A 56,030-nucleotide genomic window follows, 5' to 3' on the forward strand; every position below is an offset into this window, starting at 1 on the left:
GTCGCTGATGCTGGGGGTGCGGCGGGCCGGCGTGACCGTGGCGGCCCGCATGCTGCAGAAGGCGCAGTTCATCCGCTACGAGCGCGGCCGCATGGAGGTGACGGACCGGCCGGGCCTCGAAGGCGCGGGTTGCGAATGCTACGGCATCCAGCGCCGTGCGCTTGAGCGGCTGTTTGGCAGGAGCAAGCTTCCTGGCCAACACTGAGCCGTCCATAGAGCCAGGCCGGTACGCTGGGCACAGTGTGCTCGTCAGGCTGCTGGCCAAGGCTTGCCGCGGCTGGCGGCCATGCGCCCGTTTCGGTCGCTGAGACGGCTCAGCGAGGTTCCGGAAAGCGGACAGGCCGGGAGCCCGCCTGCCTCAGGCTCGCTATCCGAGGTTACGCGACTCGTGAACAGCCGCCAGGCGGACTCTCACGCGCGGCATCGGGCCGATGCCGTCTCCTGCACCGGCGGCAATCCGAAGAAGCAACGCCACTCGCGCGTGGATTGCGGGACGCTCTCGCATCCGGCCAGGAAGGGCGCATGGCCGGGCGATGCGCCATCAGCCGGCATCAGGCGCCGCATCAGGGCCGCAGTGCGACAGCCCAGGCCTCCGCCACCATGTCCTCTTCGCCGAGGCTGACCCCGCACGCCGCCATTCGCTGTACCGCGCCTATCTCCGGCCCTGGCTCGACCGCCCGAACCTGACCGTGCTGACGGGCGCCCTCGTGCATCGCGTCGTGTTCGACGGGCGCCGGGCGACCGGCGTGGAAATCCTTCTCCGCCTGCGGAGCGCGGATCCCCTGGCGCCTCTCGCCATTGAGGCGGGCTTCCTGTCCGATCCGGCGGACATGACGACCGCGAGGGCCTGCGTCGAGCTCTGCCGCGCTCTGGGCAACGCGCCGGCCTTCCGGCCTTTCGTGCGAGGCGAGGCCATGCCCGGCCCTCTGAAGGGCGACGCGCTCGACCTCTACATCCGCGACGCCGCCGTCACCTACTGGCACCAGAGCTGCACAGCCAGGATGGGACGGGACAAGATGTCGGTCGTCGACGCCACGCTCAAGGCCTATGGCGTGGACGGGCTCCGGGTGGCGGACGCCTCGATCATGCCGCGCGTCACGACCGGGAACACCCAGGCGCCTTGCGCCATCATCGGCGAGCGGGCTGCCGGGATGATCCGGCAGGAGCACGGCGCGTAGCTGTTCCTGGCACGCCGGGGCCCCGGGCATCGCGGCGGTTCCAATGGAAGCATCCGGGGCATCCACCCCGGGGCCGCTGGCCCTGTCCATCGAGACAACTCCCGGGCGGTTCGATAGCGTCGTCAGGCCGCGTGTTCGTCATCGAGGGCCGCGGTTGGCCATGCCCGGCGACCGGCCCGGGTCTCGCGCTCTTCGGGAGGGCGCGCGTCCAGGGCCCCACGGCCGGTTGCGCCCTGCTGGGCCAGGCCCGGGGCGCCGCCCTCGTGCGGCGGGCGGGGCTACACCGTCGGGATGGTTCCGCCGTCGATGACGTAGTCCGCACCGTGAATGGCCGAGGCCCGGTCGGAGGCGAGGAAGGCGATCAGCTCCGCCACCTCCTCGGGCCTTGCGGGGCGGCCGAGAGGGATGCCGCCAAGCGCCTCCAGGATGCCCTGACGCGCGGCGTCCGGCGTTCCTCCGCTGCTGGCCGCGAGCCGCTGCACCAGCGCATCCGCCGCTTCCGTATAGATCCAGCCGGGCGAGACGACGTTGACCCGCACCCCCTTCGGCCCGACCTCTTTCGAGAGAGCCTTGCTGTAGGTCGTCAGGGCGGCCTTCGCGGCGGCATAGGCGGTCGTGGAATCGTGCAATGGCAGCCGGCGCTGGATGGAGGCGACGTGGATCACCGCGCCCGAGCCGCGCGCGGCCATCTGCGGCAGGAGCAGCCGGTCGAGCCGCACCGCCGGCATCAGGTTCAGGTCGAGCTCGGCGCGCCAATGCTCCTCGGTCAGGGCCGCGAAGCCCCCGCCTGGTGCCCGGGAGCCGCCGAGAACGTGCACCAGCACGTCGACGCCGCCGAGGCGCTCTATGGCTGCTTCCGCGAGCGCATGCGCTCCGTCCGGGCTTGTGAGGTCGGCTTCGACGAAGTCGGCGCCCGTGAGATCCTCGGGCCGGCGTCTCGCCGCCGTCATCACGCGGGCCCCCGCATCCAGGAAGCGCTGGACGGTCGCCCGGCCGGTGCCCTTGCTGCCCGCGGTGATGAGGACGCGGCGTCCCTCGAACTCGGCAGGATGGCTGTGGGGCGGCATCAGGCGATCTCCAGCCCGGCAATCGCATCGTGCCGGAGCAGGAAGCTGAGGGTGAAGCGGATCGGGCTGCCGGGAAAATCCCCTGCGGTCAGGCCCTCCACGAGGATGCGGCCATCGCGTTCGAGCCATGTCTCCGGCGTGAAGACGGCGCGGCTGGCGATCGTCGCCGACTGGATCCAGGTCCTGATCTCGTCTCGGCCCGTATGGTGCCCGCCATCGTCGCGCACCACCGCGTCCCGGGCGAATGGCGCCGCCATGCCGTCTGCGTCGAGCCGGGCGTTGGCCGCGACATAGGCTGCAATGGGTGCCGGCAGTTCGTTGGTCATGGCATGACTCCGGAGATGTGTTGCCCTGGCCTGAAGCTGTTTCTAAGCTGCCCGAATGGCAAGAACGGACGAAAAAGTAAGGGACTTACCCCGAAGTAAGCGTGTGGAATACACGGCCGAAACGGCTGCGCAGGGCGTGCAGAACGTGATCAGGGTACTCGAGGGGCGCTGGAAGCTCGTGATCCTGTTTCAGCTCTTCGGCGGACAGGTGCGACGCTTCTCCGATCTTGAGCGGGCCATTCCCGGCGTGTCGCAGAAAATGCTGATCCAGCAGCTGCGTCAGTTGGAGGGCGACGGTGTTGTCGCACGCATCGTCCATCATCAGGTGCCCCCGAAGGTGGAGTACCACCTGACCGAGTGGGGACAGGCGCTATGCCCGGCGCTTGATGCACTGCTGATGTGGGCGGAAAGCACACCCTCCGGGCTTCGCTCGCGGCCTGTCGAGACAGTGCAGTCCGATTAGCGGGGTGCTCAAAAACACCGTCACTCCACATTGGCTTGTAAAGCGCCGCCTGGGCTTGCTTCGGAAAGGTGGAGGGGAGGGTTCCTGATGAGGCAAGAGGAACCCCATGACGCAGCAGAGACGGTTCACGAAGAAATCTGAGACGAGGCAATCCGCCTGGTCCAGACGAGCGGGCGGAGTCGGAACTCGTCTGGCGCACCATGTCTGAAACACGTCAGGATGCCGGCAGGCCGTCGGCCGCCACATCGATGGCCTCTACAGCCTGTCAGGCGCCATGCCGCGCTCGACTTCGCAGGCTTGGCTCAGTTCGAGAAGATGGACGCCAGGTTGATCCAACGCTCCTCCATCAGACGGGAGCAAGTCCAACTCCATCCTGGCAGGATCTGCACGGTTCGCCGGAATGGCGGCCGCTTCGAACGGGGAGCCAGACTGCGGCGCCGAAACCCATCCTTCGCTGCCCCGTTGTCCTACCGCCGCCTCCGAAAGAGGCAGGTCAGGCCATGGCCGCTTCACCGGGCCCGGCCGGATAAGAGGAGGCTCCGCCGTGGTTGCCATAACCAGCCCAAGATCCCCGAGGCCGCTTCACCCGCTGCATGCGATCCTGCTTGCCTTTCCGCTTCCCCTGTTTCTCGGCGCGCTGCTCAGCGACTTCGCCTATCGGGCAAGCTTCCAGATCCAGTGGGCCAATTTCTCCTCCTGGCTCATCGCGGGAGGCCTTCTCGTCGGCGGCTTTGCTCTGCTCTGGGCGCTGGTGGACCTGATACGGAGCGGCGCCGGACGCAGGAGGCGGGCGGCCATCTATTTCATCGTGCTGCTGGCGATGTGGGTGCTGGGCTTCATCAACGCGCTCGTTCACGCGAAGGACGCCTTCGCGATCATGCCGGAGGCGCTCTACCTTTCCGCCATCGCGACGATCCTCGCGCTTGTTGCGGCCTGGATGGGCTATTCCGGCTACCAGTCCCGGGAGGCAGTGTGATGCGCGCGATCTTGCTGATGGGTGTTGCGGCACTGGCCCTCTCCGCCTGCGATGGCGAGGGCAACTCTGGTCCGCAGCAGCGCGGCCCCAATCCGGAACTTCCGGAACCGAATCGCGGCCTGCTGCCCGACATGACGATCCCCCGGCCGACCTCCTGGGGCGATGACCGCCCGGCCGTGCCACAGGGCTACACGATCCAGGCCATCGCCACGGATCTCAGGATCCCGCGCCAGACCCTCATCCTGCCCAATGGCGATATCCTGGTCACGGAGGGAACCGGTGGCCAGGGCGCGCCTCGGCTCAACCCTAAGGCCTTCATCGCAAACATTATCAAGGGCTGGGGCAAGACGTCGGTGCCAGGCGGCAACCGGCTGACGCTGCTACGCGACGCCGATGGCGACGGCACCTACGAGAGCCGGGGCATCTTCGCGGAAAATCTGAACGGGCCTTATGGCCTCGCCCTGGTCAATGGCTCCCTCTACGTCGCCAACCAGGATGCGCTGGTGCGCTTCAGCTACCGCGACGGCCAGACCGAGGCGAGCGGGCCACCGGTGCATGTCGCGGATCTGCCCTCGGCAATCAACCACCACTGGACGAAGGCGATGACCGCCAGCGCCGATGGCCGCTTCCTCTATGTCGGCATCGGCTCCAACAGCAACATCACCGAGCGCGGCATGGAAGCCGAGGTCGGGCGGGCGATGGTGTGGCAGATCGATGCGCAGACGGGCGCGCACAGACCTTACGCCACCGGCCTCCGCAACCCCACGGCGCTCACGATTCAGCCGGGCACGGGCCAGCTCTGGGCGGTGGTGAACGAACGCGACGAGATCGGCCCCGACCTCGTGCCGGACTACCTGACCTCGGTCCGCGAGGGCGGCTTCTATGGCTGGCCCTACAGCTACTGGGGGCAGAACGTCGATATGCGGGTGCAGCCGCAGGACCCGGAAAAGGTCGCCGCGGCGATCCGCCCCGATTACAGCCTGGGCGCACATGTGGCCGCGCTGGGCGTCGCCTTCTCGAACCCCGCCATGGGCGAGGCCTTCGCGGACGGAGTCTTCGTCGGCGAGCATGGCAGCTGGAACCGCAATGTGCCCACCGGCTACAGGGTTGTTTTCGTACCCTTCCGTGATGGACAGCCGGCAGGTGCCCCGGTCGACTTCGTGTCCGGCTTCCTGAACGGCGAGGGCCAGGCGCGTGGCCGCCCGGTGGGGGTCTCGGTGGACCCGCGCGGCGCCCTGATCGTTGCCGACGATCTCTCGAACACGGTGTGGAGGATCACGCCAAGCCGCTGAGCCTGTCGCCCGGGGGATCGCCTCCGGGCGCCGAGCCAGCCCCGCTCCAGCACGCCTGGGCTTGCGCCATCTGCCATGCCGCGTGATGGCCGAAGCTGAGCCAACGCTCACACATCCGCCGCGATGGCCGCCAGGTCTGCCAGCAGCTTCGCCACGGCATCCGGCTGCTCCTGCTGCACCCAATGACCCGCGCCGGGAATCAGGTGCAGGCTACGAAAATCAGCGCACGCGTCCTCTTGCATACGGGGCAGGGCAAGGGGGGTCTGGTGGATGCCCCAGTCGCTGGCGCCAGCTATGAAGATGGTTGGCACCTCGATCCGCCGGCCGCTGAACAGGGTAAGATCGGCGGCGTTCGCACCGCTCGTGCCGCAGCGATAGGATTGCAGCCCACCGGCGAAGCCCGTGCGGGAATACTCGGCGACATAAACGGCCAGTTCGGCATCTGTGAGCCAGGGCGCCCCGGTGGCCGGCATGTGCGGAGCCACTGCCTCAGGCATTGTCGCATGCAAGGGCATGACGTAGTAGTCCGGCAGCTCCGCCAACGCCTCCGCCGTCCAGCCGGCCAGCGGGAAGGGTTTGTTGCCGGGCCAGTCCGCACTCTTGTGGTGATAGTAGGCGCGCAGGAAAGCCTGTAGCCCCTGCCGCGGGTGATCCATATCTCCCGCTGCGCGACGCTCAGAATAATACCACTGGTAGTGCTTGCGCGGCACTTCCAGCCGGGCCAGGTCAGCGCTGATGTCTTGCCCTGAGGGTGCCCCGAAGCGTGGGGGACCGGCGAAGGGCGCGCTCATGAGTGCCAGGCGCCGGAAGACGTCCGGACGAATCAGCGCGGACCAGGCCGCGACCGGGGAACCATAGTCGTGGCCGACCAGCGCATGGACCTCCTTCAGCCCCAGCGCCTGGACCAAAGCCAGTTGGTCGCGCACCATGTTCAGCATCAGGAAAGGCGTCAGCGGCTCATCGTAGCCTGCGTTCCAGCCCGTGGTGCGGCCATATCCCCGGAGGTCCGGAGCGATGACGTGAAAGCCGGCATCAGCCAGGGCCGGCATCACCTTGCGCCATGAGAAGGCGAGCTCGGGAAAGCCGTGCAGCAGCAGCACGGCGGGCTGCCCAGCCTTTCCGGCTTCCAGCACATGTACGGAGAGCCCATTGACCCCGGGCAGGATGCGGCTGCGGATGCCGGCGGGCAGCAAGGCAGGATCGAAGGGTGTCACGCGGCATGGTCTCCATTGCTGGGGCTGGAGCATGATCCGACCTGACTGATCCGGACAGGGGTTTTCCGGGCGGCTGGAAACCTGATCCACCGCTCTTGGCGGTGCGTGCCGCAGAAGCGGTCCCACAGCGCAGGCCGCGTCGTGATGGCCTGATCCATCACAGGATCTCCGGCTATCCCTCGGCATCGTCCATTCCGCCACCAGGGCGGGCGCCACCCAGGCCGCAAAGCGCTGCGGGGCGCGCCAGAGGTGCAGCGGCACCCGCAGGATGTGTGGATAGGTCATGGAGCGGGCCGGCATCCAGTACCGGAGCCTGTATATCGTACCGGGATATCCGCGCAGTATCGCCCCCGGGCGCCGGTCCGGCAGGGCGGCTCCGGCAACGGGTCTCTCGGCTACGGCGTTGTGCTCCGCAGAGCATGCAAGGAGCGGTCATCATGAGCGGTTTATTCCCCGGGCAATCCGGCGGCGGTTCCACCGGTGGCCTCGGCGGCGGGGTCAAGGCCGCCGCGATGGCGCTGCTCATCCAGCAGTTGCTCAGGCACGCCCAGGGCGGGGGAGCACAGGCCGGCGGCCTGCACGGCGGCAGCCACGCTGCTCCGATGGGCGGCGGGCTGGGCGGTCTGCTCGGCGGGTTGCTCGGGAGCGGAGGCGCCCCGATGGCTGGCGGCGGTGGCCTTGGCGGAATCCTGGGCGGGCTTCTCGGCGGAGGCGCGCCAGCGACAGGTGGCACCGGCGGCGGGCTGGGCGGGATGGCCGGCCATGGCGCGGGCGGCGGGCTCGGCGGCCTGCTGGACGGGCTGGGTGGCCTGCTCGGGAGCCTGCGGAGCCAGGGCCTCGACCGGCAGGTGGACTCCTGGGTGTCGCGCGACACGAACCAGCCGGTCTCGCCGCAGGACCTCGAGGGCAGCTTCGACCCCCGGGAGCTGGACGAGGCGGCGCAGCACGCCGGCACGGATCGCGCCGCCATCCTCGCCGAACTGAGCAACATCCTGCCGCACATGGTCGATCGGGCCACCCCCCAGGGCAACCTTCCCCAGCGCGAGGAGGAGCTGGGCCAGGGAGGCCTGGGCGGGCTGCTCGGAAACCTGATGGGCGGCGGGGGAAGCCACCGGTAGGGCGTTCCACTCTCGGGCCGGAATCCGGGAGCACGATTGCCGCAGCCGGTGCTTCCCGCTGGTGCGGCAATTCCCCCGGCCCGGCCAGGGGGGATGGGGGAGGCTGGAGCGTCATGCGCGGGAAGGCGAGGCTCCCTCCACAGCAGCCCTTCCCGCCGGAGGCTCGGGATGCGCCCATTGCCGGCGGTCAGGTGGCATGTACCACCACAGGGAGGATCGCGCCGGCCGCCTTGCGGCGCCTTTCAGAACCTGGACAGACGATAGGGCTGCACCAGGAGTTGCCGCGACGCCTGCGCCACGCGCATCGCCCCGGCTGGAGCCGCGCCTGCATGGATAGCGCGCCCATTGCGGCAAAGAGGGAGGCGCCGGAACAGGCCCGAACCCAGAGGATCGAAGTGACGTCTCCGGAGGTATGAGGGCTCAGCGGATGCCGGCCCGCATGAAGGACTGCACGAACTGCCGCTGGAACAGGAGGAAGGCGAGCAGCAGTGGCGCCGAGGTCAGCAGCGTCGCCGCGCTGATGATGGCCCAGTCGATGCCCTGGTCCGTGGAAGCAAAGACGGCGAGGCCCACGGTCAGCGGCCGCGTCTCCACCGTGTTGGTGATGACCAGCGGCCAGAGGAAGTTGTTCCAGTGGTAGGAGACGGAGGTAAGGCCGTAGGCCAGGTAGGTCGGGCGCGCCAGCGGCACATAGACCTTCCAGAGGATGCCGAAGGTGCGGCAGCCCTCGATGCGCGCCGCGTCCTCCAGCTCCTTCGGCACCTGCTTGAAGGTCTGTCGCAGCAGGAAGATACCGAAGGCGGAGGCGACATAGGGCAGGCCGATGCCCACCACCGTGTCGACCAGACCCAGCATACGCATGGTGCGGTAGTTCTCGACGATCAGCATGTCCGGCATGATCATGAGCTGCACCAGCACGATGGCGAACAGCATGCCGGCCCAGCGCGAGCTGCTGCGGGCGAAGACGAACGCCGCCAGCGTGCCCAGCACGAACTGGCAGCCCGTGACGAAGGTGACCAGCAGAACGCTGTTCAGCATGTAGCGCGGGAAGGGCGCGGCGTTCCAGGCGGCGGCGAAGTTGTCCAGCGTCAGCGGCGCGAACAGCTCGAAGCGCGTGGCGTAGCCGGTGGGGTGGATGGCGGCCCAGAGCGCGTAGAGCAGCGGCGCCGCCCAGGCCAGCGCCAGCGTCCAGGCCGCCAGCGTTTCCAGCCACAGCCCGAGGCGCAGGCGTGGCTGCGCCGCTGCGGTCGGCGTCAGTGTCGTCGCGCTCATCGGTAATGCGTCCACCGGCCGAGAAGGGTGAACTGCGCCAGGGCCACCAGCGCCAGGATCAGCAGCAGCACCATGGTCAGCGCCGATGCCTGCGCGGTGTCCCAGAAGCGGAAGCCCACCTCGTAGATGTAGGTGAGCAGCAGGGCGGTGGCATTGTCCGGCCCGCCATGCGTCATGACGATGATGTGGTCCACCAGCCGAAATCCGTTGATGAGCGCGTTCACCGCGATGAACAGCGTGGTGGGGCCGAGCAGCGGCAGCGTCACGCGGCGGAACACCGTGAAGCGGGACGCGCCCTCCACCGACGCCGCCTCGTACAGCACGGGCGGGATGGCCTGCAGCGCGGCCAGGTAGAAGATCATGAAGAACCCGGCTTCCTTCCAGACCGCGATGGCCATCATCGCGCCCAGCGCCGTCTCCTGGCTGCCGATCCAGTTGGTGGGACCCCAGCCGAACAGGAAGCCGGTGATGCGGTCCACCAGCCCGTAATCCGGCGTGTAGAAGAACAGCCACAGGTTGGCGACCGCGATCATCGGCAGCACGGTCGGCGTGAAGTAGGCCACGCGGAGGGCGGCGCGGCCGGCGATGCGGCCGTTCACCCACAGCGCCATGGCCAGCGCCAGCCCGATGGAGAGCGGCACCGTGCCCAGCGCGTAGAGCAGGTTGTTGGACAGCGCCTGCCAGAACACCGGGTCGTCGGCCAGCGCCGCGTAGTTCTCCACGCCCACGAAGCGCGCGGGGCGCGCGCCGCGTGGCGTGGAGAACAGCGAGTGCCAGAGGGTCGCCACCACGGGATAGTGCGTGAAGGCGACCAGCAGCAGCATGGCCGGGCCCAGCATCAGCCAGGCGTGAAGAGTCGCGCGTCCGCGCATGGGCCCGGGCCGCCTCAGCCGCGATAGGCGCGCAGGATGCGATCGGCCTCCGCCTGCGCCTGCGCCATGGCGGGCACGGGCTGGGCGCGGCCGGTCAGCACGGCCTGCAGGCCGTCGTTCAGGGCCTTGGTCACGCGCTGGTTCTCATGCGTGGACAGCTCGGCCACCGCGTGCGGCAGCTGGTCGCGCGCCACGGCGGCGGCGGGGAAGCCGGCCACGTATTCCTTCATCTTCGGCGTCTCCCACGCGGCGGGGCTGGTGGCGACATAGCCCGTGTCGATGCCCCACTGCGCCGCGCGCTCCGGTTCGGTCAGGAAGCGGGCGAACTTCACCGCCGCCTCGCGCTGCGCCGGGCTGGCGGATTTGAAGACATAGAGGTTGCCGCCGCCCGTCGGGCTGCCGCGGCGCCGGCCGGCCGGCAGCATGGCGACGCCGAAGGGGAAGGGCGCGTTGGCCTTGACGTTGGTCAGGTTGCCCGTGGTGGTCCACATCATCGCCACCTTGCGCTCGAAGAAGTCGCGCGGGGTGGTGCCCCATTCCACGATGCCGGAAGGCTGCACCTTGTGCCGGGCGGACAGGTCTGCCCAGTACTGCAGCGCCTCGGCCACCTTCGGGTCGGCGAAGAAGGTCCGGTTCCCCGCCTCGTTCATCAGGCGCACGTCGTTCTGCGTGGTCAGCGCCTGGAACAGCCAGTAGGGAAAGCCGGAAGAGGGGATCTGGATGCCCCACTGCGTCACGGAATCGCCCTGCCGCCTGGTCAGCTTCTGCGCGAAGGCCACCTGCTCCGCCCAGTCCTGCGGCGGGGTCTCCGGGTCCAGGCCGGCCGCCTTGAAGGCATCCTTGTTGTAGTACATGACGATGGTGGAGCGCTGGAACGGAATGCCCCAGGTCTTGCCACCCGTGCGGCTGTTCTCCATGAAGCCGGGGTAGAAGCTGTCCATCCAGCCCTTCTCGGCGCCGGGCAGCTCGTCCCACGACACGACCACATCCTCATCGACCAGCGTGAACATGTCGGTGGACAGCAGGCAGGCCATCTGCGGCGCATCGCCGCCGCGCGCCGCCGTCAGCGCCTTGGTGATCGAGTCCTGGTAGGTGCCGGTATAGACCGGGCGGATGCGGATGCCCGGGTTGGCGCGCTCGAAATCCGCGCAATAGCCGTCGATCACCTTGGTGATCGGGCCGCCCACGGCCACCGGGTAGTTGAAGGTGATCTGCACGGGCGCCTGGGCCCGCACCGCGGGGGCCGCGAGCATGGGCGAGGCGGCGAGCGCGCCGAGCGCGGCGCGACGGGTGATCAGCATGGTCTGGCTCCCTCAGGGGTTCAGGCGAAGGTTGGCGCGTGGGACGGCAGCGGCAGGCGCTGCCCGGTTGCGGAACTGAACAGGTGCGCCAACGGCGGCAGGCGCAGCCGCACGGCGGTGCCGGCGGGCAGCGCGTGGTTGCCGGGGATGCGGGCCTGCAACGTCTCGCCGGCCGTGCCGATGGCGCAGCGCAGCACCGTCTCGGCGCCCAGGAACTCGGCGCCGCTGACAATGGCGGGCAGGCCGGGGCCGTCGGTGGGCGCCACATCCTCGGGCCGCAAGCCCAGCATCGCGCCCGCGGCCTCGGCAGGCGCCACCGGGTGCTCCGGCGCGCCGGCAATGGCGGCGCCGCCCGGCGCGGCCTGCAGCCGCAGCAGCGACATGGGCGGCGTGCCGATGAAGCCGGCGGCGAAGGCCGTGGCGGGGCGGGCGTAAAGCTCGGCCGGCGTCGCGTCCTGCTCGACGCGCCCCTCGCGCATGAGCACGACCTGGTCGGCCATGCTCATGGCCTCCACCTGGTCGTGGGTGACATAGACCATGGTCAGGCCCAGGCGCTGCTGCAGGGCGCGGATCTCGGCCCGCATCTCGGCCCGCAGCTTGGCATCGAGGTTGGAGAGCGGCTCGTCCATCAGGCAGACCGGCGCCTCGGCCACGATGGCGCGGGCCAGCGCCACGCGCTGCTGCTGCCCGCCCGAGAGCTGCGCCGGCCGCCGTTCCAGCAGCGATGCCAGCCCCAGCATGGCGGCGGTGCGGGTGAGCCGCGCGTCGCGCTCCGCCCGCGGCACCTTCCGCGCCCGCAGGCCGAACAGGATATTCTCGGCCACATCGAGATGCGGGAACAGCGCGTAGGACTGGAACACCATGGACACGCCGCGCGCCGCCGGCGGCAACGCGGTCACGTCCCGCCCGGCGAAGTGGACGCTGCCGGACGACGCCGCCTCCAGCCCCGCCAGCACGCGCAGCAGCGTCGACTTGCCGCAGCCGGAAGGGCCGAGCAGCACGATCAGGGATCCTGGCGCGGCGGTGATGTCGATGTTGTGCAGGGCCACCGTGTCGCCGAACTGCTTGCGCACGGCATCCAGCCGGATGGCGGCCCCGGGGCCGTCGGTGATGCTCATGGGAACGGCTGATAGCCGCCGGGTGCTTCGGATGAATGTCGCTTTGATGGCGGTTTCGTGACTCCGCGCCTGCGGCAGAGCCAGCGCCAGGGCGGCGGAATAATCGCGTGAAATCATTGTCTTGGCACGCGGGCGGGGCAAGCCCGGCGCAACATCGAACCTTCTCTGCCCTGTCACGTGGTTGCAGCACTGGCCGTCTAGGAGCGTACACATGAACAGGCAGAATTTTCACCTGAACATCGCCGCCACGCCGTCCCGGAGCCGGCAGGCGATGATCGCCGAGATGCTGAAGACGCGCGACTTCCTGCGCGTGGACGAGCTCGCCCAGCATTTCGAGGTGACGACCCAGACCATCCGGCGCGACATCAACAGCCTCTGCGAGCAGGGCATGGCCCGGCGCCGCCATGGCGGCATCACCTGCCCCGGCCATGGCGGCAACATGAGCTTCCGCGACCGTGAGGTGCTGAACCGCGTGGCCAAGCGGCAGATCGGCGCCGCCGTGGCACGGGAGGTGCCGGATGGCGCCTGCATCTCCCTCGGCATCGGCACCACGCCGCAGATCGTGGCGGAATGCCTGGGCAGGCATCGCGGGCTGAAGATCGTCACCAACAACCTGCCGCTCGCCCTGGCCGCGGCGCAGAACCCGGAATTCGAGGTGGCGATCGCAGGCGGCACCGTCCGCACCGGGGATCTCGACGTCTGCGGCCCGGCGGGGGAGGAGCTGTTCAGCGCCTATCTCGTCGACATCGCCATCTTCGGCGTCGGCGGTGTCGATGCGGACGGCTCGTTGCTCGACTACTCGCGCGAGGAAGTGCGCATCCGCGAGGTGATGATGCGCCATTCCCGACGGTCCTTCCTGGTGCTCGACGCCTCCAAGTTCAGCCGCGCGGCGCATGTGCGCGGCGGGCGGATCGAGGATGTCTCCGCCGTCTTCTGCGACGCCGCGCTGCCGCCCGCGATCCGCGAGCGGCTGATGCAGTCCGGTACGGCGGTCGTGCCATGCCCCCCCCTTCAGGCCGAAGGTCGGGACCACACCTGAACCCGCGCCCTGTCCCCTTCCATCGGCCCGTTCGGCCGCCGCGGGCGGCGCCTGGGCATTGAACCGTCAGACGATCCATGACCTCCTTCGAGATCTTCGGCCACCGCGGCACCAATCCCTATCCCGACCATTATTGGGGCGCCGACTGGGCCGAGCTGGACATCCAGATGACGGCCGACGGCGTGCTGGTGGTGGCCCACGACACCGGCACCATCCCCCGTACCACCTACGCCAGCCTGCACGCCGCCAACCCCGCCGCCATGACGCTGGACGAGGCGCTGGACCTGATCGCCGCCAAGGCGGCCGAGACCGGCCGCGACGTCAAGATCAGCATCGAGATGAAGGGCGTGTCCACCCACGCCGCGCGCGGCCTGGACATGCCGCAGGCGCTGGTCGACCTGCTGGTGGAGCGGAGCCATCCGCATCCCGGGATGATCTCCATGGCGGCCATGCAAAGCCCTGGCGCCCCTGGAAAAGCGGGTGGCGCAAATCTTCGGCCGGAAGCGGCAGCCGGCATCCCCGCGCCCTTCGCGTCACTGGAAATCGCGGCTCTTCACCGGCAGCACCGGCCGGCGTGATCCTGGCTCGGGCCGGCGCACCTCATCCGCCCGCCCCAGCGCCGCGGCACCCCAGTCCTGCTCCTCCGCCGCGTTCAGGCCGCGCAGCAGGTCCGTCCGGTCGGTCAGCGCCTCGGCGATGATATGCGTCACCGGCACCTCCGCCTGCCTCGTCTCGCGCTCGATCCGGCCCTGGACCATCAGCAGCCGCGCGTTGATCAGCGCCGCGCGGTCCCGCGCCACCAGATCGGCGAAGACGACCAGGTTGGCGGTGCCGTGCTCATCCTCCACGGTGACGAACACCACGCCCTTCGAGGTGCCCGGGCGCTGGCGCATCAGCACCAGCCCGGCGAGCAGGATCCTTCTGCCGGAGGGCAGGGCGCCGATCTCCCGGATATCCTGGCAGCCCAGGGCCCTGAGCCGGTGCCTGAGCAGCGCCAGCGGGTGCCGCCCCAGCGTCAGGCCGGTTGCCAGGTAGTCCAGCACCACGCCCTGGCCCTCCTGTTCCTCGGGCAGGCTGGGGCTTGCTTCCGGCAGCAGCGGCGGCTCGCCGGCGGCCGCTTTCTGCGCCGCCAGCAGCAGGAGCGGCGGCACCGCCTTCTCGACGCCCCTTGCCGCCCAGATCGCCTGCCGGCGGGGGACGCCCATGCCCGCAAAGCCATCCGCCGCCGCCAGCGCCTCGGTGGCCTTGCGGCCAAGCCCGGCGCGGCGCACCACCTCCTCCACGCTGGCGAAGGGCGCGCCGTTGCCGGCCCGCCGGGCCTTGACGATCTGCTCGCCCTCCGCGCGGGCGAGGCCCGCCGCCATGCGCAGCCCCAGCCGCAGCGCCAGCCCCTCGGCGCTGCCAGGCTCCGGCTCCAGCGTGCAGTCCCAGCCGCTCCGGTTGACGTCGAGCGGGCGGACCTGGACGCCATGCTCCCTGGCATCGCGGACGATCTGCGCCGGGGCATAGAAGCCCATGGGCTGGCTGTTCAGCAGGGCGGCGGCGAACACCGCCGGGTGGTGGCACTTCAGCCAGGCTGAGGCGTAGGCCAGATGCGCGAAGGACGCCGCGTGGCTCTCCGGAAAGCCGTAGGAGCCGAACCCCTCCAGCTGCTGGAACACCCGCTCGGCGAGGCCGGGGTCGTAGCCGCGCCGCACCATGCCGCCCACCAGCCGCTCCCGGTACTCCGTCACGCCCTTTGTATGCTTGAAGGTCGCCATGGCGCGGCGGAGCTGGTCCGCCTCCTCCGGCGTGAAGCGCGCGGCGACCATGGCCACCCGCATCGCCTGCTCCTGGAACAGCGGCACCCCCAATGTCCGCTTGAGCACATCCTTGAGCTCGTCGGGATGCCCATGCGCGGGGGAGGGGCTGGGATAGACCGGCCGCTCCAGCCCCCAGCGGCGGCGCAGATAGGGGTGCACCATGTCGCCCTGGATGGGGCCGGGGCGGATGATCGCCACCTGGATGACGAGGTCGTAGAACTTTTCCGGCCGCAGCCGGGGCAGCATGTTCATCTGCGCCCGGCTCTCCACCTGGAACACGCCAATGGAATCCGCCCGCCGCAGCATGGCGTAGGTGTCCGGGCAGTCGCGCGGCAGGTCCGCCAAGCCAAGCTGCCTGCGGTGGTGCCGGCGCAGCAGCGCGAAGCCGCGGCGCAGCAGGGAGAGCATGCCGAGCGCCAGGATATCGACCTTGAGCAGGCCGAGCGCGTCGATGTCGTCCTTGTCCCATTCCAGCACCGTCCGCCCCGGCATGGCGGCGTTGCCGATCACCGCCAGCTCGGTCAGCGGCCCGCGGCTGATGACGAAGCCGCCCACATGGGTCGCCAGATGGCGGGGGAAGTCCTGGATCTCCTCGGCCAGCTGCAGCGTCCAGCGGAGCGCCGGGTCGGCGGGGTCGAGGCCGAGGCCGGCGGCCAGCTCGGGCAGGGTCTGCTCGCGTCCCGGCCCCCAGCTGGCCTTGGCCAGCTTCGCGGTGACATCCTCCGACAGGCCCATCGCCTTGCCGACCTCGCGCAGCGCGCTGCGCACCCGGTAGCGGATCACCGTGCCGGCGATCGCCGCCCGCTCGCGGCCATAGCGCTCGTAGATGTGCTGGATCACCTCCTCGCGCCGCTCATGCTCGAAATCGACGTCGATGTCGGGCGGCTCGCGGCGGTTGGCCGAGACGAAGCGCTCGAACAGCAGGTCGTGCCGGGCCGGGTCCACCGCGGTGATGCCAAGCACGTAGCAGCAGGTGGAGTTGGCGGCCGAGCCGCGCCCCTGGCAGAGGATCCCTTTCTGCCGTGCGAAGCGCACCACCTCGTGCACGGTGAGGAAGTAGGGCGCGTAGCCCAGGCTCTCGATCAGCCGCAGCTCATGGTCGATGCGGGCCTGGATGTCGGCCGGCACGCCCTCGGGCCAGCGCCCGGCGGCGGCGGCCTGCACGCGCGCCGCCAGGGTCTGCTGCGGCGTGCGGCCGGGCTCGAGGATCTCGTCCGGGTATTCGTGCCGCAGCTGGTCGAGCGAGAAGCCGCCCGTCGCCTCCAGCACCCGCAGCGTGCCGGTCAGCGCCTCCGGATGGCCGGCGAACAGCCGCGCCATGTCGCAGGGCCGCTTGAGCCGGCGCTCGGCATTCGGCTCGGCGTGCCGGCCCAGCGCCGCCACGGGGCAGCCGAGGCGGATGGCGGTGAGCAGGTCGGCCACGGGGCGGCGCCGGCGGTGGTGGTAGCGCACATCGTTCCAGGCCAGCAGCGCGGCACCGTGGCCGGCCTCCGTGGCCAGCTGGGCCAGCCAGGCCAGCCGCGCCCGGTCCTGGCCATCCATCCGGCAGGCGGCGGCGCAGAACAGCGGCAGCGCCAGAAGCGGCCAGAGCCGCTCGGCCAGCCCGGCGAAGCGGCGGGCAAACGCCGCATCCGGCTGGTGCGGCGGAATGGCCGCCAGGCACCAGCCCGCCGCATGCGCCAGCATCTCCTCCAGCCCGATCTGGCATTCGCCTTTCGGCGCGCGCAGCCGGCCGCGTGACAGCAGGGTGGTCAGCCGGCCATAGCCGCCGCGGTCCGTCGGCCAGGCGAGGAACTCCGACCCATCCTCGAGCGCGAGCCGCGCGCCGACGCGGAAGGGCAGCCCGGCCTCCCTGGCCGCCACATGGCCGCGCACCACGCCGGCCAGGCTGTTGCGGTCGCAGATCCCGAGCCCGGCATGGCCGAGCGCCCGGGCGGCCAGCACCAGCTCCGCCGGGTGCGAGGCACCGTCCAGCAGGGAGAAGTTGGAGCGGGCGCCAAGCTCCGCATAGCCTTCCACGGTTCAGGCCAGTTCCCCGTGCAGGAACCAGCGCGGCGCCGCGGCGCCCTCGCGCAGGCGGCAGACCCAGAGCCGCGGCCCCTCGGCGGTCTGCAGGCGGTAGTAGTCGCGCGCCGGACGGTGCGCGTCCTCGCCCCACCATTCCGGCTCCAGCCGCTCGGGCCCGAGGGCGGCCAGCACCCGGTGCCGGCGCGTGCCCTGGAGGAGTTGCAGCGGCACGCCCCCGGGCTCCTCCATCGTCACCGTGACCGGCAGCGGTTCCGCCAGCAGCCGCACCGGGCGGATCGGCCCGCCCCAGCCGGTTGGCACCACCGGCACCGCCTGCGGCGCGGCGGGCGCGGCGGCGTATTCCGGCCAGTGGCTGTCGAGCGGCAGCGGCCGGCTCAGCGCCACGCGCGGCGCGGCGCGGTCGAGCAACTCGGCCAGGGCGGTCAGATCCGCGCCCGCCTCCTCCGGGCCGGTGTGGAGCGGCGCCTGCCGGTGGGCCAGCGGCTCCGTGCCCGTGGCCTCCAGCACCATCCGCTCGAAGCCGAGCTCCGGCATCAGCCGGTCGAGTTTGAGAGCGAAGAGGCGCGCCAGATGCGCCGGGCTGTGCGAGGCGGTGCCGGTGCCGATCGCCAGCTCCTGCACCGCCCGGTCCACCCGGAAGGCGCGCAACACCCACTGGCGGGCGCCCTGGCCGGCGGCGGCCAGCGCCGCGCAGAGCTCGTCGAGCAGCACGGCCAGCACCCGGTCGATGGCCGGGCGGGTGGTGATGGGCTCCAGCAGGTCGCGCAGCGCCATGAAGTCGGGCAATGGGCGGAGGGGGTGGATCGGCCGCGGGCGGGCGCCGGTGGCATCGTCCAGCGCATCCAGCAGGGGGCGGCCGAAGCGGCGGGCCAGCGGCGCGCGCGGCTGGCGCAGCGCATCGCCCAGGCTGTGCAGGCCGAGCCGGGCCAGGCCCTGCAGCGTCGCCGGGGGCAGCCCCAGCGCGGCCAGCGGCACGGCGGGCAGGATCTCGGGGCCGGCCTCGCCGGGCAGCAGGCACGGCGCCCCCGCGGCGCTGGCCAGGGCGGCGGCGGTGCCCGGCGCGCCGGCGATGGCGCCCCGCACCCGATAGCCGCCCGCTGCGAAGCTCCGCTCCACCGCCGCCAGCAGCGCGGCCTCGCCGCCGAACAGCCCGGCGACGCCGGTGACGTCGAGCATCAGCCCATCCGTACCGTCCACGGCGGCCAGCGGCGTGAAGCGCATCGCCCACAGCGCCAGGCGGGTGAGCAGCGCGGCATCGGCCGCCGGGCTGGCCTCGAACAGAAGCAGCCCCGGATGGATGGCCTGGGCGTCCGCCACGGCCTGGCCGGGTTGCAGCCCTGGCGCGGCAACGGCAGTGAGCCAGCGGCGCGGGCCGCGGCTGGCCCAGGCCGCGAAGGGCTGGCCGGCCAGGGCGGGGTGCTGCCGGCGCAGGCGGTCGAGGGTGAGGTCCGGCAGCGCCAGGGCAAGATAGCGGCGGCTCATGGCAGAGCCTCCACCTGCAGCGCGCCGCCCTCGTGGCACACCAGCCAGGCGGCGGGCTGGCCGCCGCGGCAGCGCAGCAGCGCCAGCCGCCAGCAGGGGCGCAGGGCAGGGTCAGGGTGGGAGGCCACGCGCCAGCGGCTGGTGGCGCTCGACGGCCCGTGCTCGGCCGCCGCGCGCAGCAGCAGGCCGATGCGGGGGGAGCCCTCCACCGCCAGCTGCAGGCGGCGCGAGGCGGTGAGGTCCAGCACATCGAGCCGCAGCACGGCGCCGCCCAGCCCGGGCGTGCGCAGCGCCTCCTCCAGCAGCCACAGCCCATCGGCGGGTTGCCGGTAGCCGGCCAGCAGCAGCCGTTCGGGCGGCAGGCCGAGGCAATGCAGCCCGGGCGCCCAGGGGGTGTCGGCGGCGGGGGCGATCCACAGCACCGGCCCCGTGGTGCGGCCGAGGATCAGCGCGGCGAAGGCGAAGCCGGCATTGCGGTCGGCCATCTGGATCTCGTGCAGCGCGCCGCGCGCCAGGCCGCCCCCGGGCAGGTGCCGGTCGATGGCAGGGGCCAGGGGCAGGGGCAGGAAGGCCGCGCCGCCGCCGCCGCGCTCCATCCGGGCCAGCTGGTCCCGCAGCGCCTCGAGCCGGGCCTCGGAGGGAGCCACGGCACCCTCAGCCGGCGCTGTGCAGCCGGTCGGGCGGCCGTTTGAGGATCAGGAAGCCGGCACGCTCGAGGTGCTGCACCAGGTGCTCGGCGGCGAGGCTGGCGACCAGGGGCCCGCCCGAAGGTCTTGCCCGGCCGCGCTCGTCGTAGCGCAGCGCATAGGCCAAAGCCTCCGCCACCTCATCGGCAAGGGCAGGGGAGAAGCCCGAGGGCAGGGGCAGCGGACGCGCAGCGTCAGGATCAAGGTCAGCCATGAGGCGACGCTAAAGGCGAATCGCAGAACGAATCAAGAACAAAGACTTGATTGACAGCGGAAGCAGGGCTTTGGCGGGAGACAGCCCCTTGCTCCTGCTCCGCAGTTCCGCCTCTGCACGGCCACGGGCCAGTGCTGGAAGACAGGGCGCACCGCCCCCTTCTGGGGCTCAGGCCGATCCCGGCGGACGACTGACCAGTGGCACGATCGCCTCCAGCAGCGCCGGCATCTCGGTGGCCGGCAGCGGCAGGCGCTCCGCCTCCAGCGTGATCTCGTCCAGCAGCCGGCCCGAGCGGGTGTAGAGCGTGAGATGCAACTGCCCTTCCTCGGCACGCGGCAGACAGACCACCTCCTCCTCCAGCGCTTCCTGCCGAGCGACCGCGACGAAGTCCTGGATCTCCCGCAATACGCTGCTCTGCTCGCCGGCCTCCTCCAGGAAGTCGGCGATCTCGGCCCCGGTCTCGGAGAGCGGCACCAGCGCCAGTGGCACGCAGCCGCCGAAGGCCTGGAAGGCCATGCCGCGCCAGCGGTCGAACGCCTCCGCCAGGGCCGCCTCCTCTGGCGTGGGCGGGGCGTCCTCGTCGGCGGGCTCGGGCAACCCGGCCTCGGCGATCTCCTCCCAGAGCGGCACGTCCCAGTCGAGTTGCAGGCCCAGCAGCACGCCGAACCCACCCTGCGCCAGCGCCTCGGGAGCAGCCGGCGGCAGCGCGGCCGGCGCCTCGCCCGCCACCAGGGCCAGCAGCGTCTGGCGGGCCTCGACGGGGGTCAGCGTGGCAATGGCCTCCGGCATGTACCAGTGCGGCAGCAGGTGCAGGGAGGCCGCCTCCGGCAGCGCGCCGCAGGCCAGGAAGCTCTCCGCCAGCGCCGCCGGGTCGGGCAGCGCGTCGGGCGGGAGGGCCACGGGCAGCGACACCAGCCCGGCCCAGCCGGACGGGCCCACCGGCGCCGCCTCGGCCAGCGCCAGAAGCTCCAGCGAGAGATCCTCGGCCGCCTCCTCGCCATGGCGCTGCGCCACCTTGCGCACCGCCTGCTCCAGCACGCCGTCGCGCCCCTGGGCGATCAGGGCTTCGGCGCAGGCCTCGAAGGCGGCGCCATCCTCACTGGCGAAGAGCCGCACCAGCCGGTCGGCCGGGGTGCCGGCGCCCTTCTCCGGGCGCGATGGAGCCGGAGCCTCCACGCCGATCCGCCGCAGGGCCTCGGTGCCGTGCAGCAGTCGGCTGCGGTCGCGCCAGGCGGCAGGGCCACCGGCGCCGTCCTGCCACGCATCCCGCCAGCGCCGGGCGGCGGCCCGGTCGGCCTGCTGCACCAGCACCACCACGCCCTGCCGCAGCATCTCGGCGGCCACGGCGCGGTTGGCCTCCTGCAGCACCGCCAGCGGCACCGCGCCGCCGGGCCGCATCAGGTCCAGCGTCTCGGCATCCGGGTCGTGGGTCAGCACCACGGACCGCAGCTCCGGCGCCAGGTCGCGGGCCCTGGAGCGGGCCGTCGTCACGACCTCCCGCCAGGAATCATCGGTTGGTGTCATGCTGCGGTCTCCGGAAATCTTCTTGTGGGTTGGCAGCCTTAACGCCGACAGCCCAGGCACACCATGGCTGCTGCGAATCATGGAGCCTGGGGAATCAGGGGGCCTGGGGTGGATCGTCATCCGGGCACCAAGGAATGCAGGCCGCGGCGCGGACCATCGCCTGCGAGACCTCCAGCCGTACAAGGCTGCCTCAATGCCAGGCTCGCTCCCAGGCAGATGATCCTCCATCCCCGCTCTGGGAAGCGCTCCTGGTCAGTGAGACGCTGACGGGGCAGTTCCATCTCCCGGCCATAGGTCTCCCGCCAAAGGAAGCCCAGTTCCGCCCGCTGCAGGGTTTCCGGTACGCCGGTGTACCGGGCGCGTGGCTGCCCTGCCGTGGCGTCCCCGTTCCAGCGGCAGCCGCGCGCCTTGAGGCGGTCCTTGGCCTCTCAATAGGGTGCCTCCACCGCCCAGATGCGCCAGGAGGCTTGGCGGGCGGCCCTCAGCAGGCGCGCAGCTCCGTCACGCCGGTAAGTGGGGCAGCGGCCTTGCCAGGATCGCCAGCGTCGCGCGCAGTCATGCAGCGCCCTGTGCCCGCCGAAGAACAGCCGCAGCGCATGGCGAGATAGCCGAGCCGCGTACCCTCGAGCCTCCTGACCGCCCAGTCCTCGGCGACAGAGCCGCTCATATGGGATGCCGCCCCTGCTGCGGCTCCGGGGCGCGGTGCTGCCGTTGCTGCGCCATTCCCAGGGCGGCACCGACGCGCTGGCGGTCAGGACCGACTGCCGCGCGACTTCAGCATGCGCCGTGCGATCGCCATGCGATGCACCTCCGTCGGGCCTTCATAGATCCGCATCAGCCGGACCTGCTGGTAGAAAAGCTGCAACGGCAGCTCCCGCGTCATTCCCATCGCGCCGTGGCACTGCATGGCCTGGTCCAGCACCTCCTGCGCCGTCTCCGTGGCGAAGACCTTGATCATGGAAGCTTCGTGGCGCACATCCCCGCCGGCATCCAGTGTCCTCGCAGCGGCCTGCACCATCAGCCGCAGGGCGTGCACGCGGATTCCCGCATCGGCGATCCACCACTGAATGGCCTGGCGGTCCGCCAGCTTCACGCCGAAGGTCGCGCGGTTGTTGGCCTGGTCGATCATCATCTCCAGCGCGCGGCCGATGATGCCGACGCAGCGCGCGCCCACCTGCAGGCGGCGGATGTTCAGCCGCAGCTGCATCGGCGCGTAGCCGCGCCCGAGCTCGCCCAGCACCTGGCTCTCCGGCACGCGGCAATCCTCGAAGACCAGCTCATAGGTCTTCTTGCCGCCGATCATCGCGATCTCGCGCTCGATGATGAAGCCCGGCGTGTCCTTCTCCACGATGAAGGCGGTGACGCCCTCCTCGCGCTTCCCCTCGCCGGTGCGCGCCATCAGGATGATGAAGTCGCAGTAGGGCACGCGGCTGACCCAGATCTTGCGGCCGTTGATCACCCAGTCCGAGCCGTCCTTCACCGCGCGGGTGATCATGCCCGCCGGGTCGCCGCCCGCCCCGGGCTCGGAGATGGCGATGCAGGACTTCATGCGCCCCTCGGCATAGGGGACCATGTACTTCTCGCGCTGCTCCGGCGTCGCCACGGCCTTGAGCATGTGCAGGTTCGGGCTGTCCGGCGGGAACTCGAAGGGCGTGATGGTGCGGGAGACCTCCTCCTCCACCATCAGCCGGTCCAGCGCGGAGAGGTTCACGCCGCCCATCTCCTCCGGCACGTCGAGGCCCCAGAGGCCGAGCTCCCGGCACTTCTCCAGCAGTGGCGCCTCCTCCTCCGGCAGCAGCCGGTAGCTGCCGGTCTCCGCCTCGCGCTTCAGCACGGCGGCTTCCAGCGGCATCAGCTCGCGCTCGACGAAGCGCTGGACGAGATCCTGCAGCATGCGGCTCTCGTCGTTCATCATCATGTCCATGGGCGTTCCTCGTTTCCCTGCGGCGCGCTCAGCCCGGCACGACCAGGCCATCGACGGCGACGGCGCCCTGACCTTCGGGGCGCACGATGAGCGGGTTGATCTCCGCCTCGGCCACCATCTCCCGCGGCAGCGCGGCCAGCAGCGAGAGGGCGCGGATCGCCTGCGCCAGGGCCGGCACGTCGCCGCGCGGCAGGTTGCGGTAGCCCTGGATGGCGCGCAGCTCGGGGATGGCCGCGATCATCTCCTGTGCCGTCTCCAGCGAGACGGGCGCCAGCCGCACGGCGGTGCGGCGCGACAACTCGGCGGTGACGCCGCCGAGGCCCAGCACCACCACGGGCCCCACCTCCGGGTCGTGCCGGTAGCCCAGGATCACCTCGGCGAGGCCCTGCTGCATCGGCGCCACCAGCACCCCCTCCAGCTTGGCAGCGGGAAAGGCCGCGCGGGCGCGTGCCAGGATCTCCGTCACGGCCGCCGCGATCTCCGGCCCGCGCAGGCCGAGCCGCACCAGCCCCGCATCGGTCTTGTGGGCGATGTCGGGCGAGACGATCTTCACCGCGGCCGGCCCCTCGATGCCGCGGGCCTCCGCCGCATCCGCCACGATCCGGCTGCCGGGGCCCTCGATGCCCAGCGCCGCGAAGACGGCGCAGGCCTCCGCCTCGTTCAGCCGGCGCGGGCCATAGCCCTGCAGCAGCGCCCGCGCGCCCGCCGCCGCCGGGTCCGGCGCCTCCAGGCCGCGCGGCGCGCGCCAGGAGAGGTAGGCGTTCAGCGCGTCGGCGCAGGTCTCCGGCGTGCGGAAGCCGGCGACCCCGGCCGCGTCGCAGATCGCCAGCGCCGCATCGGCCTGCGGCGCGCAGAAGACGGCAAGCGGCTTGCTGCCGTCATAGACGGAGAGGATGTTCTCCTCCACCTGGGTGGGGCGCAGCCGCGCGGTGGAGCCGAGCACCGCCACCACGGCGTCGCAATGCTCGCCCGCCACGATCTCCTTCAGCACGGTGGTGTACTGCCCCTTGCCGCCGCCCATCGGCAGGTCGATCAGCGGCGAGTCCGACACCTCGATCCCCTGCCCCGCCAGCCGCGCCCGCATTGCCTCCGGCGGCGGCGCCACCTCAATGCCGAGAGAGCCCAGCCGGTCCACCACCATCGCGGCGCCGCCGCCCGTGCCGGTGAGCACGGCCACCCGGCGGCCCTTCGGCGGGCGCCGGCCCATCACCAGGCGCGGCAGCTCCACCAGCCCCTCCAGCGTGTCGACGCGCAGGATGCCGTTCTCGCGGAAGAAGGTGTCGGCCAGCTCGTCGCCGCCCACCATGGCGCCGGTGTGCGAGACGGCGATGCGCCGCCCGACCTCCGAGCGGCCGAGCTTGTAGGCGATCACCGGCTTGCCCAGCGCATGGGCGCGCCGCGCGGCGCGGGCCAGCGCCTCGGCGTCCCGCAGCGTCTCGAGGAACAGCAGAACCGCCTCGGTCGCCGCGTCCTCCACCATCAGCGATGCGATCTCGCCCACGCCAAGGTCGCATTCATTGCCGACAGAGACGAGCTTGGAGAAGGACAGGCCGCGCGTGCGGCAGCGCGAGAGCAGGGCGCCCATCATGCTGCCGCTCTGCGAGATCAGGCCGAGCGGCCCCGGCTCCAGCGGCTCCGCCTCGACGGCGGCGTTGTTGGTGATGGGCACGCCATCGGTGACGTTGACGAGGCCGAGGCAGTTGGGCCCGACCAGCCGCACGCCGCCCTCGCGGGCCAGCGCCACCAGCCGCTCCTGACGTTGCCGCCCGGCCTCCCCCATCTCGGCGAAGCCGGCGCTGTAGATGGTGGCCACCCGCACGCCCCGCTCCGCGCAGCCGGCGATGGCCTGCTCCACCGCCGGCGGCGGCACCATGAGGAAGGCATGGTCCACCGGCCCCGGCACGTCCCGGATGTCCGGATAGGCCGTCTCGCCGAAGATCTCGCGCCGGCCGGGGTTCACCGGCAGGATGCGGCCGCGGTAGCCGGCCTTCTGCAGCACGCGCTGGGCGCGCGAGGTGTTCTTCGCCGGGTCCGCCGAGGCGCCGATCAGCGCGATGCTGCGCGGGCGGAACAGGGCATCGGCCAGCGTCTGGCCGGGGGCGTGCGGTGGGGCATCCGCCGCGAGAGTCTGGTCCATCATCGGGTCTCCCTCAGCGTCCCTGGAAATCCGGCAGGCGGCGCTCGGCCATGGCGCGGCGGCCCTCGGCGAAGTCCTCCATCCGGCGCTGCCACACCTGCTGCTCGAACTCGCGCTCGATGGCCTGGTCGAACAGGTCGGGCAGGCCGCGGCGCAGCGTGGCGCGCACGCTCTGCACCGCCTGCGGCTGCGAGTGGCCGATCTCCTCGGCCAGCGCCTGCGCCGCGCCCAGCACCTCGGCCTGCGGCACCAGCTCGTCCAGCAGCCCGATGCGCAGCGCCTCGGCGCCGTCGATGCGGCGGCCGGTGTAGAACAGCAGGGCCGCCTTCTGCGCACCGATCAGCCGCGGCAGGGTGGCCGAGAGGCCAAAGCCCGGGTGGAAGCCGAGCCGGGTGAAATTGGCGGCGAAGCGCGCCTCGGCGCAGCCGATGCGGAAATCCGCCACCACCGCGAGGCCAAGTCCGGCGCCGATGGCCGCGCCCTGGATGGCGGCGACGACCGGCTTGCGGCCGCGCAGCAGCCGCGCCGCCTGACGGTAGAGCGTCTCGCCCGGCGCGTCGCGCGGCGTGTCGAGACCGCCGGAATCGCCGCCCGAGAAATCGGCGCCGGCGCAGAAATGCCGGCCGGCGCCGGCCAGCACCACGGCCCGCACGCCGTCATCGGCATCGAGGGCCGCCATCGCCTCGGCCAGGAGCACGACCAGCGCGCGGTCGATGTGGTTGTTGGGCGGGCGGCTGAAGGTGAGCGTCGCCACACGGCCCTGACGTTCGATGGCCAGCGGCGGGGCGTCGCCCGCCCTCCGCGGCATATCCCGCTCCATGCTTCTCTCCCTCGCCGGCCGTCGGGGCGCCCGGCGGGGCGCTTGCGGCGGGCTTTGGGTTCTTATAGTGTTGTACGTACAACATGACAATGGCCCATCGGGGCCGGATGGGAGACGCCCGCATGGACCTCGACACCCCCCTCGCCCCCGCCACAGCCAGCCGGCTCGGCACCGCCGGCCCCACGGCGCGCCTCGCCGGCTTCGCCGCCGGGCTGCGCTACGCCGCGATCGACGAGGCCGCGCGCCAGGCCGCGCGGCGCCACCTCATCGACACGCTCGGCGCCATGATCGCCGGCGCCGGGCAGGAGGCCACCACATCAGGGCGCAACGCCATGCGGGCAGCGGGCGTGGGTGCCGGCATGGTGCCGGTGCCCGGCCTCGGCGAGCGCTACGACGCCCTCAGCGCCGCCTGGCTGGGCGGCACCAGCGCGCATGGGCTGGAGCTGGATGACGGCCACCGGCCGGGCTCGGTCCATCCCGGCGCGGTGGTGGTGCCGGCCTCGGTCAGCCTCGCCTTCCTGCGCCATTCCAGCGGCGAGGCGCTGCTGACCGCCATCGTCGCGGGCTACGAGGCCTGCTGCCGCATCGCCGCCGCCAGCCATCCGCGCGCCCGCTGGCGCGGCTTCCACAACACCGGCACCGCCGGCGTCTTCGGCGCGGCGGTCGCCGGCGCCTCCCTCATGCGGATGGACGCCGCGGCGGTGGAGAACGCCATCGGCACCGCCGCCTCCTATGCCGCCGGCCTGTTCACCTTCCTCGGCGGCGGCGACGTCAAGCGCACCCATCCCGGCCATGCGGCGCGCGAGGGGCTGATGGCGGCGCTGCTCACCGAGGCCGGGCTGCCCGCCCCGCGCGGCGCGCTGGAGATGAAGGAGGGCTTCTTCCACGCCTATGCGGGCGGCGACACCGGCGCCTTCGACGGCGCGGCGATCGACCTGATGAGTGCTGGCGGCCATCACCCGGACAGCCCCCTCGCGGTCGCCAACTGCTACATCAAGCCCTATGCCTGCTGCCGCCACATCCATCCCGGCATCGATGCCGTGCTGGCCATCCTGCGGGAGGAGGGGATGACGGCGGAGGCGGTGGAGCGGGTCGAGATCGGCACCTACGCCATCGCCGCCACGCATGGCGCGGTGGGGTGGTCGGAGATGACCACGGCGCAGATGAGCTTCCCCTTCGTCATCGCCACGGCGCTGCGCGCGGGCCGCGTCAGCCTCGCCGATTTCAGCGCCGCGCACCGGGCCGACCCGGAGACGCTGGCCCTCGCCGGGCGCGTCTCGGTGGTCGTCGACCCGGGCTGCGAGGCCGACTATCCGTCTAAGCGCAGCGCCCATGTGACCGTGACCACCCGGGACGGCCGCCGGCTGCACCGCTACGTGCCCGAGCCCTTCGGCGGCGCCCGCAACCGCCTCTCCGACGATGGGATCAGCGCGAAGTTCCTGGACCTCGCCGCCCCCGTGCTCGGCGCCGCGGCGGCGGAGGCCGTGCTCGGCCGGCTCTGGCGGATCGACCAGGCCGATGATGTCGCGCCCATCCTCGAGGCCGCCGCGCTGGCCGGGGGCGGCGGCCGCAGCGTCTAGCGCCCCATCCGCGCGAAGGCGACGGCCGGGCGGAGGAGGCCGCCCTAGCCTTCGCCCTCCGGCGCGCCGAGGCGGAGCGCGTAGGCGAAGCGGTCCGCGGCGGCGTGGTGGTTCTCGGTGGCCTCCAGCAGGCGGCCATCCGCCGCCAGGAAGCGCCGCCGGATATGCAGGCCGGGCGAGCCGGCCGGCACCGCCAGCAGCTCCGCCACGGCGGCCGGCAGGCTGATGGCGGTGATCTCCTGCAACACCTCGGCCACCGCCACGCCCATCCGCTGCCCGATCAGCCGGTAGGCGGGCGTCGTCACCAACTCGGGCAGCGTCGTCACGGCGGCGAACTCGGCCGCCACGTGCAGGTCCACCACGGAGATCGGCGGGCGGCTCCGGTCCTCCGGCCAGCGCAGGCCGCGCAGGTGCACCCAGCGGCTGCCGGCCTCGGCGCCGATCCGTGCGGCGTGGGCGGCATCCGCCGTCACCGTCTCGCGCGAGAGCAGTTCCAGCCGGGTGGGCGTCGCATAGCCCATCACGTCCGTGACGGAGCGCACCGCCAGCACGTAGTCGCTGCGCGGCTGGTCGGCGATGACGCGCGTGCCGACCCCCTGGGCACCGGCGACGAGGCCCAGCTCGCGCAGCCGCCGCAGCGCCTGCCGGATGGTGGACCGGCTGACGGCGAAGTGCTCGGCGAGCTCCTGCTCGGTCGGCAGCAGCGAGCCAACGGGCCGCCCCTTGTCCAGGATCTCGCCCGCCAGGGTGGCGGCCACGCTCGCATAGCGCGGCTGGGCGCTGGACAGCAGCTGGCTGACCGCGGGCGAGAGCGGGGCGGAGCGCGCCTCCCGGGCGGGAAGCGAGGGACGGATCGGGAGCTTGCTTCTCGACATGCTTGGTTGACTTGTCTCTCTAAGCCTAGATACGGTTGTTCGTACAAGAGCACAACAGGCCGGCACTGCCTGTCGAAGTGCCTTCAGCGGAGGATCTCCATGACAGTCTCCATCAGCCGCCGTGGCCTCGTCGGCGGCCTCTCCGGCCTCGCCCTTCCTGCCCTGTGGGCCCGGCCCGCCCAGGCGAAATGGCCGGACCGGCCGATCCGCCTGGTGGTCCCCTACACGCCGGGCGGCAGCAATGACGCGCTGGCCCGGCCGCTGGCCGAGGCGCTGCAGGGCACGCTGGGCAAGCCGGTCATCGTCGAGAACCGCCCGGGCGCCGGCAGCACGCTCGGCGCCGGCTTCGTCGCAAATTCGCCGCCCGACGGCTACACGTTTCTCCTCGCCTCGACCTCTTTCGCGACCAGCTCCACCTATCTCAAGACCCCCTACGACGCGCTGGAGAGCTTCGATCCCGTGGCGCGCATCTGCCTGGCCCCCATGCTGATCGTGACCAAGCCGAACGGCTTCCCGGACATGCGCACCCTGGTGGGGGCGGCGCGGGAGGGTGCCGGGCGGGTGCAATATGCCATGGCCGGCATGGGTGCGGTGGGCCACTTCACCATGGAGGCGTTCAATGCCGCCGCCGGGCTGAGCATGGAGCCGGTGCCCTATTCCGGGATCTCGCCCGCGCAGGCGGACCTGCTGGCGGGGCGGGTGGATATCATGGTGACGACGCTGGCCTCCATCAGCAACCTCGTCACCAGCAACCAGGTCCCCGTGCTCGCCTATACCAGCAGCGAGAGGATGAGCTACGCGCCGCAGATCCCGACGGTGAAGGAGGCGACCGGCATCGACTTCGCCGTGGATGTCTGGTGGGGCGTGCTGGCGCCGAAGGGGACCCCGGCTCCCATCCGGGAGGAGTTGCATGGCGCCATCAACCAGATCATCGGGACTGAGCGCTACACGAAGTTCCTGGCGCTCGAAGGAGCGAAGCCCATGCCGCAGAGCATGGCGGAGTTCGGCTCCTTCGTCGCGGCTGATATCGCCCGCTGGCGGAAGCTGGCGCAGGATGCGCGCATAAAGGCCAGTTGACGCAACTCAACATTTACGGTGCCTTTCAAAACCTGGGCAGATGGCAGGGCCGCACAGATCTGAGTGGCAGGGCGAAGCCCCTGATCTCAGATGAACTCTGGCCGGTGATCGAGCCGCTGCTGCCGCCGGAGGAATCCAAGCCACGAAGGGCGGGCGACCAGCGGTACCTCCCCGAGCCGCCTTGAGCGGCATCCTCTTCGTTCCCCGCTCGGCATATCGCGGGAGAGGGGCTGCGGATCTGGCATCACCTGCTGGCGGCGGCTGGCGGGGCTGGCAGGAGACTGGTGTGTGGGACCGGCTGCACCATGAGTTGCTGCTGCGGCGCTTGCGCCATGCGGACCGCATCGGCTGGAGCCGCGCAGCGCGTCCATTGCAGCCAAGAGGGAGCGCCGGAACAGGCCGCGAACCCGGTGGATCGCGGCCAGGCAGGCATCGAGCGCCACCTCGTCACCGGCCGGCGCCTGCCTGCTGCAGGAAACCCGGGCAACCCCCTCGCAGACCAGACAAGCTATACGCTACGAGCGCAGGATTGACATCCACCATGCCTTCGCCGCGCTCGCCTGCTTCCTTATCTGCCCCAAGGTACTGCAGGGCAGGTTTCGAAAAGCGATGTATGCCGCTGCGCAAGACAGCCAGTTTAAGACATGGCTGTCAGGCTAGAAATCGAAGGAAGCGGATACAATGAAAGTACGCGGGGACCCTACGGTGACGAAGTTACCGGTAGTGAGCCAGTAATTTTCTCCGAAGGCATTCTCCAGGTTGGCACGCAGCGTAACCGGCTTGTTGGAGATTTCCGTCGTATAGCGGGCGCCGAAATCCACGCGTGTCCAGCTGTCGAAGCGCAGCGTATTGGCGGTGTTCAGGTAGGCGCCCGAGGTGTAGATCAGGCGGCTGTTCAGGGCGAGACCGGTCACCCCCGGCACGTCCCAGTCCAGGGCACCCGAGAAGGTCTTGTCCGGCACGCCCGCCGCGTCGTTGCCACGCTCGGCAGGGTTGGTGGGGCTGGTCAGCTCGGGCCTGATGAAGGTCGCGCTGGCCAGGGCGCGCAACCCCGGCACGACCTCGCCATAGGCGGAGAGTTCCACGCCCCTGTTCCGCTGCTCGCCGTCATAGGCGAGATTGTTCTCGGGCGTGCGGATCGAGTTTGGCCGGGCGATCTGGAACACCGAGGCGACGGTGGTGACGCGGCCCCAATCCACCTTCACGCCCGCCTCGTACTGCTCGGACTTGTAGGGGGCGAGGACCTCGCCGGTGTTCCCGTAGCCGGCGCCGACAATGGTTCCGCGCGTCAGGCCCTGCGCGTAGTTCGCGTAGAGGGAGACGTTCTGCCAGGGCTTCACCACCAGCCCGAAGAGCGGTGTCGTCGCATCCGCGTCGTACCGGCTTGTCCGCGCCTGGGTTGCGGTGTTGTAGCTGTTGACCTCCACGTTCTGGAAGCGGACGCCGCCGGTCAGCAGCACCCGGTCGTTCAGGAAGGACAGGGTGTCGGCCACCGCGAGGCTCGAGAATTCCGTCAGTGACGCCCGCCGCGGATCGGTGCGCGGGGCGGTGATGGGCGGCAGCGGCGCCGGGTTGTAGATGTTGGAGGGATAGCCGGTGGAGGAGGGGATGTAGGCGTTGCCCGCCTCCTGCCGCAGGCCCGAATAGCCGATGTTGAGGGTGTGGCCGATGCCCAGCGTGTTGAAGCGGACATTGGCGCCCACGGTGCCGCTCACGGTCTCGCTGTAGGAATCGTAGTAGGAATTGGTGAGCGGGAAGTTGCCGAGCGCATTGGCGCCGCCGGGGCGGGAGTCGGGGAAGGTCTGCTCATTCCACCCGTCGCGGTAGCCGATGGCGGCATAGGCCGTCACCGAGTCCGTCACATCGTACTCGACCCGGGTGGCTATGGTGCTGTCCTGCTGGCGCAGGCTGGTGCCGGGATACCAATTGCTGCGCGCGTCCGGCGGAGACGGGATGTAGGCGATGGTGGGCAGCAGGGTGAGCTGCGGGCGGAAGTTCTTCGTGTCGTCACGCTGGAAGATGCCGTCGACAGACCAACGCAGCCGGTCGCCGCGGTAATCCAGCCCCAACGCGGCGAGGCCGCTGCGCAGGTTGCCGTCGTCGATCGAGGCCTCGCCATCGCGATACAGGCCATTGAAGCGCACGCCCCACTCGTTGTTCGCCCCGTAGCGGCGGGCCACATCGGCCTGGATGCCGAAATTGCCGTCGCTCATGAAGGTCGGCGTCAGGCGGGTCAGGGGCTGATCGCCGGCACGCTTGGTGATGATGTTGATGCCGCCGCCGATGCTGCCACCCGGCGAGATGCCGTTGATGAACGCGCCAGGCCCTCTGAGGAGCTCGATCCGCTCGATATACGCCGCCTGGGCGCGGTTGGAGGAGATCAGGCCGTACAGGCCGTTCAGGCCGACATCCTGGCTGCCGACCTGGAAGCCGCGGATCGAGAAGGTATCGTCGAAGCCGTTGCTGCCGGTCGTGAGGCGGACGGAGGAATCATTGATCAGCGTATCGGCCGCGGTCCGGCCTTGCTGGTTCTCGATCAGTTCGGATGTGTAGCTGGTGGTGCTGAAGGGCGAGTCCAGCACGCTCCTGGCACCCAGCAGGCCCAGCGATCCACCTTGCGCGACCTGGCCACCCGCATATGGCGGCGGCAACGCCGCCGGTGCAGCGTCAGTCGTGACATTCAAGGTTGGCAGCGTGATCACGCCAGGTGTAGAGCCGGTCTCCGCTGCCGGTGACGCTACATCAGGATTTGCTGCCTGTTGCGCATAGGCAGCCGGGACAACGGAAAGGCCAAGGAGCACCACGGCTCCGGCTGCCTGCCTGATGAGCGCATCAGGGCGGGTTCCAAACGATACTCCAGCCAGATCGTTAGCCACATCGCTTTGGCGGCTGCCATGACGGACAACCAGCCATGTGCTGGTCTGGTGGTTGGTTGGACTCATCGAGGCAGCCTCATGGCAATGCATTCAAATGTTGATAATGATTATCATTAGCATGTTTGGGTTACATTGGACAAGCTTCTCAGGCGCAGTCCTTGCTGTTGGATTTCGACATCCGATGCGCTTTCCAAGCCGTCCTCGAAACGCGTTGAGGCAGATGAAGGAGCGGGCGCAGGCGGTGGAGGCATGATGGATGTCGAGCCTGCGCTCGCAGCGGATGACGAGGCGGCGGAGGCGGTTCGTCCAGGCAAAAGCCGCGCTCGTCTCCTGAACCAGGCGCCGTACAGCCGGGATCGGCGGCTAGAGGCTGTTATGGATCTGCGGGTGGGTCACGATCAGGCTGCGGGGCATGAGTGCCCGCAAGCCCTACCCCTCTGACGTTTCCGACGACGGATGGGCGTTGGTGGCGCCCTACCTGACATTGCTGTCTGAGGATGCCCAACAGCGTGAGCACAGCTTGCGCGAGGTGTTCAACGGCCTGCGCTACGTGATCAAGACCGGCGCACCCCGGCGCTGGATGCCGAACGACCTGCCGCCCTGGGCCGCGGTGTACCAGCAGGCCCAGCGCTGATTGGCGGCAGGTTGCTTCGAGGCTCTGGCCGAGGATCTGCGGACGGTGCTGCGCCTGGCGGCCGGGCGAAAGGCGCAGGCCAGCGCTGTCATTCTGGACAGTCGGACGCTGCGCTCCTCTCCTGAGAGCGGCGAGCGGGCGGGGTATGACGGCGCCAAGCGCAAGAATGGTTCCAAGCTTCACCTGGCAGTCGGCACGCTGGGCCATCTGTTGGCTCTCCATGTCACGCCCGCCAGCACGGATGACCGTGCTGAGGTCGGGCGGCTGGCCCGGGCGGTGCAGGCCTCCACCGGGCAGAGCGTCGAACTGGAGGTCGTGAAGTTGCCGGAGGCCAGGCGCGGCTTCGTGCTTCTGCCGCGGCGCTGGGTGGTCGAGCGGTCGTTTGCCTGGGCCAGCCGCTTTCGGCGGCTGGTGAAGGCCGCTCGACTGGCCGCAGGTCCATGACAGCCTCTATGTCGGTCAAGATAGGCAGGCAGAGTATGCTGAAGCTTCAGCGAGTAGTGTTGCTCCCGCGGCCGAACCGGACCGCACAACTTCAGCCAGGGCCGCGAAGCGGCCGGCATCCATGCTGAGCGTGGTAGCGATCCATACCACCCGGCCATCAGCCTGCTCCACGGTCTCGGTGCGCCAGCCGTCGTTGCCACTCACGGGAGCGCCGCCACGAGGTCCGAGCCAGAGGCCGAGGCGGCAGCCGCGGGGGCCAACATAGCCCGCATAGGTTCCGCCGCCAGTTGGCTCGATCCAGCTCAGCCGCAGTCCAGCGGCGGATAAATCGGGCAGGCCGGGAGCAGCACTGGCTGTATCCGCGGTTGCGGCTAAGAAGCGGCGATGGGCAGCCAGGGAGGGTGTTTCCCGCCCCGGGAGCAGGACGAGACCAGCCGCAGCCAGCGAGAGGGCGATCAAGGTTCCGCCCACCAGCGCCGGCCTTCGCCAGAGCGGCTGCGCCGGTTCAACCGGCATGCCGGGCATCGGCAGGTTGGCGTCGATCGCCGTGGTCAATGCCCTCAGTCGCGCCAGATCCGCTAATCGGGCGGTCAGTGATGGGTCATCGCGCAGGGCACGGGCCGTGTCCGAAGCCTCCGCCGGCGACAACTCGCCGTCCAGCAGGCCGTTCAGGCGCTCGTCCATGCCACTCAACCCGACTTCCTCCGCAGTGGCGCCGCCCTGTTCTCGCTCAGCGCCTCCAGCATGGCAGCGCGGCCCCTGGCCAGCCGGCTCATGACCGTGCCCTTGGGCAATCCGAGCGTCGCCGCGACTTCCAGATAGGAGAAGCCCGCGAGATCCACCAGGGCTACCACCTCGCGTTGCGCTTCTGGCAACCGGGCCAGCATCTGGGCAACCGCAACTTGCGCGAAGGCAGCGTCACCGCCGGTCCAGCCCTGGCCAGCCAGCGCCTCTTCCTCCACCCGGTGATCCTGTGCCACCCGGTTGCGCCGGACAACGTCCAGGAAGGCATTGCGCAGGATGCGGAACAGCCACACCCGCGCTTCCGCCTCCGTGCCGCGTGGTGGGCGGGCCGCGAGGGCGCGCGCCGCGGCCTCCTGCCACAGATCGCGGGCAAGGTCGGGGTCACCCGCCAGCGCCCGGGCGTAGCGGTGCAGCGCCGTGCCATGGCGTGCGAGCAGGTCGCGCTGCTTGGACACGGCCGCAGGGTATCTGCAGCAGGCAGGGAATAAAACACCCTCCTCGCGCGTCCCTCTCTCAAAAGGCCGCCGCTTCGCGGCCCGGGGGAGGACAAGCGACCATGAAGACCGAGCGCAGCCTTGTGGAACTTTTTGCCAGCGATCCAGAACGTGCCGAGGCGCTGGCCTGGGGCCGGCGGGGCGCCCTGAAGGGCGTGTCCCTTGCCGTAGTGGGCATGGCCCTAGGCGCGGCAATGCCCTTCGGGACCCGGATGCCGGGCGGGCTGTTGCCCGCCGCCCTGGCACAGTCGGCCGGCGATACGCCGATCCTGCGGATGGACGGCAAGGCGGCGCTGATCCTGCTCGGCGAGCGGCCGCTGGTGGCCGAAACGCCCGAGATCATGCTCGACGACGATGTGACGCCGGCGGACAAGATGTTCATCCGCAACAACGGCCAGATTCCAGACCGCTTCGCCGCCGACCCGAAGACGTGGCGCTTCAGGCTCGATGGCGAGGTGAACAACCCCCTCGACCTCAGCCTCGGCGACCTTGAGTCCCGCTTCGAGGCGGTGACGATGCGGCTGCAGATGGAATGCGGTGGCAATGGCCGCGCAGCCTTCGTGCCGGAGACCCGCGGCAACCAGTGGAACAACGGCGCCATCAGCAATTGCGAGTGGACCGGTGTGCGGCTGCGCGACGTGATCCGCGCCGCAGGCCCCAAGGAGAGCGCCCGCTTCACCGGCCACTTCGGCGCCGACCCGCACCTGTCCGGTGCCACCGATCGTGCGGCCATCTCGCGCGGCATGCCGGTTGCCAAGGCGATGGAGGAGCACACGATCATCGCCACCCGCATGAACGGGCAGCCGATCCCGCAGATCCATGGCTATCCGCTGCGGCTGGTCGTGCCGGGCTGGCCGGGCTCTCTGTCCCAGAAGTGGCTGACACGGATTACCCTGCTGGCCGAGCCGCACCGGGGGCAGGGCATGGGCGGCACCTCCTACCGCCTGCCGGTGCGGCCGATCGTGCCGGGGTCGCAGAACGACGGCGCCACCTTCGCCGACATGACCTCGATGCCGGTACGCTCGGTGCTGACGAACCTGGCGCATGGAACGCGGCTTCCGGCCAACACCCGGCGTGTCGACCTGCGCGGCCATGCCTGGGCCGGCGATGACGAGGCGCGGGCGGTGCATGTGTCCGTCGATTTCGGCGCCACCTGGCACGAGATGGCGCTGTCGCCGCCGCCGAACCGCTACAGCTGGCAGCGCTGGGCCGGCGCGGTGGAGTTGCCCTCCGACGGCTATTTCGAGGTGTGGCACCGCGCCACGGATACCAAAGGCCGGATGCAGCCTCATGTGGCACCCAACTGGAACCCGCAGGGCTACGGCGCCAATGCCATCGGCCGTGCCGCCATCCTGGTGGGCTGAGACGCCGCCGTGACGATGAGCCGAATGGTTGCGGGCCTGCTGGTGCTGGTGGTGCTCGTCCTGGGCGGGCAGAAGGCCGGCTGGTGGGCCCAGCCCGAGACCCGTGCCCCCTATCCACCGACGCCGGCTGCCCTGGCCTTTGCCGAAATGCAGCGGGCAGAACAGGCGCGCGCGGCGGCGGCGGAGGCCGAGAACGCCCGTCTGGCGGCCGTGCAGACGCCCGCTGAAACCGAGGAGGTGCTGCCGGCCGGCCACGGCCGTGCCGAAACCTTCGCCAACTGCACCGCCTGCCATTCCACCGCGATCATCCGCCGCTCGGGGCTGACGCGGGAGCGGTGGGATGCGCTGATGGACTGGATGGTGGAGAAACAGAACATGACCCCGCTGGAGCCGGACATGCGGGTGCTGATTGTGGACTACCTCGCCAGCGCCTTTCCGGCCCGGCAATCCAATCCCCGGGCACGCAATCCGTTTCTGAGCAACTGACGACGCCTGGCTGTTCTGGCAGGCCGGATACCTTGCAAAGCCTCTCGCTGGCCTTGAACCGTGAGCCGGCTGACGAAAAGGGTAGGGGCATAAGGAGATCGCCCGGCAGCGGTCTCCTCACGGCCCTTCATCAAAGGCAACGCTTCGGAACGTCTCCAGCAGGGAGCCCACTGCTGGCAGTTCGACGTACTCGCGGCGGGCGACGAGCACGAGGTTCCGCCGGACCGGCGGATCGAGCGACAGCTCGTTGAGGCGATGATCTCGCCAACGTGCCATGGAGTGCTCGGGCAGGATCGCGATGCCGAGCCCGAGGTTGACCATGCCGAGGATGGCCTCGATGGAATCCAGCTCGAGGATGGCGTTTACCTTGACGTTTCTGGAATGGAGCGCCTCGTTCACGATCCGTCCTACGCCCATTGCCCCGCTGAACCGGATGAAGGGACGCTTCGCCAGCATGTCATCGACATCCGGCAGGACCAAATCGTCATGCGCGAAGAGCTTCAGCTCCTCCTGCCGGATCAGCTCGGTGGCCAAGCCGATATCCAGGCGATCCGGGGCGGTCACGACGGCGGCGTCGAGGCGTCCCTGGCCGACCTTGAACATGAGTTCAGCTGAAAGGCCGCTCTCCGCATGAATTGTCAGCCCCGGATGAACGTCCCGCAGCCGGAGCAGAACCCGGGGGAGGAGGTTCGCCGCGGCCGAGGGAACGACGCCGATGCGCAATGATCCGATCAGCTCGGAGGGTGCCGCGTGAACGGACGCCCTGAGCGCGTCGTACTGGTCGATCAGTGCCCTCGCGCGGTGGACCAGTGTCCAGCCGTGCCGGTTCAGCACCGGCGGTCGGGTGGTCCGGTCAAAGAGCGTGATCCGCCACTCCTCCTCCAAGGCCTTCATCTGCAGGCTCACTGCCGATTGCGTGATGAAGAGCCGCTCGGCCGCCGCGCTGAAGCCCCCGCTGTCGGCGATCATGGCAAGGGTTCTCAGATGCCGGATTCCCATAGCCTATCATGAGTTTAATTTATCTTAAGTGCAAAACCTTATCGCTTTACCTTGTGGTCGTGTGTGCCAATCTGGCCGAAATCCGCGATAACAAGGAAACGCTCCGATGCTGCTCAACCTGACGCCTGAGCAGGCACGCCTTCAGGGATTGGCCAGGGAAATTGCCGAGACCGTCGTGCGTGGCCGCGCTGCTGAGACCGATCGCGCCGAAGCTTATCCCTGGGACAATGTCCGGGCTCTCAACGAGGCCGGGCTGATCGGCTACACCATCCCCAAGGAATATGGCGGAGCAGGAGGCAGCTTCCTGGACGCCGTCCTCATCGTCGAGGAAATGGCGCGGGTCTGCGGCGTCACGGGCCGTATCGCCGTCGAGGCCAACATGGGCGCCATCTCCGCCGTGATGCGCTATGGCACGGAGGAGCAGAAGAGGCTGGCCGCCCGGATCGTGCTGGCCGGGGACAAGCCCGCGATCTGCATCACCGAGCCGGATGCCGGCTCCGGCGCGACGGAGATGACGACCTCCGCTGTTCAGCGTGGCAATGTCTACGTGCTGAACGGCAAGAAGCACTGGATCACCGGTGCGGGCGTCTCGAAGCTGCACCTCGTTTTCGCGCGCGTCTTCGACGAGGCCGGCCAGGAACAGGGTATCGGCGGCTTCCTGATCGTCCACGGCGACCCTGAGGTGCCGGACACCAGAGGCTTTCGGATCGGCAGGCGGGAGCCCACCATGGGCTTGCGCGGTATTCCCGAGAGCGAGGTGATCATGGAGGACGCCGAGGTCCCCGTGAGCATGGCGCTGCAGCCACCCGGGGGCTGGCGCCGGGGCTTCGCCGAGCTGATGAACGCCTATAACAGCCAGCGCGTCGGCGCCGGGACCGTGGCGCTCGGCCTCGCGCAAGGGGCCTTCGAACACGCCCTGGACTACGCCAAGTCGCGCCAGCAGTTCGGCCGCCCGATCGCCGAGTTCCAGGGCCTGCAATGGATGCTGGCGGACATGTCGGTGCAGCTCAATGCCGCCCGCCTGTCGCTCTACAACGCGGCCAACAGCGCCAACCCCTTTCCTGACCCCCTGCTGGCCGCGCAGGCCAAGGTGCTGGCCTCCGAGATGGCCATCAAGGTCACGAACGACGCGCTGCAGATCTTCGGCGCCCGGGGCTACTCGCGCAACCTGCCGCTGGAGCGCATGGTGCGGGACGCGCGCATGTTCACGATCGGCGGCGGCACGGCGCAGGTCCTGCGGACGCAGATCGCCGCCCGGCTCCTGGACCGCAAGCTGCCGCAGACACGGGATGGCTACCGGCGCGAAGCCCTGAAGGCCGCGGCCGAGTAGGGATCTACAACCTGGCCTTGGTTGAGGTTCAGGGTCTATCCGCAAGGCCCGGGTTCCGGTCTTGGCTCAGAGAATGAAGACGCCGCAACGGCGTGATGAAAGGCAGGAGGGGCGACGTGAAGGACGCTCAGGGTTACCCGCTCACGACATCCAGCCAGGATGCTGCGCTACTCTATGGCGTTGCCCAGCAGAACCTGCTCGAGTATCGCCTGGCCACGATGCAGTCCATCAAGGACACGATCCAGGCGGACCCCCACTTCGCGATGGCTCACTGCCTGCGTGGATACCAGTTCATGATGTACGGATCCTTCTCCGTCCTGAACAACGCGAAGTCGGCGCTGCGTGCGGCGGCTGCCGAAGCGGCCGGAGCGACAGAACGTGAGCGGATGCACATCGAGGCGTTGCGCGCCTGGACGGAGGGCCGGACCGGCAAGGCCATCACGGTCTGGGAACAGCTCCTCAGCGCCTATCCGCTCGACATCGTCGCGCTGCGGATGCACCACTTCAACTGCTTCTGGACGGGACGCCAGCACTCGCTCCGTGGTGGTGCGGCCTCCGTGCTTGACCGCTGGCCGCAGGAGATGCCCGGCTACGGCAATGTGCTGGGGATGCTGGCCTTCGGCTATGAGGAGTGCGGCCAGTACCGCGAGGCCGAGAAGTTCGGCCGGCTGGCCGTGCAGCACAACCCGAACGACCTATGGGCTCTGCACGCCGTCGCGCATGTGCTGGAGATGGAGGACCGGCAGCAGGAAGGCATCGACTGGCTGACGCGGCCGGAGAACCACTGGTCCGACCGCAACCCCTTCAAGGGCCATCTCTGGTGGCACCTCGCCCTGTTCCACCTGGAGAGCGGGCATTATGAGCAGGTGCTCGATCTCTATGACCGTTCCGTGCGGAACGACGGCTCGACCTTCTACCTCGACATCCAGAACGCTGCCTCGCTGCTGGCACGGCTGGAACTGCTCGGGATCGATGTTGGGAGCCGATGGGCGCAGCTGGCAGATTTCGCCGAGCAGAGCATCGGTGACCATGGTCTGATCTTTACCGATCTGCATTACATGATGGCCCTCGCGAAGGAGCACCGCTTCGAGGCGGCCGAACGTCTCCTTGCCTCGATGGAAGACTTCGCCGCACAGGACTCGGGCGACAGCGCCGCAGTGGTGCGGGCGATCGGCCTGCCACTCTGCCGTGGTATCCTCCGCTTCGAGCAGGGCGACTACGCCGGTGCCGTCGACGAGTTCGCGCCCTTGCACAACAATGACGCGCCGATCGGCGCCAGCCATGCTCAGCGCGACATCATTGACCAGTACCTCATCGAGGCAACCCGGCGCGCGAGCAATCTGCCACGGACACGGATGCTGCTGGCGGAGCGGGTCGCGCTGCGGCCGCGGAATAAAGCGGCCGTTGAGCGGCACATGGATGTCACGCGTCAGATCTATAGGACGGCCTGACATGCGGGAGGCGCGAGGCAGGGCCCATGTCTTGGCCGGCTCAGACAAGCGGGAGGAGATCGCCCTGTGATCGAACTTGACGCCATGGCCGCGAGTGTGCCGGACGGTGCGCTGATCGCGATGCCGCCGGACAACTCCTTGCCCTCCGTCGCACTGGCCAAGGCACTGGTCCGACGCGGCGCGCGCGGGCTGCGCTGCTTGGCGTGCCGGTTTCTGGCTTCGCGACCGACCTGCTTATCGGCGCGGGATGTGTAACGGAGGTGGAGACCAGCGCGGTATCACTCGGTGAGGCCGGCCTTGCGCCGCGCTTCACAGCGGCACTGAAGGCCGGCACCATCACCGTCCGGGACGCAACCTGCCCAGCGATCCACACCATGCTGCAGGCCTCCGGGAAGGGTGTACCCTTCATGCCCCTGCGTGGGGTGATCGGCAGCGATATCCTCGAACGGGCCTGCGAGGGCGACGAGCGGACTGGCGTGCAGATCCTGAGGCGCGCGCTGGAAGCACCGGCCCGGCAGATCGCCAAGAACTCGGCCGCGGATGGCGGCGTGGTGGTGGCGCGCATGCGGGCGGGCGAGGGGGCATCGGCTTCGACGCCGCGAGGAACGCGTATGCCGACTTGGTCGCCGCCGGCATCCTCGGCCCGACCAAGGTTGTGCGCGTGGCCCTGGAGAATGCCGTCTCCGTGGCCGGCCTGCTGCTGCTGACCGAGGCTACTATGACCGAGCTTCCGGAGAAGAAGCCCGCCGCCGAGGACGCCGCCCTGGCGCTGTGAGGACAAGGCCGGGCGACGATGCCGCCCGGCCCCGCAGTGGCCTCAGATCTGGGGATACAGCGAGTAGTCGTGCAGGGGGCTGATCTCCATCCTGTCCTCGACCCCCCGCACGCCTTCGACGCGCTCGGCGGCGACGCAGATTGCCCGCCGCGCCGCCTCCGACCGGCAATATCCCTCCAGGCGGACGATGCCGTTCTCGACGATCACGCTGGTCAGATGCTCGGTGGCCCAGCTGTGACGACGCATCTCCTCCACCACCGCCTGCTGGATGCGCTGGTCAGGCCCGGCGGTGCCGACCCGGTCGCCCTCCGCGATGATCACGCGCAGCAGGTCCGCCCGGGACACGACCCCGACAAGGCGGCCGTCCCGCAGCACCGCGACCCGGCGCACGTTCCGCTTCTGGATCACTTCCACGGCTTCGCCGACGGCGGCGTTCTCGTCCACTGCGGCGACATTGGGCGACATGATGTCCCGGACATGCCGGCCATGTGTCCTGACGTACTGCGTGGCAGCGCGGTCGCGGTTGATCATCTGCCGGGCCAGCCAGCCGAGTCCCGCCTCCTCGCCCGCCGGCGCCAGGCGGCGGATCAGGTCGCCCTCGCTCACGACGCCGATGGGCGTCCCGGAGCCATCCACCACGAAGGCCGCGGAGATGTGGCGTTGCGCCAGCAGCTGCGCGACGGCTTCGATGGCCATGTCGGGCGGCACGACCACAGGGTCGCGGGTCATGATCGATTGCACTTGCATGAGACAGCCTCCTTCTCCTGCACGGTTTCCTCGGTGCAGCAGTATCAGGCCCGTGCTCCGGGGAACCTTGATCTGGAGCAGCTTCCGCGGGCCTTTGGCCGCGCCGGCCGGCTGATGTCCGTCAGGGCAGGGGCCGTGCCTCCGGTGCCAGTCTTCCGCACCGGCCGCGCATCCCGGCAGGGTCAGGTGGAGCGAGGTCATGCAGGGTCATTATATGGAAAGGGGCCAGGGACGCCTCGCCCAGGATCTCCAGCAGCTTCGGCTGATGATCGAGGAGATGGGAAGCCGGGCGATCCGCCAGGTCAGCGATGCGAGCACCGCCCTTCTGCAGCACGACAACGGCCTCGCCGAGGAGGTGCTCCGGCGTGACGTGCAGCTCGACGCCCTGGAGCGCGACGTGGATGCCGCATGCATCCGCCTGCTGGCGCTGCAGCAGCCTCTCGCCGCGGATCTCCGCCTCATCGTCGCGGCCCTCAAGACGAGCCATGATCTCGAGCGGATCGGCGACTATGCGGCGAACATCGCAAAGCGCAGCCGGGCCCTGCGCCAGATACCCGATTGGCTGCACCGGGCGACGCTGGGCGAGATGGCCTGGCTGCTGCAGCGGAACATCAAGGAGGCTGTCCGGTCCCTGGTCGAAGTCGACGCAGCGGGAGCCTGGGCGGTGTGCCAGTCCGATGACGATGTGGACGCGCTCTACGACCTGGCCTCCCAGGCCGTTCTCGAGCAGATGTCGGCGGGGCGGTGCGAGCCCGACACCGGCACGCACCTGATGTATGTCATCAAGGGCCTCGAGCGCATCGGCGATCATGCCGTGAACGTTGCCGAGATGGCCTACTATGCCGTTCGCGGCGCCAGCGCTCCGGTGCAGCGCCCCAGGAGGTGAGGTCCGGCGCCGGTGGCAGGGCCGCCGGTGCGCATGGCGCGGGCGAGTTCCGCGCGCAGGACCTCATGCAGCAGCCCGCCGGCCGGCCCGCATGCGGCGAGCTCCGGGATGCCGGCGGCATCGCCCCCGACAGGCCGGTGGACTCCGCCAGGCAGGCCGCCATCAGGTGCGGCACCGGGACGTTGCCGCGCAGCCCTGCGGGCTTGGCCGCGGCGGCAGCCGCGGTTGCCGGGTGGAGCGCCGCGCATTGCGCGCAATGCTCGTCAGCCTGACGCAGATCATCGCTCCGGAGCACGGAGACTGTAACCAGGGGCCGTGGCGGGCAGCGAGATCCGCTGCCGCTACCATGGGACACAGGAGGAATCATCATGTCCGACAACACGGTAAGCACCCCGAAGGCCGTGCAGCCGGTGCAGCCGCCTGCACCGGCGATGCCGGAACGCTTCTGGCAGCCGCTGGCGGGCCTGCGGGACGAGATGGACCGCGTCTTCGACAATCTCTGGCGCGGCTTCGGCGGCAGTCCGCTCCGCCGCGGCGAAATGATGCCACCCTGGCGCAACGACATGCCGTTCACCGCCGCCCTGCCCGCGGTGGACGTCACCGAGAGCGACAAGGATTTCCGCATCACCGCCGAGTTGCCGGGGCTGGGGCGGGATGACGTGGAGATCAGCCTGTCCGGCAACATGCTCACCATCAAGGGCGAGAAGAAGGAACAGCGGGACGAGAAGACGGCGAACCACTACCTGTCCGAGCGCCGCTTCGGCAGCTTCCGCCGCTCCTTCGAGCTGCCCCAGAGCGTGCGGCGCGACGGCATCGAGGCCAGCTTCGACAAGGGCGTGCTGTCGGTCATCCTGCCCAAGACGGCGGAAGCGGCGCAGCAGACGCGCAGGATCGAGGTCAAATCGGCCTCCTGAGGCTGTCGCCGGGGGGCATGAGCGACACGCGTGATCCCGCCCCGGAATCGCCTGCCGCCATCGGCCTGCCGCTGGTACCGGCCCCGCCGCCATCGCGGGTCCGCCCGGGCCGCGATGGCGGCGGTGGCTGGGCCGTCATCACGCTGGCCGCCGGCCTCTCCCTGTGGCTGGTGCTGCGCGGGCTGCTCGGCGTGCCGATCGCCTGGTCCGTCGCGCTGTTCCTCACCGGGGTGGCACTCTACCTGTTCTACGCCACGGCGGTCGGCCTGCTGTTCATCCTGATCGTGCAGCCCATGATCCTGCTCTCCGGCGGCAATACCCGTTCAGAGAGCATGCCGCGCGCCCTGCAGGCGGTGATGATCGTCTTTCCCTCCACCCACTTCGTGTCCTTCGCCCAGGCCATCCTGTATCGCGGGGCGGGGCTGGACACGGTCAGGCCCGCCTTCGCGGCGGCGGCCGCGATCGGGCTGGCGGTGCTGGCGGCGGCCCTGCTGCGCTTCCGCGCCACCCTGGCCGCCGCCCTGTCATGAGCCGCGCGCCATCAGTGCGAGAGCAGCACCGGAATGGTCGAGCCATGCAGCAGGCTGCGGGTCACGCCGCCCAGCACCATCTCTCGCATGCGGCCATGGCCGTAGCCGCCCACCACCAGCAGCTCCGCGCCGAGATCGGCCGCAGCACTCAGCAGCACGTCCTCGACCTGCAGGTCGCCGCCGGCCATGGTGGTGGCAGCGGAGACGGTGGCCCCGTGCCGGGCCAGGTGGCGCGCGATGTCCTCGGTCTGCACCTGGCAGCTTGCCTGCTCCTCCGCCCGGGCGAACACCGAGAGGACCTGCACCGCCTCCGCCGCCTGGATCAGCGGCAGGGCATCCCCGACCGCGCGCGCCGCCTCACGCCGCCCGTTCCAGCCCACCAGCACGCGCCGGGCCGTGAAATCGCGCGGCGGGCTCGGCGGCAGCAGCAGCACCGGCCGGCCCGCATCGAACATGACCTCCTCGGCCAGATCGGCCTCGATGCCGTTCCGGTCGGAGCGGCCGAGGATCGTGACATCGGCGTAGCGGGCGTGCTGCACCAGAACCGAATCCACCATCCCCTCCACGAGGCGCCATTCCGCCGGGATGTCCTCGCGCCGGGTGGCTTTCTCGAACTGGGTGTGGATCTGCTCCGCCCGCTCCTTGGCGGCCTGCTCGGCTTCCTCCAGGACGAGCCGCCATGTGGCCGGGCTGACATAGCCATCAGCGGCAGCCATCATGGGCCAATCCAGGCTGTAGACGTGCAAGGCGGCCAGGTGGGCGCCGTGGTGCTTCGCCAGCGAGATGGCGGGGTCCAGGATGCGGGGGGCCACCTCCGGGCTCGGCAGATACACGAGAATGTCTTTCAGCGACATCGCTCCGCTCCAGGTTCAGGCAGCCGGCATGCCGCGGGCGGCCTGTGTTGCGACGAGGGTGGTGCCGGCCGGAGGAGCCGCCAGCGGCCGGGAATCCGGAGGATCGTGGAAGGTCGGGGCTGGCCCGCTCGCGGAAAGCCGGGAGGGGCTCGCCGCGCATCCTTCTCAGGCCGGGACGCCGCTCAGGTCGGCGACCTCGGTCAGCCTCTCGCGCTCGAGGATGTGCAGGGTGTGGTTGTCCTCGATGGCGATCATGCCGGACTTGCGCAGCGCCGTGAGGACGCGGCTGACCGTCTCCGCCGTGAGGCCGAGATAGTCGGCGATGTCGTAGCGCGACATCGGCAGGTCCACCGACGGGCGGCCGGGGCAGCTGCGGGCCGCCAGGTCGAGCAGGAAGTGCGCCACGCGCTCCGTGGCGCTCCGGCAGCCCAGCAGGATCGAGCGGTCCTGCGCCGCCGCCAGCTTCTCCAGCGTGAAGGCCTGCCAGGACTGCGCCGCCAGCGGTTCCTCGTCCATGTAGGCGTCGATGTCCTTGCGTGCGAAGGTGATCAGCACGACCTCGGTTATCGCCTCGGCCGAGAAGCGGTGCTCATCCACGCCGTCGAGGCCGAAGACCTCGCCCGGCAGGGCGAACTGCGCGATGAAGCGCCGCGCATCCGGCAGCACGCGGCACACGCGCACGGCGCCCGAGACCACCTTGTAGAACTGCCGGATCTTGGAGCCCTCGGCGTAGATCTCGGCGCCGCGCAGCAGCCGGCCTGGCCGGCCGGGGATGGCCCGGCCGCTGCGCTCCGGAGCGACCGTGAAAGGGAAAGGCAAGCGCATGCCGGTCAGCGCAACGCTCTGTATGGGTCGACTTCCTTCCGAAACGAGCGAGCGCAGTATCAGCGCCTTATCGTTTCGGTAACATTCCGGAAAATCACGTTCCGTAGAAGCACGTAGCGAAGTTCCGGCAAGTATTCACCTGCCGGCATTAAACTTTCTGGTTCATCCTGATCCGTGTCAGGGCAGGGCTGCCGCCGCAGGCTCAGGTTGCGGCTGGCTGGGCAGGACGCGGCAGGCACGGCGGCGCCCCCGGCTGCACCGACGATGACGGGACAGCATGCAGATGAGCCGGGAACCACCCCGCGAGCAGCCATGCCAGAGCGCAAGCGGGCAGGGCGACCCTCTGGCCGCCAAGCCCGGCCGCGTCCTCGTGCTCAGCGCCGATCCCGCGGCCCGGCGCGCCCTGATGCTGATGCTGGAATCGCACGGCTTCCTGGCCTACCCCTTCGCCAGCCTCGGCGCGCTGCTGCGGGTGGCCGACAGCCTGGGCGCGGAGAGTGCCGGATGGTGCTGCCTGCTGATGGCCGAGCGCCCACAGGCGGACCGCATCGGCCTGCAGGTGCTGCTGCCGCTGCGGCGCGCCGGAAGGGTCATCCCGGCTGTCATCCTGACATGGCCCGTGGCGGCGCAGGTGGAGCCGCCGGCTGGCCATTCCCTGGTCTGGTATGCCGATCCCCTGGTGCCAGAGGATGTGCTGCGCTCCGTGCGTGCCGCCCTCGGGGACGCCGAGCCGGGCTGAGGCGCTGCGGCGCCGGCGTCACCGCCCATACTGCGCCAGCACGGCCAGGCGCACCGCCTCGGCAAAGCTGCCGACGCCGAGCCGGGCCATCAGCTTTATCCGGTAGACCTCGACGGTTCTCGGGCTGATCCCCAGCTCGAAGCCGATGACCTTGCTGGGCTTGCCTTCCATGGCCAGCTCCAGCACCTCGCGCTCGCGCGGCGACAGCGTGGCCACCCGCTCGGCGGCCCGGGCTATGTCCGTCCTCTGGCTGGCGTTCCTGGGCGGGTCGTCCAGGGTGCCGGGTTCGCCGGGCGGCCCGGCCATGGCGGTGCGGAGGGTGGAGAGCAGCACCTCGTCATCGAAGGGCTTCTCGATGAAATCGGATGCGCCTGCCTTCATCGCCCGCACCGCCGTCGCGATGTCGCCATGGGCGGTCATGACGACCACCGGATGGCGGAAGCCCTGCCTCCTCAGGTCGTGCAGCAGGTCGAGCCCGTCCTTCCCGGGCATGCGGATGTCGGTCAGCACGCATCCCCCTGCCGACCATTCGAGGGATGGCAGGCACTCGAGGAACTCCCCGGCCGAGGCGTAGGTGCGGGCGGGTGTTCCGGCCGCTTCCAGCAGGGTTGCCACGGCCCAGGAGACATCCTCATCGTCGTCGATCACATGCACCATGGGCTGACCTGGGCGAGGGCCGGGTGCTGCCGCCGCTGTCATGGCTTCTCCTCCTGCAGCAGCCTGGCGTCCGATGGCACCAGCAGCGGCAGGGTGAAGCGGAACACCGCGCCCCCGCCGGGGTTCGGCTCGCTCCACAGCCGGCCGTCATGCGCTTCCACGATCGAGCGGCAGATGGACAGGCCAACCCCCATGCCGCCGCGCTTGGTGGTCACGAAAGGCTCGAACAGCCGGGCTTCCACGGCGGGGGAAAGGCCCGGCCCGGTGTCGCGCACCGCGACCTCCAGCATCCCGGCGCCGCGGCGCGTGGCGTTGATCGTCAGCCGGCACGGCTGGCCGCCTGCCTCGCTCATCGCTTCCACCGCGTTGCGGATCAGGTTCAGCACCACCTGCTGGATCTGCACCCGGTCCACCAGAACCGGCGGAAGGTCCTGGTCGAGCTGGATGGAAATCTCCACGCCATGATGGGCGACGCCCAGCAGCGCCAGCTCCCTGGCCTCGCCGATGATATCGCGCAGCAGGACGGGTTCCCTCTCGACTTCGCCCTTCATCACGAAGTCTCGCAGCCTCTGCACGATCTGCCCGGCGCGGAGCGACTGGCTGGCGGCGCGCTGCAAGGCTTCCAGCACGCGCGGCGGCAGCACCGCATGGCCGGGCGAGGCTTCCAGCAGGCGCAGCGCGGCCCTGGTGGAACTGGCGATCGCGGTCAGCGGCTGGTTGAGCTCATGCGCCAGGGCGGAGGCCATCTCGCCCGCCACGCTGAGGCGGGAGACGTGCAGCAGCTCCGTCTGCAGGTCGTTCAGGCGCCGCTGCGATGCCTCGTCCTGGCTCAGGTCGCGGAGGAAGCCCGTGAACAGGTGGCCTTCCTTGGTCCTGACCTCGCCGACCGTCAATTCCATCGGGAACACCGAGCCATCGCGGCGCTGGCCATGCACCCGCCGGCCGATGCCGATGATGCGGCGCTCCCCCGTCCGCAGGTAGTGCGACAAGTAGCCGGCGTGCCGCGACCGGTCGGGCTCCGGCATGAGAACCGACACCTCCTGGCCCAGGACCTCCACCGCCTGCCACCCGAACAGGCGCTCCGCCGTGGTGCTGAAGGACACGATGCGGCCGCTCTCGTCGATCACCACCATCGCATCCGGTACCGTGGCCAGGATGGAGCGGAGCTGGCCCTCGCTTTCCTCCAGCGCCCAGCGGATGCGGCTCAGCTCCGTGACGTTGGTCCAGGAGGCATAGACCAGGTTCTCGCCGTCGATCTCCACCGGTTCGACGCGCACCAGCATGTCAAGCCTGTCGCCCGCGCGGTTGCGGAAGCGTGTCCTGATCTCGTCGCCCTTCGCCCCGAGCTGCGTGGCCGCGATGGCCAGGCTGTGCCCGGCGGTGCCGGCCATCTCCAGATCCGCGATCCGCAACGTGGTGAATTCCGCCATGCTGTAGCCGAGTTCCAGGCAGGCACGCTGGTTGGCCCGCAGCACGCGCAATGAGCCGGGCTCCAGCAGGGCGATGCTGACCGGCGCGGCCTCCAGCAGCGCGCGCGAACGCCGCTCCGCCTTGCGCAACTCCTCATCCGCGCGCAGCCGCCGGCGCACAACCGCGACATGCTGCGCGATGGTGGCCAGGAACGCGACGTCCTCCTCCTGGAAGCGCTCCCGCGCGTGGCTGGCGAAGGCGAGCGCGCCCAGAACATCCTCCCCGGCCAGCAGCGGAAAGCAGACATAGGCCTGGATGCCTGGCGGAGCGGCGGCCTGTTCCTGCGGCGCCGCCGGATCCGGCTGCGCCGTCCAATGCACCGGCGCGCGGCTCCGCGCCACGGCATCGCAGATCGCCGGGCCGAAGGGCAGGAGGCTGAAGGCCGCGACCTGGCCGGGATCCGGGCCGATGCCCGCCGCCAGCCGCCACGCCTGGGCTTCCGGCAGGTAGCTGAACACCGCATCCACGCCCAGATCCGCCGAGAGCGTGGCGAAGAGCCCCCGCAGAACCTGCTCCGGATCGCCTGCGCCCAGCAGGTTCGCCGCGGCTTCGGACAACAGCGCCAGGCGGCGCGACCGCTCGCGCAGGGCGGTCTCGGCGCGCCGCTGCGGCGTGACGTCGACCACCGACTCCATCACCACGAGCGGCACCCCGTCGCTACCGCGGCGCAGCGTCTTGCGCACGGCGATGCTGCGCGCTTCCCCGCTCCGCGTGTGCTGCACCAGCTCGCCCGACCACTCGCCCGATGCCAGCAGGGCCTGCTGGATCTGCGACACCGGAACGGGAAACACCGTGCGCAGAAGCTCGTGCAGCGGGTAGCCGACCGCTTCCGACGCCCTCCAGCCGAAGACCCGCTCGCAGCCGGCCGACCAGTAGGTGATCACGCCCTCCGGCGTGCGCGACATGAAGGCGCCGAGATCCAGCGTCTCCAGTGTCAGGCGAAGGTTTCTTTCGCTCTCCCGCAGACTCTGCCGCGCCTTTTCTTCCGCCGTGCAGTCCCGGACGATGAGGACCTGCATCCTCTGGCGCCGGTAGGCAACCGGCGAGCCCTGGAACTCGGCCGAGAAGGTCGACCCATCGGCCCGCAGCCCCCGGCCGCGGTGAGGCCTGCCATTGCCGCAGGAGGCGCTGCGCAGTGCATCCTCGCGGAATTCGGGCGCCACGAAGTCCAGGGTCTCGCGGCCGATCACCTCCTGCAGCGAGGCATAGCCGAACATGCGCCAGAACGCCGCGTTCGCGTCCACGATGCGGCCGAGGTGGTGGATGGCAACGCCCTCGCGCGCCGCGTCGGAGAGGGTGCGGTAGCGCTCCTCGCTCTCCCCCAGGGCGATCTCGGCCTTGCGCTGCAGCAGGTGATCCGGCATCCCGGCCGTGCCGGACCGGCCGCCGCGCCGGAAGGCCCGCCCCAGCAGCGTGCCCAAGGCGGCCAGGCCCGAAACACGCGGGGCCGTGCGCCCGGCAATGCCGCGATCCTGCGTGGCGGGGCCAGGAGAGCGCGCCGGCGCAGGGGCCGCCGGACCAGCCCGGGGCCCGCCGCGCATCCATGTTCCCAGGCGGCCTGAAAATATCATGGTGCTGCGCCCGTTGCTGCGTCTCCGGTAAGCACGTGCCGATCATCTTCAGCACCTTGCAGGCATGCTGTCCACAAAGGCGTGCCGTTTGCGCCGGGCCGCAGAAACCGAGATCCGGGACTCCGTCCCGGAGGTGATCCAGATCAGTGCCGTTGCAGCGCGCGGCGCGGCAGCCTGCGGTGCCACCGATGGGGTGGCACCATGTGACAGGAGCAGGTCATGCCCCCCGATGATCAGGTTACCTCCGCGGGCCCCGATGCCAAGGCTCCTCCCTTCGGGTGGAGCGATGGTGCGGCCTGGCCGGATGCCATGCTGAACGTCCCATGGCAGACGTCCTACCGGACGATGCTGGAAGCGCAGAAGATCATGGGCGAAGCGTTCATTCGCGAGCTCGACGTGCTGGGCGCGGCGCAGACCGGCTACGGCAAGGGGCTGGAGGATATGCTGTCCTGCCGGCGTCCGCAGGATCTGCCGGCGGCCTATGCCTCGTTGATGACGGTGCTGCTCGAAGCCATGGCGCGCCATGCCGAGGTCAGCGCCGCCTATGCCAGCCGCCTCCGGCAGTGCTGCGGCACTCTGGCCGAGACAAGGGCGCGCAACTAGGCCCTGTCCTGGCCGCCCTCGGCGCCGCGTTCTTCGCGTGGAATTCTGGCATCTGCGCCGCCTTGCGAGCGGTCCGGTTGTGAGTTCTGGCTGAACCGCAACCAAGAATGCCTCGCTGCTGCCCTTGCCGCACCAGCCAGCCAACCGAACCGGGCATGAGGGATGGCGAACCGGCGCTGCCCCCCTGCGCGGCCGTCTCTCCGGCAGGCCGTGATGCGAGGGGCAGTGCCATGCCCGTGCTCCGCCAGGCCGACCCTCGCCTCCGTGGTGCCGGACGCATGTTCCGGTACCGATCCAGACTGAGGGGTCATCCTGATCTGTCGCAGTGTTCGAGCGGCGCGCACGGTGCAGCGTGCCGTCGCTGTTCCGGAAACGACGATGAGCGCTTCATCCAGGCCTGCCTCTCCGCCTTCCACGGCCGGATCATTGGTCGAGCGGGCTGGGAACACCTGTTTCCAGGAAAGCGGCTTTTCAGCCAGCACAACAGGAGATGACCTCATGGACAAGAATGAGCGACCGGAGACCTCGCATGAGCGGATCCTTCGCAGCCCGAAGTTCCAGGCGCTCGTGCGTCAACGCTCGGGCTTCGCCTGGATCCTCTCGGCGCTCATGCTCGGGCTCTACTTCGGCTTCATCGTTCTTGTCGCCTTCGCCAAGGAGCTGATGGCGGTGCGGATCGGCGGCAGCGTCGTGACCCTTGGCATCCTCCTCGGCCTGGGCGTCATCGTCGCGGCCTTCGTGCTGACGGGCATCTACGTCGTCCGTGCGAACAGCCGGTTCGACGAGCTGACCCGCAGCCTGCAGGACGAGGTGCTGTCATGATGCCCCGCAGGATGCTTCCGCCCCTCCTGGCGGCCCTCCTCCTCTGTGCCGCCCCGGCAGCGGCATGGGCGCAGGGCGCGGCGGCTGCGGCCGGCCGTGGGTTGAACTGGCCCGCCATCGTCATGTTCTTCATCTTCGTGCTCTCGACGCTCGGGATCACCTATCGGGCCGTCAGGCAGACCAGGTCCGCTGCGGATTTCTACGCGGCCGGCGGCGGCATCACCGGATTCCAGAACGGCCTCGCGATCGCGGGCGACTACATGTCCGCCGCCTCCTTCCTCGGCATCTCCGGCCTTGTCTTCGCGAGCGGCTTCGACGGGCTGATCTACTCAATCGGCTTCCTGGCCGGCTGGCCGATCATCATGTTCCTGATAGCCGAGCGGCTGCGCAACCTGGGCAGCTTCACCTTCTCCGACGTGGCGTCCTTCCGGCTCGAGCAGACGCCCATCCGCATCCTCTCGGCGACCGGGACGATCGTCGTCGTCGCCTTCTACCTGATCGCCCAGATGGTGGGCGCCGGAAAGCTGATCGAGCTGCTCTTCGGCATGAAGTACCTCTACGCCGTCTTCATCGTCGGCATCCTGATGATCGTCTATGTCGCCTTCGGAGGGATGAAGGCCACGACCTGGGTCCAGATCATCAAGGCCTGCCTGCTGCTGGGCGGCGCAACCTTCATGGCCCTGGCCGTGCTGTGGCGCTACGGCTTCAGCCCGGCGGCGATGTTCGCCGATGCGGTCGCCATGCATCCGCGGCAGCAATCCATCATGGCGCCGGGCAACTTCGTGGCGGACCCGGTCTCGACCTTGTCGCTCGGCCTCGCGCTGATGTTCGGCACGGCAGGGCTGCCGCACATCCTCATGCGCTTCTTCACCGTGTCGGACGCCCAGGCGGCGCGCAAGTCGGTATTCTACGCGACCGGGCTGATCGGCTACTTCTACATCCTGACCTTCATCATCGGCTTCGGCGCCATCACCTTCCTGATGAACGACGCGGCCTATTTCCGGACCGGGCCCGGCGGCGGCTACAACCGCATCACCGACCTCATCGGCGGCACCAACATGGCGGCCATCCATCTGGCCGATGCCGTTGGCGGCTCGCTCTTCATGGGGTTCATCTCCGCCGTCGCCTTCGCCACCATCCTCGCGGTGGTGGCGGGCCTGACGCTCGCCGGCGCATCGGCCGTGAGCCACGATCTCTACGCCTCCGTCATCGCCCGCGGACGGGCCAATGAGCAGCGGGAGGTCCGGATCTCGAAGGGGACAGCGATCGTGATCGGCCTGGTCGCGATCTTCCTCGGCTACGTCTTCGAGAACCAGAACGTGGCGTTCATGGTGGGGCTGGCCTTCTCGGTCGCCGCCAGCTGCAACTTCCCCGTCCTGCTCATGTCCATCTTCTGGCGCGGGACCACCACCCAGGGCGCCTTCATCGGTGGCTTCCTCGGGCTGATCAGCGCGGTCCTGATGGTCGTGTTCAGCCGCGCCGTGTGGGTAAACACCTTCGGCTACGCCGCGCCGCTCTTCCCCTACGACAACCCGGCGCTGTTCTCCATGGCCATCGCCTTCGCCGGGATCTGGCTGTTCTCCAGGATGGACAGCAGCGAGCGGGCACGGCGGGAGCAGGCCGCGTTCAACATGCAGTATGTGCGGTCGGAGACCGGGCTCGGAGCGGCAGGCGCCAGCGTGCACTGACGCCAGCCCGGCGCCGCCGTCCGCCGGAACACAGCCCAGGCCACAGGCGGCCCGGGCCCTGGGAATGCAGCAGCGGGGGAGCAATGCAGGTGGCCGAGAGCTTCGATGCCGGCAATCCGCCCTTCGACCGCCTGACCCAGCAGGAGGTCGAGGACATCAGGGCGGGCGCCGATATCGGCTATTTCGCGCCGGGGGAGGTCATCGTGGCCGCGGGCAAGCCATCCGGGCAGCTCCACGTCATCATCAAGGGCGTGGTGGAGGTTCGGCAGGACGGTGCCATGACAGCCCTCCTGCGCGCGGGCGACAGTTTCGACTCGCGCGCCCTGGTGCATGGCGCGGCCGGGGAGGACTTCATCGCCGCGGAAGAGACGCTGTGCCATCTGATCCCCCGCCCTGCCGTCACGAGGCTGATCAGCCGCAATGCGGGCTTCGCCGCCTTCTTCTACGCTGAGGTCTCGCGCAAGCTCGATGCTCTGGCCGGGGCGCGCCGGCCGGATGGATTCGAATCGGTGCTGCGCGCGCGCGTGCGCGACGCCCAGCGCGGGGATTCGAACGTCATCGACGGCGGCGAGACGATCGAGGCGGCAGGCCACCGCATGAGGAGGGTCAATGCGAACGCCCTCTTCGTCCGCGATGGGGACCGCACCGGGGTCGTGACGGGCATGAACCTCTCGAAGGCGGTCGTCCTGCGGCGCCTGCCGCTCGAAACCCCCGTCCGCGATGTCACGCATTTCGATGTCGTCTCCATAGAGGCCGGGGATTTCCTCTACGAGGCCATCCTGCTGATGACACGGCACGACAAGCGGCGCCTCGCGGTGCGGCGGGAAGGCCGCTATGTCGGCTTCCTCGAGGACATCGATATCCTGGGCCTGGTCGCCGGCAACTCGCAGCTGATCCCGGGCCGGATTGACCGCGCCCGCGGCGTGGAGGACCTCACGGTGGCCGCGCGCGACATCCAGGCGCAGGTCCTGCGGCTGCACGGGCAAGGCGTGCGGATCGAGGCGATCGCCGAGATCACCTCCGACCTCAACCGCCGGCTGCTCGCGCGCCTCTTCGAACTGGTCGCCCCGCCATCGGTGCAGAGCGGGGGATGCCTGCTGCTGATGGGTTCCGAAGGCCGTGGCGAGCAGACCCTCCGGACAGACCAGGATAACGGCCTTCTCCTGGCGGCGCCGGTGCCGGAGCCGGATCTGGCCGCGTTCCGGGAGGCCTTCACCCGGGCGCTGGACGATTTCGGCTTCCCGCGCTGCCCGGGTGGGGTGATGGTCCGCAACCCCTTGTGGTCGCAGACCCTCGACGGCTTCCAGCGCCAGCTCAGGGGCTGGGTTGTGGACCGCAGCCCCGAGGCGGCGATGAACCTGGCCATCTTCTGGGACGCGGCCGCCGTATCCGGCCGCGGCGAGCTGCTCGAGCAGGCGCGGATGACCCTGTTGACCGCTCTGCGCGGGGAGGGGGCCCTGCTCGCCCATTTCGCCCAGCTGGTGGATACCTTCGCGGAGCCGCAGGTCGGGCTGCTCGGCTCGCTTCTCGCCTCGGTCGGCATGAATTCCGACGAGGTCGATATCAAGCGCGCCGGCATCTTCCCGCTGGTTCATGGCGTGCGCACCCTGGCCATCGGCCGCGGCATCACCGCCCAGCCCACGGCACTCCGGATCGCGGCGCTGGTCGAGGCAGGGGCGCTGGATGCGGCTTTGGGGCGTGAGCTGGTGGGGGCGCTCCGGGTTTTCATGGAGTTCCGGCTGCGCGCCCAGCTCGAGGCCGCGCGGCGCGGCACGCCGGGGCCCGATGCGGCCGTGCGGCTGGGCCTGCTGACCAGCGCCGACCGCGACATCCTGCGCGACGCCCTGCGGATCGTGCGGCAGTTCCGCGAGGTGATCCGCAGCCACTACAATCTGCGAGGCCATTGAGGATGCGGGGAGCCGGGCCGTGAGCATCCTGCAGGCCGTGCGGCGGCGCTGGTTGCGGGCACGGCTCGCCGACCCGGCCTATGGCTTCCTGTTCGATCCCTGGCCGGAGGACGAGGTGGTCTCGCTCGACCTGGAGACGACCGGGCTGGATATCCGGCGCGACGAGATTGTCGCGCTGGCGGCGATACGGCTCCGCGGCAACCGCATCCTGCTGAGCGAACGGTTCGAGGCCGTGGTGCGGCCGGCGGTGATGCCGCCACCCGCCGCGATCAAGGTGCACAGGCTGCGCCACCAGGACATCAGCACGGGCCCGGGCATGCAGGACCTGCTGCCGGACCTGCTGCGCTTTATCGGCAGCCGGCCGCTCCTCGGCTACTACATCGATTTCGACGCCGGCATGCTCGACCGGTATGTGCGGGACCGGCTCCGCACCAGCCTGCCGAACCGCCGGATCGAGGTCTCCCGTCTCTACCACGACCGCAAATACGGCGGCGCGCCGCCGGGCACGGTGCTGGACCTCCGCTTCGCCACGATCCTCCGGGACCTCGGCATTCCCAACCTCGGATTGCACGACGCGGGGACCGACGCGCTCATGGCCGCGATGATGTACCTCCAGCTGCGCGACCTCCAGCGCCGTGGCGTCCGCCTCCGGCGCGGCCCGCGAAGCGGCATGGGTGAGATCCCGACCGGTGCCTGACCCTGGCGGAGCCGCCCGGCCGTCACGGCCCCGGCCCTGCCCCTCCTGATCGAGGTCAGGGCGGCGCCCTGCGGCCCGGTGCAGGACGGCGCCCATGATTTGGGAGGGCAGGCCATGGCCGGAAGCGGGATGATCCTT

General features: G+C 70.1%; 50 protein-coding genes and 2 pseudogenes (1 of these 52 running past the window's edge). 27 read left to right on the plus strand and 25 right to left on the minus strand.

The window, feature by feature from the left end; genetic code table 11:
• Together ACFOY6_RS16935 and ACFOY6_RS16940 are read left to right on the plus strand one after the other, a co-directional pair.
• Positions 1-205, plus strand: a pseudogene (locus tag ACFOY6_RS16935) (Crp/Fnr family transcriptional regulator); the annotation flags it as partial.
• Between the two features lie 328 nt (positions 206-533).
• Positions 534-1,178 carry a GMC oxidoreductase gene (locus ACFOY6_RS16940; protein WP_379637488.1) on the plus strand — a complete coding sequence of 215 codons (645 nt, stop codon included), beginning with the start codon at positions 534-536 and terminating at the stop codon, positions 1,176-1,178.
• Between the two features lie 278 nt (positions 1,179-1,456).
• Here the strand turns inward: ACFOY6_RS16940 and ACFOY6_RS16945 are convergent, their stop codons facing one another.
• Together ACFOY6_RS16945 and ACFOY6_RS16950 are read right to left on the minus strand one after the other, a co-directional pair.
• Complete coding sequence (locus ACFOY6_RS16945) at positions 1,457-2,245, minus strand: SDR family oxidoreductase (RefSeq protein WP_379651718.1); 789 nt, start codon at positions 2,243-2,245, stop codon at positions 1,457-1,459.
• Positions 2,245-2,571 (minus strand): nuclear transport factor 2 family protein, encoded by a 327-nt coding sequence (locus ACFOY6_RS16950; RefSeq protein WP_379637486.1) that lies wholly within the window; start codon positions 2,569-2,571, stop codon positions 2,245-2,247. The genes ACFOY6_RS16945 and ACFOY6_RS16950 overlap by 1 nt, the downstream gene beginning before the upstream one ends.
• Positions 2,572-2,674: 103 nt before the next feature.
• Between ACFOY6_RS16950 and ACFOY6_RS16955 the strand changes: the two genes are divergently transcribed.
• The 3 genes from ACFOY6_RS16955 to ACFOY6_RS16965 all read left to right on the plus strand — a co-directional run bounded on the left by ACFOY6_RS16955 (position 2,675) and on the right by ACFOY6_RS16965 (position 5,302).
• A complete protein-coding gene (locus tag ACFOY6_RS16955) occupies positions 2,675-3,034 on the plus strand; it encodes a winged helix-turn-helix transcriptional regulator (protein ID WP_379651719.1) in 360 nt (119 codons plus the stop codon).
• 544 nt (positions 3,035-3,578) lie between these two features.
• Entirely contained in the window at positions 3,579-4,010 is a 432-nt protein-coding gene (locus ACFOY6_RS16960) for a DUF2231 domain-containing protein (RefSeq protein WP_109518726.1), read from the plus strand.
• On the plus strand, positions 4,010-5,302 hold the full coding sequence (locus tag ACFOY6_RS16965) for a PQQ-dependent sugar dehydrogenase (protein WP_109518727.1): 1,293 nt from the start codon (positions 4,010-4,012) through the stop codon (positions 5,300-5,302). Before ACFOY6_RS16960 ends, ACFOY6_RS16965 begins: the two co-directional genes overlap by 1 nt.
• 107 nt (positions 5,303-5,409) lie before the next feature.
• On the opposite strand, the gene ACFOY6_RS16970 is transcribed toward ACFOY6_RS16965, so the two are convergent.
• Positions 5,410-6,516 carry an alpha/beta hydrolase gene (locus tag ACFOY6_RS16970; RefSeq protein ID WP_379651720.1) on the minus strand — a complete coding sequence of 369 codons (1,107 nt, stop codon included), beginning with the start codon at positions 6,514-6,516 and terminating at the stop codon, positions 5,410-5,412.
• Positions 6,517-6,953: 437 nt separating this feature from the next.
• Here ACFOY6_RS16970 and ACFOY6_RS16975 point away from each other — a divergent pair, with 437 nt between their 5' ends.
• The gene (locus ACFOY6_RS16975; RefSeq protein WP_379651721.1) at positions 6,954-7,634 is read left to right on the plus strand and encodes a YidB family protein; all 681 of its coding nucleotides are present in this window, start codon (positions 6,954-6,956) and stop codon (positions 7,632-7,634) included.
• 420 nt (positions 7,635-8,054) lie between these two features.
• Here ACFOY6_RS16975 and ACFOY6_RS16980 read toward each other — a convergent pair whose 3' ends face one another.
• The 4 genes from ACFOY6_RS16980 to ACFOY6_RS16995 are packed head-to-tail and all read right to left on the minus strand — an operon-like array spanning position 8,055 to position 12,197.
• The gene (locus tag ACFOY6_RS16980; protein WP_379651722.1) at positions 8,055-8,906 is read right to left on the minus strand and encodes a carbohydrate ABC transporter permease; all 852 of its coding nucleotides are present in this window, start codon (positions 8,904-8,906) and stop codon (positions 8,055-8,057) included.
• Positions 8,903-9,778, minus strand: coding sequence for a carbohydrate ABC transporter permease (locus ACFOY6_RS16985; RefSeq protein WP_379637470.1), 876 nt, complete (start codon positions 9,776-9,778; stop codon positions 8,903-8,905). The genes ACFOY6_RS16980 and ACFOY6_RS16985 overlap by 4 nt, the downstream gene beginning before the upstream one ends.
• Positions 9,779-9,792: 14 nt before the next feature.
• Complete coding sequence (locus tag ACFOY6_RS16990; protein ID WP_379651723.1) at positions 9,793-11,079, minus strand: ABC transporter substrate-binding protein; 1,287 nt, start codon at positions 11,077-11,079, stop codon at positions 9,793-9,795.
• Positions 11,080-11,099: 20 nt separating this feature from the next.
• A complete protein-coding gene (locus ACFOY6_RS16995; RefSeq protein ID WP_379637466.1) occupies positions 11,100-12,197 on the minus strand; it encodes an ABC transporter ATP-binding protein in 1,098 nt (365 codons plus the stop codon).
• Between the two features lie 211 nt (positions 12,198-12,408).
• Between ACFOY6_RS16995 and ACFOY6_RS17000 the strand changes: the two genes are divergently transcribed.
• Positions 12,409-13,236 (plus strand): DeoR/GlpR family DNA-binding transcription regulator, encoded by an 828-nt coding sequence (locus tag ACFOY6_RS17000; RefSeq protein WP_379651724.1) that lies wholly within the window; start codon positions 12,409-12,411, stop codon positions 13,234-13,236.
• 77 nt (positions 13,237-13,313) lie between these two features.
• Positions 13,314-13,814, plus strand: coding sequence for a glycerophosphodiester phosphodiesterase family protein (locus ACFOY6_RS17005; RefSeq protein WP_379637462.1), 501 nt, complete (start codon positions 13,314-13,316; stop codon positions 13,812-13,814).
• On the opposite strand, the gene ACFOY6_RS17010 is transcribed toward ACFOY6_RS17005, so the two are convergent.
• The 8 genes from ACFOY6_RS17010 to ACFOY6_RS17045 all read right to left on the minus strand — a co-directional run bounded on the left by ACFOY6_RS17010 (position 13,770) and on the right by ACFOY6_RS17045 (position 25,841).
• Entirely contained in the window at positions 13,770-17,057 is a 3,288-nt protein-coding gene (locus tag ACFOY6_RS17010) for an error-prone DNA polymerase (RefSeq protein WP_379651725.1), read from the minus strand. The two genes, ACFOY6_RS17005 and ACFOY6_RS17010, sit on opposite strands and share 45 nt — an antisense overlap.
• 3 nt (positions 17,058-17,060) lie before the next feature.
• On the minus strand, positions 17,061-18,548 hold the full coding sequence (locus ACFOY6_RS17015) for a Y-family DNA polymerase (protein WP_379651726.1): 1,488 nt from the start codon (positions 18,546-18,548) through the stop codon (positions 17,061-17,063).
• Positions 18,545-19,195, minus strand: coding sequence for an ImuA family protein (locus ACFOY6_RS17020; RefSeq protein ID WP_379651727.1), 651 nt, complete (start codon positions 19,193-19,195; stop codon positions 18,545-18,547). The genes ACFOY6_RS17015 and ACFOY6_RS17020 overlap by 4 nt, the downstream gene beginning before the upstream one ends.
• 7 nt (positions 19,196-19,202) lie before the next feature.
• A complete protein-coding gene (locus ACFOY6_RS17025) occupies positions 19,203-19,448 on the minus strand; it encodes a hypothetical protein (RefSeq protein ID WP_379637448.1) in 246 nt (81 codons plus the stop codon).
• 168 nt (positions 19,449-19,616) lie between these two features.
• On the minus strand, positions 19,617-20,972 hold the full coding sequence (locus tag ACFOY6_RS17030; protein ID WP_379651728.1) for a hypothetical protein: 1,356 nt from the start codon (positions 20,970-20,972) through the stop codon (positions 19,617-19,619).
• A 751-nt stretch (positions 20,973-21,723) separates the two neighbouring features.
• Positions 21,724-22,896, minus strand: coding sequence for an acyl-CoA dehydrogenase family protein (locus ACFOY6_RS17035; protein ID WP_379651729.1), 1,173 nt, complete (start codon positions 22,894-22,896; stop codon positions 21,724-21,726).
• A 28-nt stretch (positions 22,897-22,924) separates the two neighbouring features.
• Positions 22,925-25,033 carry an acetate--CoA ligase family protein gene (locus ACFOY6_RS17040; protein WP_379651730.1) on the minus strand — a complete coding sequence of 703 codons (2,109 nt, stop codon included), beginning with the start codon at positions 25,031-25,033 and terminating at the stop codon, positions 22,925-22,927.
• Between the two features lie 13 nt (positions 25,034-25,046).
• Positions 25,047-25,841, minus strand: a complete 795-nt coding sequence (locus tag ACFOY6_RS17045) for an enoyl-CoA hydratase/isomerase family protein (RefSeq protein WP_379651731.1) — start codon at positions 25,839-25,841, stop codon at positions 25,047-25,049.
• Between the two features lie 134 nt (positions 25,842-25,975).
• Between ACFOY6_RS17045 and ACFOY6_RS17050 the strand changes: the two genes are divergently transcribed.
• On the plus strand, positions 25,976-27,433 hold the full coding sequence (locus tag ACFOY6_RS17050; protein ID WP_379651732.1) for an MmgE/PrpD family protein: 1,458 nt from the start codon (positions 25,976-25,978) through the stop codon (positions 27,431-27,433).
• A 44-nt stretch (positions 27,434-27,477) separates the two neighbouring features.
• Here the strand turns inward: ACFOY6_RS17050 and ACFOY6_RS17055 are convergent, their stop codons facing one another.
• Positions 27,478-28,308, minus strand: a complete 831-nt coding sequence (locus ACFOY6_RS17055) for a GntR family transcriptional regulator (RefSeq protein WP_379637434.1) — start codon at positions 28,306-28,308, stop codon at positions 27,478-27,480.
• 99 nt (positions 28,309-28,407) lie between these two features.
• On the opposite strand from ACFOY6_RS17055, the gene ACFOY6_RS17060 reads away from it, so the two are divergent.
• Entirely contained in the window at positions 28,408-29,385 is a 978-nt protein-coding gene (locus ACFOY6_RS17060; protein WP_379637432.1) for a Bug family tripartite tricarboxylate transporter substrate binding protein, read from the plus strand.
• Between the two features lie 656 nt (positions 29,386-30,041).
• Here the strand turns inward: ACFOY6_RS17060 and ACFOY6_RS17065 are convergent.
• Positions 30,042-31,967 (minus strand): TonB-dependent receptor, encoded by a 1,926-nt coding sequence (locus tag ACFOY6_RS17065; protein WP_379651733.1) that lies wholly within the window; start codon positions 31,965-31,967, stop codon positions 30,042-30,044.
• A gap of 706 nt (positions 31,968-32,673) precedes the next feature.
• On the opposite strand from ACFOY6_RS17065, the pseudogene ACFOY6_RS17070 reads away from it, so the two are divergent.
• A pseudogene (locus tag ACFOY6_RS17070) lies at positions 32,674-33,312 on the plus strand (transposase); the annotation flags it as partial.
• A 42-nt stretch (positions 33,313-33,354) separates the two neighbouring features.
• Here ACFOY6_RS17070 and ACFOY6_RS17075 read toward each other — a convergent pair.
• Together ACFOY6_RS17075 and ACFOY6_RS17080 are read right to left on the minus strand one after the other, a co-directional pair.
• Positions 33,355-34,023: an anti-sigma factor family protein gene (locus ACFOY6_RS17075; RefSeq protein ID WP_146201951.1), complete on the minus strand. Its 669-nt coding sequence runs from the start codon at positions 34,021-34,023 to the stop codon at positions 33,355-33,357.
• A gap of 5 nt (positions 34,024-34,028) precedes the next feature.
• The gene (locus ACFOY6_RS17080) at positions 34,029-34,538 is read right to left on the minus strand and encodes an RNA polymerase sigma factor (RefSeq protein WP_181378255.1); all 510 of its coding nucleotides are present in this window, start codon (positions 34,536-34,538) and stop codon (positions 34,029-34,031) included.
• A gap of 233 nt (positions 34,539-34,771) precedes the next feature.
• Between ACFOY6_RS17080 and ACFOY6_RS17085 the strand changes: the two genes are divergently transcribed.
• Positions 34,772-35,941 (plus strand): sulfite oxidase, encoded by a 1,170-nt coding sequence (locus ACFOY6_RS17085; protein ID WP_379651734.1) that lies wholly within the window; start codon positions 34,772-34,774, stop codon positions 35,939-35,941.
• Positions 35,942-35,950: 9 nt separating this feature from the next.
• Complete coding sequence (locus ACFOY6_RS17090; protein ID WP_146201953.1) at positions 35,951-36,427, plus strand: hypothetical protein; 477 nt, start codon at positions 35,951-35,953, stop codon at positions 36,425-36,427.
• A 117-nt stretch (positions 36,428-36,544) separates the two neighbouring features.
• On the opposite strand, the gene ACFOY6_RS17095 is transcribed toward ACFOY6_RS17090, so the two are convergent.
• Entirely contained in the window at positions 36,545-37,426 is an 882-nt protein-coding gene (locus tag ACFOY6_RS17095) for a LysR family transcriptional regulator (RefSeq protein WP_109518747.1), read from the minus strand.
• Between the two features lie 106 nt (positions 37,427-37,532).
• On the opposite strand from ACFOY6_RS17095, the gene acdA reads away from it, so the two are divergent.
• The 4 genes from acdA (at position 37,533) to ACFOY6_RS17115 (ending at position 40,982) form a co-directional block, all read left to right on the plus strand.
• The gene (gene acdA / locus ACFOY6_RS17100) at positions 37,533-38,756 is read left to right on the plus strand and encodes a 3-sulfinopropanoyl-CoA desulfinase (protein ID WP_379637421.1); all 1,224 of its coding nucleotides are present in this window, start codon (positions 37,533-37,535) and stop codon (positions 38,754-38,756) included.
• 116 nt (positions 38,757-38,872) lie between these two features.
• The gene (locus ACFOY6_RS17105; protein ID WP_379637419.1) at positions 38,873-40,207 is read left to right on the plus strand and encodes a tetratricopeptide repeat protein; all 1,335 of its coding nucleotides are present in this window, start codon (positions 38,873-38,875) and stop codon (positions 40,205-40,207) included.
• A 66-nt stretch (positions 40,208-40,273) separates the two neighbouring features.
• Positions 40,274-40,462, plus strand: a complete 189-nt coding sequence (locus ACFOY6_RS17110) for a hypothetical protein (RefSeq protein ID WP_245906617.1) — start codon at positions 40,274-40,276, stop codon at positions 40,460-40,462.
• A 364-nt stretch (positions 40,463-40,826) separates the two neighbouring features.
• On the plus strand, positions 40,827-40,982 hold the full coding sequence (locus tag ACFOY6_RS17115; RefSeq protein ID WP_219929806.1) for a hypothetical protein: 156 nt from the start codon (positions 40,827-40,829) through the stop codon (positions 40,980-40,982).
• 42 nt (positions 40,983-41,024) lie between these two features.
• Here the strand turns inward: ACFOY6_RS17115 and ACFOY6_RS17120 are convergent, their stop codons facing one another.
• Positions 41,025-41,729, minus strand: a complete 705-nt coding sequence (locus ACFOY6_RS17120; RefSeq protein ID WP_379651735.1) for a CBS domain-containing protein — start codon at positions 41,727-41,729, stop codon at positions 41,025-41,027.
• 214 nt (positions 41,730-41,943) lie between these two features.
• Here ACFOY6_RS17120 and phoU point away from each other — a divergent pair, with 214 nt between their 5' ends.
• From phoU to ACFOY6_RS17135, 3 genes are all read left to right on the plus strand, one after another.
• Positions 41,944-42,615 (plus strand): phosphate signaling complex protein PhoU, encoded by a 672-nt coding sequence (phoU, locus tag ACFOY6_RS17125; protein WP_379651746.1) that lies wholly within the window; start codon positions 41,944-41,946, stop codon positions 42,613-42,615.
• Between the two features lie 368 nt (positions 42,616-42,983).
• Positions 42,984-43,529, plus strand: coding sequence for an Hsp20/alpha crystallin family protein (locus ACFOY6_RS17130; protein ID WP_379637412.1), 546 nt, complete (start codon positions 42,984-42,986; stop codon positions 43,527-43,529).
• A 17-nt stretch (positions 43,530-43,546) separates the two neighbouring features.
• Entirely contained in the window at positions 43,547-44,059 is a 513-nt protein-coding gene (locus tag ACFOY6_RS17135) for a hypothetical protein (RefSeq protein ID WP_379637410.1), read from the plus strand.
• 11 nt (positions 44,060-44,070) lie between these two features.
• Here ACFOY6_RS17135 and ACFOY6_RS17140 read toward each other — a convergent pair whose 3' ends face one another.
• Together ACFOY6_RS17140 and ACFOY6_RS17145 are read right to left on the minus strand one after the other, a co-directional pair.
• Entirely contained in the window at positions 44,071-44,913 is an 843-nt protein-coding gene (locus ACFOY6_RS17140; RefSeq protein WP_109518754.1) for a universal stress protein, read from the minus strand.
• 165 nt (positions 44,914-45,078) lie between these two features.
• Positions 45,079-45,732, minus strand: a complete 654-nt coding sequence (locus ACFOY6_RS17145) for a helix-turn-helix domain-containing protein (protein WP_379651736.1) — start codon at positions 45,730-45,732, stop codon at positions 45,079-45,081.
• 289 nt (positions 45,733-46,021) lie between these two features.
• Between ACFOY6_RS17145 and ACFOY6_RS17150 the strand changes: the two genes are divergently transcribed.
• Complete coding sequence (locus ACFOY6_RS17150) at positions 46,022-46,477, plus strand: response regulator transcription factor (RefSeq protein ID WP_146201955.1); 456 nt, start codon at positions 46,022-46,024, stop codon at positions 46,475-46,477.
• Between the two features lie 18 nt (positions 46,478-46,495).
• On the opposite strand, the gene ACFOY6_RS17155 is transcribed toward ACFOY6_RS17150, so the two are convergent.
• Together ACFOY6_RS17155 and ACFOY6_RS17160 are read right to left on the minus strand one after the other, a co-directional pair.
• On the minus strand, positions 46,496-47,134 hold the full coding sequence (locus tag ACFOY6_RS17155) for a response regulator transcription factor (RefSeq protein WP_379651737.1): 639 nt from the start codon (positions 47,132-47,134) through the stop codon (positions 46,496-46,498).
• Positions 47,135-47,172: 38 nt separating this feature from the next.
• Entirely contained in the window at positions 47,173-49,968 is a 2,796-nt protein-coding gene (locus tag ACFOY6_RS17160) for a PAS domain S-box protein (protein ID WP_379651738.1), read from the minus strand.
• A gap of 426 nt (positions 49,969-50,394) precedes the next feature.
• Between ACFOY6_RS17160 and ACFOY6_RS17165 the strand changes: the two genes are divergently transcribed.
• The 6 genes from ACFOY6_RS17165 to ppsA form a co-directional block, all read left to right on the plus strand.
• A complete protein-coding gene (locus tag ACFOY6_RS17165) occupies positions 50,395-50,778 on the plus strand; it encodes a hypothetical protein (RefSeq protein ID WP_146201956.1) in 384 nt (127 codons plus the stop codon).
• Positions 50,779-51,276: 498 nt separating this feature from the next.
• A complete protein-coding gene (locus tag ACFOY6_RS17170) occupies positions 51,277-51,600 on the plus strand; it encodes a DUF485 domain-containing protein (protein ID WP_379637398.1) in 324 nt (107 codons plus the stop codon).
• 11 nt (positions 51,601-51,611) lie between these two features.
• Positions 51,612-53,288: a cation acetate symporter gene (locus ACFOY6_RS17175; protein ID WP_379651739.1), complete on the plus strand. Its 1,677-nt coding sequence runs from the start codon at positions 51,612-51,614 to the stop codon at positions 53,286-53,288.
• An 89-nt stretch (positions 53,289-53,377) separates the two neighbouring features.
• Positions 53,378-55,195 (plus strand): DUF294 nucleotidyltransferase-like domain-containing protein, encoded by a 1,818-nt coding sequence (locus ACFOY6_RS17180; RefSeq protein WP_379651740.1) that lies wholly within the window; start codon positions 53,378-53,380, stop codon positions 55,193-55,195.
• Between the two features lie 19 nt (positions 55,196-55,214).
• Entirely contained in the window at positions 55,215-55,892 is a 678-nt protein-coding gene (locus ACFOY6_RS17185) for a 3'-5' exonuclease (RefSeq protein ID WP_379637392.1), read from the plus strand.
• A 129-nt stretch (positions 55,893-56,021) separates the two neighbouring features.
• Positions 56,022-56,030, plus strand: the beginning of a protein-coding gene (ppsA, locus tag ACFOY6_RS17190; protein ID WP_379651741.1) for a phosphoenolpyruvate synthase. The gene runs 2,415 nt beyond the window's last position; 9 of the gene's 2,424 nt are visible here — the first part of the coding sequence; its start codon is at positions 56,022-56,024; its stop codon lies beyond the right edge, outside the window.

This window comes from Teichococcus aestuarii, from assembly GCF_042651065.1.
In the GTDB taxonomy this organism is placed as follows: domain Bacteria; phylum Pseudomonadota; class Alphaproteobacteria; order Acetobacterales; family Acetobacteraceae; genus Pseudoroseomonas; species Pseudoroseomonas aestuarii.

What these genes read in the sequence shown, in the direction of transcription:
- ACFOY6_RS17030 (WP_379651728.1), bottom strand. Translation starts at nt 20,972, where the DNA reads ATGACACCAACCGATGATTCCTGGCGGGAGGTCGTGACGACGGCCCGC.
- ACFOY6_RS17135 (WP_379637410.1), top strand. Translation starts at nt 43,547, where the DNA reads ATGAGCGACACGCGTGATCCCGCCCCGGAATCGCCTGCCGCCATCGGC.
- ACFOY6_RS17050 (WP_379651732.1), top strand. Translation starts at nt 25,976, where the DNA reads ATGGACCTCGACACCCCCCTCGCCCCCGCCACAGCCAGCCGGCTCGGC.
- ACFOY6_RS17075 (WP_146201951.1), bottom strand. Translation starts at nt 34,023, where the DNA reads ATGGACGAGCGCCTGAACGGCCTGCTGGACGGCGAGTTGTCGCCGGCG.
- ACFOY6_RS16980 (WP_379651722.1), bottom strand. Translation starts at nt 8,906, where the DNA reads ATGAGCGCGACGACACTGACGCCGACCGCAGCGGCGCAGCCACGCCTG.
- ACFOY6_RS16945 (WP_379651718.1), bottom strand. Translation starts at nt 2,245, where the DNA reads ATGCCGCCCCACAGCCATCCTGCCGAGTTCGAGGGACGCCGCGTCCTC.
- ACFOY6_RS17015 (WP_379651726.1), bottom strand. Translation starts at nt 18,548, where the DNA reads ATGAGCCGCCGCTATCTTGCCCTGGCGCTGCCGGACCTCACCCTCGAC.
- ACFOY6_RS17005 (WP_379637462.1), top strand. Translation starts at nt 13,314, where the DNA reads ATGACCTCCTTCGAGATCTTCGGCCACCGCGGCACCAATCCCTATCCC.
- ACFOY6_RS17170 (WP_379637398.1), top strand. Translation starts at nt 51,277, where the DNA reads ATGGACAAGAATGAGCGACCGGAGACCTCGCATGAGCGGATCCTTCGC.
- ACFOY6_RS16990 (WP_379651723.1), bottom strand. Translation starts at nt 11,079, where the DNA reads ATGCTGATCACCCGTCGCGCCGCGCTCGGCGCGCTCGCCGCCTCGCCC.
- ACFOY6_RS16965 (WP_109518727.1), top strand. Translation starts at nt 4,010, where the DNA reads ATGCGCGCGATCTTGCTGATGGGTGTTGCGGCACTGGCCCTCTCCGCC.
- ACFOY6_RS17045 (WP_379651731.1), bottom strand. Translation starts at nt 25,841, where the DNA reads ATGCCGCGGAGGGCGGGCGACGCCCCGCCGCTGGCCATCGAACGTCAG.
- ACFOY6_RS17120 (WP_379651735.1), bottom strand. Translation starts at nt 41,729, where the DNA reads ATGCAAGTGCAATCGATCATGACCCGCGACCCTGTGGTCGTGCCGCCC.
- ACFOY6_RS17140 (WP_109518754.1), bottom strand. Translation starts at nt 44,913, where the DNA reads ATGTCGCTGAAAGACATTCTCGTGTATCTGCCGAGCCCGGAGGTGGCC.
- ACFOY6_RS17000 (WP_379651724.1), top strand. Translation starts at nt 12,409, where the DNA reads ATGAACAGGCAGAATTTTCACCTGAACATCGCCGCCACGCCGTCCCGG.
- ACFOY6_RS17060 (WP_379637432.1), top strand. Translation starts at nt 28,408, where the DNA reads ATGACAGTCTCCATCAGCCGCCGTGGCCTCGTCGGCGGCCTCTCCGGC.
- ACFOY6_RS16950 (WP_379637486.1), bottom strand. Translation starts at nt 2,571, where the DNA reads ATGACCAACGAACTGCCGGCACCCATTGCAGCCTATGTCGCGGCCAAC.
- ACFOY6_RS17040 (WP_379651730.1), bottom strand. Translation starts at nt 25,033, where the DNA reads ATGGACCAGACTCTCGCGGCGGATGCCCCACCGCACGCCCCCGGCCAG.
- acdA (WP_379637421.1), top strand. Translation starts at nt 37,533, where the DNA reads ATGCTGCTCAACCTGACGCCTGAGCAGGCACGCCTTCAGGGATTGGCC.
- ACFOY6_RS17085 (WP_379651734.1), top strand. Translation starts at nt 34,772, where the DNA reads ATGCCCTTCGGGACCCGGATGCCGGGCGGGCTGTTGCCCGCCGCCCTG.
- ACFOY6_RS17160 (WP_379651738.1), bottom strand. Translation starts at nt 49,968, where the DNA reads ATGCCGGATCACCTGCTGCAGCGCAAGGCCGAGATCGCCCTGGGGGAG.
- ACFOY6_RS17055 (WP_379637434.1), bottom strand. Translation starts at nt 28,308, where the DNA reads ATGTCGAGAAGCAAGCTCCCGATCCGTCCCTCGCTTCCCGCCCGGGAG.
- ACFOY6_RS16940 (WP_379637488.1), top strand. Translation starts at nt 534, where the DNA reads ATGCGCCATCAGCCGGCATCAGGCGCCGCATCAGGGCCGCAGTGCGAC.
- ACFOY6_RS17155 (WP_379651737.1), bottom strand. Translation starts at nt 47,134, where the DNA reads ATGGTGCATGTGATCGACGACGATGAGGATGTCTCCTGGGCCGTGGCA.
- ACFOY6_RS17175 (WP_379651739.1), top strand. Translation starts at nt 51,612, where the DNA reads ATGCTTCCGCCCCTCCTGGCGGCCCTCCTCCTCTGTGCCGCCCCGGCA.
- ACFOY6_RS17035 (WP_379651729.1), bottom strand. Translation starts at nt 22,896, where the DNA reads ATGGACATGATGATGAACGACGAGAGCCGCATGCTGCAGGATCTCGTC.
- ACFOY6_RS16975 (WP_379651721.1), top strand. Translation starts at nt 6,954, where the DNA reads ATGAGCGGTTTATTCCCCGGGCAATCCGGCGGCGGTTCCACCGGTGGC.
- ACFOY6_RS16995 (WP_379637466.1), bottom strand. Translation starts at nt 12,197, where the DNA reads ATGAGCATCACCGACGGCCCCGGGGCCGCCATCCGGCTGGATGCCGTG.
- ACFOY6_RS17095 (WP_109518747.1), bottom strand. Translation starts at nt 37,426, where the DNA reads ATGGGAATCCGGCATCTGAGAACCCTTGCCATGATCGCCGACAGCGGG.
- ACFOY6_RS17130 (WP_379637412.1), top strand. Translation starts at nt 42,984, where the DNA reads ATGTCCGACAACACGGTAAGCACCCCGAAGGCCGTGCAGCCGGTGCAG.
- phoU (WP_379651746.1), top strand. Translation starts at nt 41,944, where the DNA reads ATGGAAAGGGGCCAGGGACGCCTCGCCCAGGATCTCCAGCAGCTTCGG.
- ACFOY6_RS16985 (WP_379637470.1), bottom strand. Translation starts at nt 9,778, where the DNA reads ATGCGCGGACGCGCGACTCTTCACGCCTGGCTGATGCTGGGCCCGGCC.
- ACFOY6_RS17150 (WP_146201955.1), top strand. Translation starts at nt 46,022, where the DNA reads ATGAGCCGGGAACCACCCCGCGAGCAGCCATGCCAGAGCGCAAGCGGG.
- ACFOY6_RS17165 (WP_146201956.1), top strand. Translation starts at nt 50,395, where the DNA reads ATGCCCCCCGATGATCAGGTTACCTCCGCGGGCCCCGATGCCAAGGCT.
- ACFOY6_RS17025 (WP_379637448.1), bottom strand. Translation starts at nt 19,448, where the DNA reads ATGGCTGACCTTGATCCTGACGCTGCGCGTCCGCTGCCCCTGCCCTCG.